The sequence below is a fragment of the Leclercia sp. LSNIH3 genome, from assembly GCF_002935105.1.
GTDB lineage: Bacteria > Pseudomonadota > Gammaproteobacteria > Enterobacterales > Enterobacteriaceae > Enterobacter > Enterobacter adecarboxylatus.
This window is the reverse complement of sequence record NZ_CP026390.1, coordinates 112,975-170,645: the sequence shown is the minus strand read 5'-3', so window position 1 is coordinate 170,645 and position 57,671 is coordinate 112,975. Positions and strand designations below refer to the sequence as shown.

General features: G+C 48.1%; 49 protein-coding genes and 6 pseudogenes (2 of these 55 only partly in view). 27 read left to right on the top strand and 28 right to left on the bottom strand.

Features of this window, described 5'->3' with window-relative positions:
* Together C3F35_RS24530 and C3F35_RS24525 are read right to left on the bottom strand one after the other, a co-directional pair.
* Positions 1 to 292: pseudogene (locus C3F35_RS24530) on the bottom strand (transposase) (its annotated part extends 367 nt beyond the left edge of the window); the annotation flags it as partial.
* Positions 293 to 519: 227 nt separating this feature from the next.
* Positions 520 to 840: a hypothetical protein gene (locus tag C3F35_RS24525; RefSeq protein WP_022652205.1), complete on the bottom strand. Its 321-nt coding sequence runs from the start codon at positions 838 to 840 to the stop codon at positions 520 to 522.
* Positions 841 to 1,658: 818 nt separating this feature from the next.
* Here C3F35_RS24525 and C3F35_RS24515 point away from each other — a divergent pair.
* The gene (locus C3F35_RS24515) at positions 1,659 to 2,567 is read left to right on the top strand and encodes an HNH endonuclease (RefSeq protein WP_007374408.1); all 909 of its coding nucleotides are present in this window, start codon (positions 1,659 to 1,661) and stop codon (positions 2,565 to 2,567) included.
* A gap of 407 nt (positions 2,568 to 2,974) precedes the next feature.
* On the opposite strand, the gene copM is transcribed toward C3F35_RS24515, so the two are convergent.
* The 4 genes from copM to silR all read right to left on the bottom strand — a co-directional run bounded on the left by copM (position 2,975) and on the right by silR (position 6,296).
* Positions 2,975 to 3,325, bottom strand: a complete 351-nt coding sequence (copM, locus tag C3F35_RS24510) for a CopM family metallochaperone (protein WP_103793517.1) — start codon at positions 3,323 to 3,325, stop codon at positions 2,975 to 2,977.
* A 145-nt stretch (positions 3,326 to 3,470) separates the two neighbouring features.
* Positions 3,471 to 3,902: a silver-binding protein SilE gene (gene silE, locus C3F35_RS24505; protein ID WP_007374411.1), complete on the bottom strand. Its 432-nt coding sequence runs from the start codon at positions 3,900 to 3,902 to the stop codon at positions 3,471 to 3,473.
* 245 nt (positions 3,903 to 4,147) lie between these two features.
* Positions 4,148 to 5,623 carry a copper/silver sensor histidine kinase SilS gene (gene silS, locus C3F35_RS24500; protein ID WP_007374412.1) on the bottom strand — a complete coding sequence of 492 codons (1,476 nt, stop codon included), beginning with the start codon at positions 5,621 to 5,623 and terminating at the stop codon, positions 4,148 to 4,150.
* Positions 5,616 to 6,296, bottom strand: a complete 681-nt coding sequence (gene silR, locus C3F35_RS24495; protein ID WP_000697968.1) for a copper/silver response regulator transcription factor SilR — start codon at positions 6,294 to 6,296, stop codon at positions 5,616 to 5,618. The genes silS and silR overlap by 8 nt, the downstream gene beginning before the upstream one ends.
* A gap of 189 nt (positions 6,297 to 6,485) precedes the next feature.
* Between silR and silC the strand changes: the two genes are divergently transcribed.
* The 7 genes from silC to C3F35_RS24460 all read left to right on the top strand — a co-directional run bounded on the left by silC (position 6,486) and on the right by C3F35_RS24460 (position 16,150).
* Positions 6,486 to 7,871: a Cu(+)/Ag(+) efflux RND transporter outer membrane channel SilC gene (gene silC / locus C3F35_RS24490; RefSeq protein WP_000475503.1), complete on the top strand. Its 1,386-nt coding sequence runs from the start codon at positions 6,486 to 6,488 to the stop codon at positions 7,869 to 7,871.
* 28 nt (positions 7,872 to 7,899) lie between these two features.
* A complete protein-coding gene (gene cusF / locus C3F35_RS24485; RefSeq protein ID WP_001246153.1) occupies positions 7,900 to 8,253 on the top strand; it encodes a cation efflux system protein CusF in 354 nt (117 codons plus the stop codon).
* 113 nt (positions 8,254 to 8,366) lie between these two features.
* Complete coding sequence (silB, locus tag C3F35_RS24480; protein WP_042946269.1) at positions 8,367 to 9,659, top strand: Cu(+)/Ag(+) efflux RND transporter periplasmic adaptor subunit SilB; 1,293 nt, start codon at positions 8,367 to 8,369, stop codon at positions 9,657 to 9,659.
* 10 nt (positions 9,660 to 9,669) lie between these two features.
* On the top strand, positions 9,670 to 12,816 hold the full coding sequence (gene silA / locus C3F35_RS24475; protein WP_103793516.1) for a Cu(+)/Ag(+) efflux RND transporter permease subunit SilA: 3,147 nt from the start codon (positions 9,670 to 9,672) through the stop codon (positions 12,814 to 12,816).
* Positions 12,817 to 12,902: 86 nt separating this feature from the next.
* Positions 12,903 to 13,343, top strand: a complete 441-nt coding sequence (locus C3F35_RS24470) for a DUF411 domain-containing protein (protein ID WP_002436620.1) — start codon at positions 12,903 to 12,905, stop codon at positions 13,341 to 13,343.
* A 97-nt stretch (positions 13,344 to 13,440) separates the two neighbouring features.
* Entirely contained in the window at positions 13,441 to 15,912 is a 2,472-nt protein-coding gene (silP, locus tag C3F35_RS24465; RefSeq protein ID WP_141092988.1) for an Ag(+)-translocating P-type ATPase SilP, read from the top strand.
* A 40-nt stretch (positions 15,913 to 15,952) separates the two neighbouring features.
* Positions 15,953 to 16,150, top strand: a complete 198-nt coding sequence (locus C3F35_RS24460; RefSeq protein ID WP_000843494.1) for a DUF2933 domain-containing protein — start codon at positions 15,953 to 15,955, stop codon at positions 16,148 to 16,150.
* 33 nt (positions 16,151 to 16,183) lie between these two features.
* Here C3F35_RS24460 and C3F35_RS24455 read toward each other — a convergent pair whose 3' ends face one another.
* Entirely contained in the window at positions 16,184 to 16,915 is a 732-nt protein-coding gene (locus tag C3F35_RS24455) for a peptidoglycan DD-metalloendopeptidase family protein (RefSeq protein WP_103793514.1), read from the bottom strand.
* A 49-nt stretch (positions 16,916 to 16,964) separates the two neighbouring features.
* Here C3F35_RS24455 and C3F35_RS24450 point away from each other — a divergent pair.
* Positions 16,965 to 17,673, top strand: a pseudogene (locus C3F35_RS24450) (IS1 family transposase).
* 36 nt (positions 17,674 to 17,709) lie between these two features.
* Here C3F35_RS24450 and C3F35_RS24445 read toward each other — a convergent pair.
* From C3F35_RS24445 to C3F35_RS24430, 4 genes are all read right to left on the bottom strand, one after another.
* The gene (locus C3F35_RS24445) at positions 17,710 to 18,516 is read right to left on the bottom strand and encodes an endonuclease/exonuclease/phosphatase family protein (protein WP_073971254.1); all 807 of its coding nucleotides are present in this window, start codon (positions 18,514 to 18,516) and stop codon (positions 17,710 to 17,712) included.
* A gap of 86 nt (positions 18,517 to 18,602) precedes the next feature.
* Positions 18,603 to 20,231, bottom strand: a complete 1,629-nt coding sequence (locus C3F35_RS24440) for a PTS transporter subunit IIBC (RefSeq protein ID WP_062779820.1) — start codon at positions 20,229 to 20,231, stop codon at positions 18,603 to 18,605.
* Positions 20,232 to 20,290: 59 nt separating this feature from the next.
* A complete protein-coding gene (locus C3F35_RS24435) occupies positions 20,291 to 22,024 on the bottom strand; it encodes a glycoside hydrolase family 13 protein (protein WP_062779822.1) in 1,734 nt (577 codons plus the stop codon).
* 68 nt (positions 22,025 to 22,092) lie between these two features.
* Positions 22,093 to 23,058: a LacI family DNA-binding transcriptional regulator gene (locus C3F35_RS24430; protein WP_045332106.1), complete on the bottom strand. Its 966-nt coding sequence runs from the start codon at positions 23,056 to 23,058 to the stop codon at positions 22,093 to 22,095.
* A 248-nt stretch (positions 23,059 to 23,306) separates the two neighbouring features.
* Between C3F35_RS24430 and C3F35_RS24425 the strand changes: the two genes are divergently transcribed.
* Positions 23,307 to 24,004 (top strand): IS1 family transposase gene (locus tag C3F35_RS24425; RefSeq protein ID WP_223289738.1). Its coding sequence is split into 2 segments (ribosomal slippage): positions 23,307 to 23,556 and positions 23,556 to 24,004, totalling 699 coding nucleotides; the frame shifts between segments, so codons are not numbered across the junction.
* A gap of 324 nt (positions 24,005 to 24,328) precedes the next feature.
* Here C3F35_RS24425 and C3F35_RS24420 read toward each other — a convergent pair.
* Positions 24,329 to 24,778 carry a copper resistance protein gene (locus C3F35_RS24420; protein ID WP_001023257.1) on the bottom strand — a complete coding sequence of 150 codons (450 nt, stop codon included), beginning with the start codon at positions 24,776 to 24,778 and terminating at the stop codon, positions 24,329 to 24,331.
* A 234-nt stretch (positions 24,779 to 25,012) separates the two neighbouring features.
* Between C3F35_RS24420 and pcoA the strand changes: the two genes are divergently transcribed.
* The 7 genes from pcoA (at position 25,013) to pcoE (ending at position 31,862) form a co-directional block, all read left to right on the top strand.
* Positions 25,013 to 26,830: a multicopper oxidase PcoA gene (gene pcoA, locus C3F35_RS24415; protein ID WP_000925242.1), complete on the top strand. Its 1,818-nt coding sequence runs from the start codon at positions 25,013 to 25,015 to the stop codon at positions 26,828 to 26,830.
* A 5-nt stretch (positions 26,831 to 26,835) separates the two neighbouring features.
* Positions 26,836 to 27,726 (top strand): copper resistance outer membrane transporter PcoB, encoded by an 891-nt coding sequence (pcoB, locus tag C3F35_RS24410; protein ID WP_001378118.1) that lies wholly within the window; start codon positions 26,836 to 26,838, stop codon positions 27,724 to 27,726.
* 39 nt (positions 27,727 to 27,765) lie between these two features.
* On the top strand, positions 27,766 to 28,146 hold the full coding sequence (gene pcoC / locus C3F35_RS24405; protein WP_000025662.1) for a copper resistance system metallochaperone PcoC: 381 nt from the start codon (positions 27,766 to 27,768) through the stop codon (positions 28,144 to 28,146).
* 55 nt (positions 28,147 to 28,201) lie between these two features.
* On the top strand, positions 28,202 to 29,080 hold the full coding sequence (pcoD, locus tag C3F35_RS24400) for a copper resistance inner membrane protein PcoD (RefSeq protein ID WP_229692861.1): 879 nt from the start codon (positions 28,202 to 28,204) through the stop codon (positions 29,078 to 29,080).
* 54 nt (positions 29,081 to 29,134) lie between these two features.
* Positions 29,135 to 29,815, top strand: coding sequence for a copper response regulator transcription factor PcoR (gene pcoR, locus C3F35_RS24395; RefSeq protein WP_001188930.1), 681 nt, complete (start codon positions 29,135 to 29,137; stop codon positions 29,813 to 29,815).
* Positions 29,812 to 31,212, top strand: a complete 1,401-nt coding sequence (gene pcoS / locus C3F35_RS24390) for a copper resistance membrane spanning protein PcoS (RefSeq protein ID WP_103793561.1) — start codon at positions 29,812 to 29,814, stop codon at positions 31,210 to 31,212. The genes pcoR and pcoS overlap by 4 nt, the downstream gene beginning before the upstream one ends.
* Before the next feature lie 215 nt (positions 31,213 to 31,427).
* On the top strand, positions 31,428 to 31,862 hold the full coding sequence (pcoE, locus tag C3F35_RS24385; RefSeq protein WP_004388336.1) for a copper resistance system metallochaperone PcoE: 435 nt from the start codon (positions 31,428 to 31,430) through the stop codon (positions 31,860 to 31,862).
* Positions 31,863 to 32,492: 630 nt separating this feature from the next.
* Here the strand turns inward: pcoE and arsC are convergent.
* The 3 genes from arsC to C3F35_RS24370 are packed head-to-tail and all read right to left on the bottom strand — an operon-like array spanning position 32,493 to position 34,585.
* Positions 32,493 to 32,918 carry a glutaredoxin-dependent arsenate reductase gene (arsC, locus tag C3F35_RS24380; protein WP_103793560.1) on the bottom strand — a complete coding sequence of 142 codons (426 nt, stop codon included), beginning with the start codon at positions 32,916 to 32,918 and terminating at the stop codon, positions 32,493 to 32,495.
* Between the two features lie 12 nt (positions 32,919 to 32,930).
* Positions 32,931 to 34,220: an arsenic transporter gene (locus C3F35_RS24375; protein WP_047368891.1), complete on the bottom strand. Its 1,290-nt coding sequence runs from the start codon at positions 34,218 to 34,220 to the stop codon at positions 32,931 to 32,933.
* Between the two features lie 44 nt (positions 34,221 to 34,264).
* A complete protein-coding gene (locus C3F35_RS24370) occupies positions 34,265 to 34,585 on the bottom strand; it encodes a transcriptional regulator (RefSeq protein WP_004206577.1) in 321 nt (106 codons plus the stop codon).
* 85 nt (positions 34,586 to 34,670) lie between these two features.
* Here C3F35_RS24370 and arsH point away from each other — a divergent pair, with 85 nt between their 5' ends.
* Positions 34,671 to 35,369, top strand: coding sequence for an arsenical resistance protein ArsH (gene arsH / locus C3F35_RS24365; RefSeq protein ID WP_016151343.1), 699 nt, complete (start codon positions 34,671 to 34,673; stop codon positions 35,367 to 35,369).
* Positions 35,370 to 35,497: 128 nt separating this feature from the next.
* Here the strand turns inward: arsH and C3F35_RS24360 are convergent, their stop codons facing one another.
* The 3 genes from C3F35_RS24360 to C3F35_RS24350 all read right to left on the bottom strand — a co-directional run bounded on the left by C3F35_RS24360 (position 35,498) and on the right by C3F35_RS24350 (position 37,773).
* Positions 35,498 to 35,803 carry a PadR family transcriptional regulator gene (locus tag C3F35_RS24360; RefSeq protein ID WP_094484737.1) on the bottom strand — a complete coding sequence of 102 codons (306 nt, stop codon included), beginning with the start codon at positions 35,801 to 35,803 and terminating at the stop codon, positions 35,498 to 35,500.
* Between the two features lie 10 nt (positions 35,804 to 35,813).
* Positions 35,814 to 37,019 (bottom strand): chromate efflux transporter, encoded by a 1,206-nt coding sequence (gene chrA / locus C3F35_RS24355; RefSeq protein WP_004206572.1) that lies wholly within the window; start codon positions 37,017 to 37,019, stop codon positions 35,814 to 35,816.
* A 175-nt stretch (positions 37,020 to 37,194) separates the two neighbouring features.
* Complete coding sequence (locus tag C3F35_RS24350; protein ID WP_103181196.1) at positions 37,195 to 37,773, bottom strand: recombinase family protein; 579 nt, start codon at positions 37,771 to 37,773, stop codon at positions 37,195 to 37,197.
* A 159-nt stretch (positions 37,774 to 37,932) separates the two neighbouring features.
* Between C3F35_RS24350 and C3F35_RS24345 the strand changes: the two are divergent.
* Positions 37,933 to 38,385: pseudogene (locus C3F35_RS24345) on the top strand (DUF4158 domain-containing protein); the annotation flags it as partial.
* 90 nt (positions 38,386 to 38,475) lie between these two features.
* Here C3F35_RS24345 and cadR read toward each other — a convergent pair.
* Entirely contained in the window at positions 38,476 to 38,883 is a 408-nt protein-coding gene (gene cadR / locus C3F35_RS24340; protein ID WP_004364961.1) for a Cd(II)/Pb(II)-responsive transcriptional regulator, read from the bottom strand.
* A gap of 95 nt (positions 38,884 to 38,978) precedes the next feature.
* On the opposite strand from cadR, the gene C3F35_RS24335 reads away from it, so the two are divergent.
* From C3F35_RS24335 to C3F35_RS24310, 5 genes and pseudogenes are all read left to right on the top strand, one after another.
* Positions 38,979 to 39,875 carry a cation transporter gene (locus C3F35_RS24335; protein WP_004574643.1) on the top strand — a complete coding sequence of 299 codons (897 nt, stop codon included), beginning with the start codon at positions 38,979 to 38,981 and terminating at the stop codon, positions 39,873 to 39,875.
* Positions 39,876 to 39,878: 3 nt separating this feature from the next.
* Entirely contained in the window at positions 39,879 to 40,391 is a 513-nt protein-coding gene (gene lspA, locus C3F35_RS24330) for a signal peptidase II (protein ID WP_004863699.1), read from the top strand.
* 21 nt (positions 40,392 to 40,412) lie between these two features.
* The gene (locus tag C3F35_RS24325) at positions 40,413 to 41,702 is read left to right on the top strand and encodes an ISL3-like element ISPpu12 family transposase (RefSeq protein WP_004574636.1); all 1,290 of its coding nucleotides are present in this window, start codon (positions 40,413 to 40,415) and stop codon (positions 41,700 to 41,702) included.
* A gap of 51 nt (positions 41,703 to 41,753) precedes the next feature.
* A pseudogene (locus C3F35_RS24315) lies at positions 41,754 to 44,297 on the top strand (Tn3 family transposase); the annotation flags it as partial.
* 1,063 nt (positions 44,298 to 45,360) lie between these two features.
* Entirely contained in the window at positions 45,361 to 46,002 is a 642-nt protein-coding gene (locus C3F35_RS24310; RefSeq protein ID WP_103793559.1) for a DNA-binding protein, read from the top strand.
* Positions 46,003 to 46,867: 865 nt separating this feature from the next.
* Here the strand turns inward: C3F35_RS24310 and C3F35_RS24305 are convergent.
* The 3 genes and pseudogenes from C3F35_RS24305 to mobI all read right to left on the bottom strand — a co-directional run.
* Positions 46,868 to 47,081, bottom strand: a pseudogene (locus C3F35_RS24305) (type II toxin-antitoxin system RelE family toxin); the annotation flags it as partial.
* A pseudogene (locus C3F35_RS24300) lies at positions 47,071 to 47,222 on the bottom strand (type II toxin-antitoxin system RelB/DinJ family antitoxin); the annotation flags it as partial. The pseudogenes C3F35_RS24300 and C3F35_RS24305, both read right to left, overlap by 11 nt.
* A 270-nt stretch (positions 47,223 to 47,492) precedes the next feature.
* Positions 47,493 to 47,978 carry a conjugative transfer protein MobI(A/C) gene (gene mobI, locus C3F35_RS24295; protein ID WP_103793558.1) on the bottom strand — a complete coding sequence of 162 codons (486 nt, stop codon included), beginning with the start codon at positions 47,976 to 47,978 and terminating at the stop codon, positions 47,493 to 47,495.
* Positions 47,979 to 49,700: 1,722 nt separating this feature from the next.
* Here mobI and C3F35_RS24290 point away from each other — a divergent pair.
* Positions 49,701 to 50,908, top strand: a protein-coding gene (locus tag C3F35_RS24290) for an IS3 family transposase (RefSeq protein WP_103793618.1) whose coding sequence is annotated in 2 segments (ribosomal slippage) — positions 49,701 to 50,022 and positions 50,022 to 50,908 — 1,209 coding nt in all. Because the reading frame shifts where the segments join, the coding sequence is not laid out codon by codon here.
* 1,538 nt (positions 50,909 to 52,446) lie between these two features.
* Here the strand turns inward: C3F35_RS24290 and C3F35_RS24285 are convergent.
* Positions 52,447 to 52,632: a general stress protein gene (locus tag C3F35_RS24285; RefSeq protein ID WP_103793602.1), complete on the bottom strand. Its 186-nt coding sequence runs from the start codon at positions 52,630 to 52,632 to the stop codon at positions 52,447 to 52,449.
* Positions 52,633 to 53,495: 863 nt separating this feature from the next.
* Here C3F35_RS24285 and C3F35_RS26935 point away from each other — a divergent pair.
* Positions 53,496 to 53,561 (top strand): hypothetical protein, encoded by a 66-nt coding sequence (locus tag C3F35_RS26935; RefSeq protein WP_406807662.1) that lies wholly within the window; start codon positions 53,496 to 53,498, stop codon positions 53,559 to 53,561.
* A 365-nt stretch (positions 53,562 to 53,926) separates the two neighbouring features.
* Here C3F35_RS26935 and C3F35_RS24280 read toward each other — a convergent pair whose 3' ends face one another.
* The 5 genes from C3F35_RS24280 to C3F35_RS24260 all read right to left on the bottom strand — a co-directional run bounded on the left by C3F35_RS24280 (position 53,927) and on the right by C3F35_RS24260 (position 57,084).
* Positions 53,927 to 54,253, bottom strand: a complete 327-nt coding sequence (locus C3F35_RS24280) for a four-helix bundle copper-binding protein (protein WP_103793601.1) — start codon at positions 54,251 to 54,253, stop codon at positions 53,927 to 53,929.
* A 188-nt stretch (positions 54,254 to 54,441) separates the two neighbouring features.
* Complete coding sequence (locus C3F35_RS24275) at positions 54,442 to 54,858, bottom strand: type II toxin-antitoxin system VapC family toxin (RefSeq protein ID WP_103793600.1); 417 nt, start codon at positions 54,856 to 54,858, stop codon at positions 54,442 to 54,444.
* Positions 54,855 to 55,085 carry a type II toxin-antitoxin system VapB family antitoxin gene (gene vapB, locus C3F35_RS24270; RefSeq protein ID WP_039032651.1) on the bottom strand — a complete coding sequence of 77 codons (231 nt, stop codon included), beginning with the start codon at positions 55,083 to 55,085 and terminating at the stop codon, positions 54,855 to 54,857. Before vapB ends, C3F35_RS24275 begins: the two co-directional genes overlap by 4 nt.
* 499 nt (positions 55,086 to 55,584) lie before the next feature.
* Entirely contained in the window at positions 55,585 to 55,974 is a 390-nt protein-coding gene (locus tag C3F35_RS24265; RefSeq protein ID WP_158251945.1) for a TonB family protein, read from the bottom strand.
* Positions 55,975 to 56,343: 369 nt separating this feature from the next.
* Positions 56,344 to 57,084: an LEM-3-like GIY-YIG domain-containing protein gene (locus tag C3F35_RS24260; protein ID WP_022652289.1), complete on the bottom strand. Its 741-nt coding sequence runs from the start codon at positions 57,082 to 57,084 to the stop codon at positions 56,344 to 56,346.
* 578 nt (positions 57,085 to 57,662) lie between these two features.
* On the opposite strand from C3F35_RS24260, the gene C3F35_RS24255 reads away from it, so the two are divergent.
* Positions 57,663 to 57,671: the start of a GNAT family N-acetyltransferase gene (locus C3F35_RS24255; protein ID WP_095463659.1), read on the top strand. Its footprint extends 414 nt past the window's final position; the window shows 9 of its 423 coding nt (coding positions 1–9); the start codon lies at positions 57,663 to 57,665; its stop codon lies off the right edge, out of view.

Sequence of the window (57,671 nt, the reverse complement as noted above, 5' to 3'; positions counted from 1 at the left end):
TGTTCAGGGAGTCTGACATCAAGAGCGCGGTAGCCTTTTTTAATATTTCATTTTCCATTTCAATACGTTGTAGCTTTTTCCTGAGCTCACGGATTTCAATTTGTTCCGGGGTAATGGGGGAGGCTTTTGGTGTTTTTCCCTGCCGCTCATCACGTAATTGTTTCACCCATCGCGTCATTGTGGAAAGGCCGACATCCATAGCGCTGGCTGCATCTGCCACGGTGTAATTCTGGTCAACGACCAGTTGAGCGGATTCGCGTTTAAACTCTGCGCTGAAATTTCTTTTTTTCATTATGGCACCTGTGTTGTTCTGAGGTGAGCATATCACCTCTGTTCAGGTGGCCAAATTCAGTAAACCACTTCAACCACAACAATGATTCTCCTCAAGCCATTTATCAAATCGTTCAGCTTCAATATCCAGCAACTGGTCTTTCACGCTTCCCATAACACCTGCACCTCTCTGTGTGGTCCTCTAAATGAGAAATCCCGCCTGTTCACAGCTTTCCTTACGGCCTGCTGCTATAAAAGATCCATATACCATGCCGCTTCATCAGGGCAGCTCAAATCGAGCTCAAACGCTCCTTCAGGAAGCGTACGGGATTTATAACCGCCGTCAGAATACTGAAAGGCCCACTCTTTCATATCCGGAGCATCGAGGCGGCTGGCCATTTCCTCGTATATCCCATTCTCCTCATCGAGAAGCACAAGAAGAGTTTCCCCCTGCGTATTTATCGTACGGTATAGCCATACTTTCTGGCAGCCATAACCTGAAAGCATTTCCAGAATTGAAGAAGGTGAAACGCTGTTGCCCTGATTGATGTATGTCGTTGTGTTACTCATAATTGATTTCCTTATCGTAAGCTTTCTACTAATTACTGTATTTATCATCATCTGCGTAACATTCCATTGTCCGCCTAAAATGATTAGCAAGATAACAGTACCATCCCGCAATTACCGGATGCACCAATCCCGAAATTCCGAAAAATCGATAATAGCAGGGTTTCCGGAAGCGAGAAGGAAAGCTGTATCAGTACAGCCCCGACAGGCGGGTCAGGAATTGGGAGGGAGGAGTGTTACTAACTTATTATAATATAGCACATATTTAATCTTTTTTTCAAAAATATGCGCAGAAAATCGCCGTGATCCGGGACTGCCTTTTTTCGGATCCCGGATGACAAAACGCATGATATTTCCTGTAAATGCAATTATTCATAACATTTATATTCATATATGTTAAAAGTGCGAAATTAGCATCAGTTGTTGGTTATTATTAAGATTTCAGCAACAAACCGTATCCCACCCGCTTCGTTAAAAAAACCGAAGGTCATCAGAAGCGCTCACTGATCGTTCCGGGCTGAGACGGTGGCAGCGTCACGGGTAATGTCTCTATTTTATTGGTCGTGAGGAAGGCCGGATAATGGCCAAACTAAGAAGCCATAGCATTGGGGGCAGCCTGCTGATCTGGTATGATCGAGCAGAGGCTCATCTCAATGAGCAATCCCCGCAACAAATTTTTTCGGGGTGCAACAGACCCTTTAGTGTCCAGGCCTGAAAAAAAAGAAAGCACGGTCTCTGAGAGACTACGGTCCTTACGCAACCATACCGGTTAGCGAGCTTTATATTTTCATTATGACTATCTGTATAACAGGGGAATGAATGTGATTAAAAAAATATGCGAAGTGATTGATGGAGAGTATGTCTGTGACATTGATATCAGTGTGGAAGAATGGAAAACTTTATTAACAAATGATAAAGTTTTTGACACAAAAAGTATTGCAGCGTTAAAAAAATGGTTTATTGAGCCAAATCATTCCTGCACATGCTTCGATATTGGTAAGAAGTACGACCTGCACAGCATGAGTGCTAATGGAGTCATAAACGGACTGGGTGGCAGAGTTCAAAAAGAACTTGGTAGATTCGAGGTTAAAGGTGTCGGAAATATCGCATCCGGTACAAAATTCATTACCGTAATGAAGAGTAAAGAAATCGGCGGAAAACCCAAAAGAAACTTATGGACAATTCGTGAGGAACTTGTTCAGGCAATTAACGAACTGGATTTTTTTGGTACAACAGAAATGGCCAGCAGTGAGTATTACTCTGACGATGAGTTGATCAATGCCATAGAGAAAAGTAATATCTTTGACAACGTTCAGACGTTTGAATATACAGGGGAAGCCAAACCAAAGAAAAATGCAATAGAAGTAAAAAATGGCCTCTCGTATCCCAGGAGTAAAGGCGTATCCCAAAATGCGCTGAATAAAGCAGGTTACAGATGTGAAGTCGATAGTGACCACCCAACATTCAGAAGGCGAAATTCATCCTTAAATTACACAGAACCTCATCACATTGTACCTATGTCCAGGCAAGATGCTTTTGACACATCTCTTGATGTTGAAGAAAATATCATATCTCTGTGTTGCAATTGCCATAAACAAATTCACCTTGGTCAGGGTTATGAAGATATGCTGAAAGAAATATACACTGCGCGAAAAAGGTTATTAAAAAAAGTTGGTATTGATATATCACTGGAAAACTTGATTCTTTATTACAAAATGGAAAGTAAGTGAGATTCAAACGAGAGTGATACCTTCGTTTTATTGGTCGGGATGAACAGCAGATGATGTTTCCGGCAAGTATCGGGTCCAGAAACTTTCTGTTAAAAAAGAGGTAAAAGTAGTCTTGAGCCCTGACTGCGAATTGCCATTGCGCATGACCAGAGAACAGGACGAACCCCTGCCAAACCCAGGCATGAGAAACACCTTTAAAACATAGACTTAATTAAAATCAGCAATTCCCATCGAAATAATAAGCAAGCAGAATTGGCTCAGGTGAATTTCACTCGGTGCAGTGCATGCGTTGGGGGGGGTAAAAGGAAAAACCCGAAATGAATCGGGTTTTGATTAATTAACGATTAACAGGTTCCCGTGCCCGGGAACACTCTGACTGTACGCGCAATATATTATTTCCGCAATCATTATTTTTGATTACCAAGCCATTTATTCATCTGCTCAATTTCACCTTTTTGAGCTTTAATGATGTCCTGCGCGAGCTTTCTCATTTCCGGATCTTTTCCGTATTTTAGCTCGGTCTCAGCCATTGCTATTGCCCCTTCATGGTGTGCTACCATGCCTTTCGCAAAAGCCTTGTCGGGATCGGACTCTTTTACAGCGGCCATCATTTTGTCATGCATACCTTTCATGCCGGACATATATTCCTGTGACGATGCCGATGAGGATATATCTGACATTTTCATTTCTGAATGTTCTGCGGAAATCGCTGGCAGGGAAAACATCAGTATAACAAAAAGCGAATTTGTGATTTTCATATAATAAACCCTTTCAGATGGTTACCGGATAAGTTTAGCTGAGTCAGACAAAAAAGCCCCCTGAAGGGGGCAAAAAATAACAACATATCCGTATAAGGGACAATCTATCAAGGAAAGGGTAACCGCACGGAAACTTCAGTTGTCATCAGCCCGCATTGATCATGCGGCGGTGTGCATCAGCCATAGCCTGATGGGGGCCGGACTGACCGTTATTCGTAAATTCATGGGCAACAGCTGCTCTTTCATGTTCATTCATCGCCGCAAACGAAGTCGCCGGACGGGAAGCGTTAACGGTGCCAGTTCCCATCATCTTCTGATGACTTTCCGCCATTTTTTTATGTGCATCTGCTGAACCATTGTTCATGGTTTCATGAACAATAATAGCCTGTTCATGCTGATCCATACCGGCCATCCGTGGAGCTGCCCCCTGGATGGCGGCTGGAGTTGAAGAAGACTGCATCTGATGGGCCGGAGCCTGAGCATTATTGACACGCTCATGGATATTTACAGTTTCAGTGGCCCAGGCCGTAGAAATTAAGCTCAAACCTAACACTGATGCTAAGACGATATTTTTCATGGTAACTCTCCATTTCTGAATTAGTGATGTCCGTGAATTTCGATCTGTGTCCTCAGTAGTACAACTGACAACTCTACAGACCTTATTCCGCCGGGATGAGGCTTTAATACAACTCCTGGCTTGTGCTGATGCCGTGTATGGATGAAGTAATAATGCCTTCCTGATAAGTTGCACTAATTATATCGAATGGCTTCTGTTTGCTGCATGACAGGCTAATGACATCTTTGTCATTTAAATCTTTATTCTCAGTACTGGGTTTCCGGAATCATTTTCTCCAGTCTGGGCACGGATAGGATAAAACGAGTTGAACGTACGTCCGATTCCACCTGCACTCTTCCGTGATGTGCTTCCACGATGGACTTCACAATCGCAAGGCCGATGCCGCTGCCTTCTCCTTTTCGTTGTCTGGACGGATCTACCCGATAAAAACGGTCAAACAGCCTTGATAAATGCTCTTCAGGGATTGGTTTCCCCGGATTTTCAATCACAAGGTCAAAAAAGCTCTCCTGCTCTCTTATTGAGACGGTGATTGCCTGTCCCTCCGGGGTATAACGCAGGGCATTGGATAACAGATTATTGATCGCCCTTCTGAACATTTGTGGATCTCCCTCAACCAGGCAGGGCATCCCGTTAAATTTGAGCGTGATATTGCGTTCTTCGGCCCAGGCTTCGAAAAACTCGAAGACTTTCATGACTTCCGCTCTGAGGTCAAACATGACCCTGTCAGGTATCAGCTGATTATTATCTGCCTGTGCCAGGAACAGCATATCGCTGACCATTTTGGTCATCCGGTTATACTCTTCAAGACTGGAATAGAGGACATCCTCAAGTTCCCTCTGGGTTCGATCCTGACTCAGTGCGATTTCAGTCTGCGTCACCAGATTGGTGATGGGCGTTCTGATCTCATGCGCGATATCGGCAGAGAAATTGGCCTGGCGGGTAAAGACATCCTCAATCTTTCCAATCATATGATTGAACGAGATAACCAGTTGCTCCAGCTCAATGGGAACGCGTGTCGGTTCCAGTCGCGCATCAAGATTCTCGGAGGTGATGTTTTTAATGGCATTGCTGACATTACGAAGGGGCAGGTGCCCCTGACGGACAGCGATTCGAATGATCAGAACAATCAACAGGCTTATCACGACGGCAATCGCAATCAGGTTCTTTTTCAGCGCATCGAGGTAATGGAGATGGAAATTAATGGATAGGCCAGTCAGCATGACATAGTTCTGCTGTTTGCCCTGAAATATCGCCTGACCAGAGGAGGCGATAATCCTGTATGTTTCCATCTTCATTTCGGACCCGGTATCCATCGGTCCCGCAGGATCCTCCACCGTCCAGAGAAAGACATCCCGTGCGCGGCTGTGCTCGCTAAAATCTGCTGAATTCACTGCCGGGCGTAGTGCCGCCCCCTGAGCTGAGCTAAAGAGCACTTCACCCCTGGGATTGAGGAGCAAAAGGGCAACGTTGCGGTAGCTGGCAATTGATTCCTTTATTTTGCTTATTTTTTTATCATCCGGATCCACCGGGGACTGCAGTATACGGTTCAGTGTGGTGCTGATTTGTTGAAGATCGCTGACATCCTGCTCGGCAAAATGATTTTCAACAGAATGCAGCATAAACCAGGTGAAGGCGATAAAAGCCAGTATCGTGGACAGGCTGATAAAAAAGGTCAGCCGCAGAGCGAGTGAGAAAGGGCGTCTGGAAGGTTTGCTATGCATCCGGGACCTCCAGCATGTAGCCCACGCCCCGGACTGTCTGGATCAGCTTTGTCTCGTAATCGTTGTCTATTTTAGCGCGGAGTCGCTTTACTGCGACATCGATCGCATTAGTGTCGCTGTCAAAATTCATGTCCCAGACCTGAGAGGCAATCAGGGAGCGGGGAAGAACCTCTCCCTGATGGCGAATGAAAAATTCCAGCAGGCTGAACTCTTTACTGGTGAGCACAATGCGGTTTCCGGCGCGACTGACTTTTCTGGATACGAGATCAATCGAGAGGTCAGCCACCTTAAACTGGCTTTCCGTGATCATCGTGTTTCCCCGCCTCAGAAGGGTTCTCACCCGGGCGAGCAGTTCGGCAAACGCAAAGGGTTTAACCAGATAATCGTCCGCACCCAGTTCCAGTCCTTTGACCCTATGTTCGATCGTGCCGAGGGCTGTCAGCAGTAAGACCGGCATACCCTTTCCGGCAGTGCGCAGCATGCGGATGATATCCCAGCCGTTCACATCAGGTAGCATGATATCCAGAATGACTAAATCATACTCGGCTGTCATGGCGAGATGATATCCGGTAAGACCATTATCAGCGTGATCCACTACGAACCCTGCCTCTGTAAGCCCTTTGCTGAGATATTCACCTGTTTTAATTTCGTCTTCGACGATCAATATTTTCATCTTGCTCCCCGGCTGGCTGCTAATGTCATTCTATTGCGCCCACGATCGTTATCAACGGATTACAGCAAAAATGACAACATTGTCATTATCCTGTCACTCGGCAAACAGAGAGCGTTAGGTAAAGTACCCCTATCAATACTCTGGACTTCATTTGAACCATTTACCAGGTCTGCCTGGACGAGAAGCGTTATGTTCAAATTAAAATTACTCAGCATTAGCACGATATTCATCCTGGCAGGCTGCGTGTCGCTTGCGCCTGAATATCAGCGGCCCGCAGCACCGGTACCCCAGCAGTTTTCACTGTCCCATAACAGCCTGACGCCAGCGGTAAATGGCTATCAGGATACGGGCTGGCGTAACTTTTTTGTCGATCCCCAGGTTACCCGGTTGATCGGTGAAGCTCTGACTAATAACCGTGATTTGAGAATGGCTGCCCTGAAGGTTGAAGAGGCCCGAGCCCAGTTCAACGTCACGGATGCAGATCGTTATCCCCAGCTGAATGCCTCATCCGGGATAACATACAGCGGTGGTCTGAAAGGTGACAAGCCGACCACACAGGAGTACGACGCGAGACTGGAGCTCAGCTATGAGCTCGATTTTTTCGGCAAACTTAAGAACATGAGTGATGCTGACCGCCAGAACTACTTTGCCAGCGAAGAAGCCCGTCGGGCCGTACACATCCTGCTGGTCTCCAACGTTTCACAGAGCTATTTCAGCCAGCAACTGGCGTACGAACAACTCCGTATTGCGCGGGAAACGCTGAAAAATTATGAACAGTCCTATGCTTTCGTTGAGCAACAGCTCGTGACCGGGAGTACGAACGTTCTGGCACTTGAACAGGCGAGAGGACAAATCGAAAGTACCCGCGCCGAAATAGCCAAACGAGAAGGCGATCTGGCTCAGGCAAACAATGCCCTGCAACTGGTGCTGGGAACGTACCGCGCACTTCCGTCAGAAAAAGGGATGAAAGGCGGGGAGATCGCACCAGTAAAATTGCCACCAAATCTATCTTCACAAATTTTGCTGCAGCGACCGGATATTATGGAAGCGGAATATCAGCTGAAAGCGGCTGATGCCAATATTGGCGCAGCGCGAGCGGCCTTTTTCCCCTCCATTACCCTGACCAGTGGTCTTTCCGCAAGCAGTACGGAGCTGTCCAGCCTGTTTACGTCAGGAAGTGGAATGTGGAATTTTATCCCTAAAATTGAAATTCCTATTTTTAATGCTGGCAGGAATAAAGCCAATCTGAAGCTGGCTGAAATTCGCCAGCAACAATCGGTGGTTAATTACGAACAAAAAATTCAGTCAGCCTTTAAGGATGTTTCCGACACGCTTGCGCTGCGCGACAGCCTTAGCCAGCAACTTGAGTCACAGCAGCGTTATCTTGATTCACTTCAGATAACTCTCCAGCGTGCCAGAGGATTATATGCAAGTGGTGCTGTCAGTTACATCGAAGTGCTGGATGCAGAACGTTCCCTCTTCGCTACGCAGCAAACCATTCTCGATCTTACCTATTCCCGACAGGTTAACGAAATTAATCTGTTTACCGCGCTGGGTGGCGGTTGGGTAGAGTAAATTTATTTAATTAATCAGGAAATTAAAAATGCGTAATTCACTTAAAGCCGTTTTATTTGGTGCCTTCTCTGTCATGTTTTCTGCCGGTCTTCATGCTGAAACACATCAGCATGGCGATATGAATGCTGCCAGTGATGCTTCGGTACAGCAGGTTATCAAGGGCACCGGTGTCGTTAAAGACATTGATATGAATAGTAAAAAGATTACCATTTCGCACGAAGCAATCCCTGCTGTGGGCTGGCCTGCAATGACCATGCGCTTCACTTTTGTTAATGCAGACGACGCTATCAATGCCCTGAAAACCGGCAACCATGTCGATTTCTCGTTTATTCAGCAGGGCAATATCTCCTTACTCAAAAGCATTAACGTTACGCAATCCTGATTATCAGTCCGGAGCGAATACATCCAGTGCGCCTGAACATTCATTAAGGGATTACTGTGAATGAATGATCGGGCGCATATGCCAGGTGTTTTGATTTTTCAGCGAGAAATTGTATGGCTTCTTTAAAGATAAAATATGCTGCAATAATTATCAGCAGCCTCATAGCAGGAGGGCTGATATCGGTTACTGCCTGGCAGTATGTAAACTCATCACAAAAAACAGTACAAACCGAACAAAAGGCACCGGAGCGAAAGGTACTTTTCTGGTATGACCCGATGAAACCGGATACCAAATTTGATAAACCCGGAAAATCTCCCTTTATGGATATGGACCTGGTGCCAAAATATGCTGATGAAAGCGGCGATAAAAGCAGTGGCGGGATCCGTATCGATCCAACGCAGGTTCAGAATCTGGGATTAAAAACGCAAAAAGTCACGCGAGGAATGCTGAATTATTCTCAGACAATCCCGGCTAATGTCAGTTACAACGAGTATCAGTTTGTCATTGTGCAGGCGCGCTCTGACGGTTTCGTCGAAAAAGTGTATCCCCTGACGATTGGCGATCATGTGAAGAAAGGCACTCCGCTTATCGATATCACCATTCCTGAATGGGTTGAGGCACAAAGTGAGTTCCTGCTGTTATCCGGTACAGGCGGTACGTCAACCCAGATAAAAGGGGTTCTGGAGCGACTTCGTCTGGCTGGTATGCCGGAAGAGGATATTCAAAGGCTGCGTTCAACCCGCACAATCCAGACCCGTTTTACCATTAAAGCACCTATTGATGGTGTCATTACTGCGTTTGACCTGCGCACCGGAATGAATATTTCGAAAGATAAAGTAGTGGCTCAGATTCAGGGGATGGACCCGGTCTGGATCAGCGCTGCAGTGCCAGAATCTATCGCATATCTGCTGAAAGATACGTCGCAGTTTGAAATTTCGGTACCGGCTTATCCGGATAAAACATTCCATGTCGAAAAATGGAACATTCTTCCCAGCGTGGATCAGACAACCCGTACGCTTCAGGTCCGTCTCCAGGTTTCTAATAAGGATGAGTTTCTCAAGCCGGGCATGAATGCCTATCTGAAACTGAATACCAGGAGCCAGGAGATGCTGCTGATACCAAGCCAGGCCGTTATCGATACCGGCAAAGAACAGCGCGTGATTACTGTTGATGATGAAGGCAAGTTTGTGCCGAAACAGATCCACGTTCTGCATGAATCACAGCAACAGTCCGGCATTGGCTCCGGCCTGAATGAAGGCGATACCGTGGTGGTCAGTGGCCTGTTCCTCATTGACTCCGAAGCCAATATTACGGGCGCGCTGGAACGTATGCGCCACCCTGAAAAAACAGAAAACAGTATGCCAGCAATGTCTGAGCAGCCTGTAAATATGCATTCAGGGCACTGAGGAGACGACGATGATTGAATGGATTATCCGGCGCTCTGTCGCCAACCGTTTCCTGGTCATGATGGGCGCACTGTTTCTCAGCATCTGGGGCACATGGACGATAATTAACACGCCGGTCGATGCGCTGCCTGACCTGTCAGATGTGCAGGTCATTATTAAAACCAGCTATCCCGGACAGGCCCCGCAGATTGTAGAAAACCAGGTCACCTATCCGCTTACCACCACCATGCTGTCCGTACCTGGCGCAAAAACCGTGCGTGGCTTTTCACAGTTCGGTGATTCGTATGTGTATGTCATTTTTGAAGACGGCACCGATCTGTACTGGGCCCGTTCGCGCGTGCTGGAATACCTGAATCAGGTTCAGGGCAAACTGCCTGCGGGTGTGAGCTCTGAAATCGGCCCGGACGCCACGGGAGTGGGCTGGATATTTGAATATGCCCTTGTCGATCGCAACGGAAAACACGACCTTTCAGAACTGCGCTCTCTGCAGGACTGGTTCCTGAAATTTGAGCTGAAAACCATCCCGAACGTGGCTGAGGTCGCTTCGGTTGGCGGCGTGGTGAAACAGTACCAGATTCAGGTCAATCCGGTAAAACTGTCCCAGTACGGTATCAGCCTGCCCGAAGTGAAACAGGCACTTGAATCGTCTAACCAGGAGGCCGGTGGCTCATCCGTTGAAATGGCCGAAGCGGAGTATATGGTCCGTGCCAGCGGTTATCTTCAGAGCATTGATGATTTTAATAACATCGTCCTGAAAACAGGTGAGAACGGCGTGCCGGTTTATCTGCGGGATGTTGCCCGCGTGCAGACCGGGCCCGAAATGAGGCGTGGTATTGCCGAGCTGAACGGCCAGGGAGAAGTCGCTGGCGGCGTGGTGATCCTGCGGTCGGGTAAAAATGCGCGCGACGTTATCACGGCAGTGAGGGATAAACTGGAGACGCTGAAGGCCAGCCTGCCGGAAGGCGTTGAAATCGTGACCACCTACGATCGCAGCCAGTTAATCGACCGGGCGATTGATAACCTCAGTTCCAAACTTCTGGAAGAGTTTATCGTGGTGGCCATCGTCTGTGCTCTGTTCCTGTGGCACGTACGTTCTGCCCTGGTGGCGATTATCTCTCTGCCGCTTGGCCTGTGTATCGCCTTTATCGTCATGCACTTCCAGGGACTGAACGCCAATATCATGTCGCTGGGAGGGATAGCGATTGCCGTCGGTGCGATGGTGGATGCCGCCATTGTGATGATTGAAAATGCGCACAAACGGCTTGAGGAGTGGGATCATCAGCATCCGGGTGAGCAGATTGACAACGCCACCCGCTGGAAGGTGATTACCGACGCCTCCGTGGAAGTGGGACCCGCGTTGTTCATTAGCCTGCTGATCATCACCCTGTCCTTTATTCCTATCTTTACCCTGGAAGGGCAGGAAGGTCGTCTGTTTGGCCCGCTGGCATTCACGAAAACGTACTCCATGGCGGGAGCGGCCGCACTGGCCATCATCGTCATTCCTATTCTGATGGGATTCTGGATCCGGGGGAAAATTCCTGCCGAGACAAGTAACCCCCTGAACCGGGTGCTGATCAAAGCGTATCATCCTTTGCTGCTGCGGGTCCTCCACTGGCCAAAAACAACCCTGCTGGTTGCGGCCTTGTCCATTTTCACGGTTATCTGGCCACTGAGTCAGGTGGGCGGTGAATTTCTGCCGAAGATTAACGAGGGCGATCTGCTGTATATGCCGTCGACCTTGCCTGGCGTCTCTCCGGCAGAAGCTGCAGCGCTCCTGCAGACAACAGACAAGTTAATCAAAAGCGTTCCTGAAGTGGCTTCTGTATTTGGCAAGACCGGTAAAGCAGAGACCGCAACGGATTCCGCGCCGCTCGAAATGGTGGAAACCACGATCCAGCTCAAACCTGAGGATCAGTGGCGTCCCGGCATGACAATTGACAAGATTATTGATGAACTCGACAGGACAGTCCGTTTACCGGGTCTGGCAAACCTCTGGGTGCCGCCTATCCGTAACCGTATTGATATGCTCTCAACCGGGATCAAAAGCCCGATAGGTATCAAAGTGTCCGGGACTGTTCTGTCCGATATCGACGCGACGGCGCAGAGTATCGAGGCGGTAACCAAAACGGTACCGGGTGTGGTGTCTGTCCTGGCTGAGCGACTGGAAGGTGGACGTTACATTGATGTGGACATTAACCGGGAAAAAGCTTCCCGGTACGGGATGACAGTAGGTGATGTCCAGCTGTTCGTCTCATCAGCCATCGGCGGTGCGACGGTAGGGGAAACGGTGGAAGGCGTGGCCCGGTACCCTATTAACATTCGTTACCCACAGGATTACCGCAACAGTCCGCAGGCGCTGAAACAGATGCCGATCCTGACCCCGATGAAGCAGCAGATCACACTGGGCGATGTCGCGGATATTAAAGTCGTTTCTGGACCAACCATGCTGAAAACCGAAAATGCCCGGCCAGCCAGCTGGATTTATGTTGATGCCCGCGGCAGGGACATGGTGTCGGTGGTTAACGACATTAAGACGGCCATCAGCGAGAAAGTGAAACTGAGACCGGGAACCAGTGTGGCATTCTCCGGACAGTTTGAACTGCTTGAGCATGCCAACAAGAAACTGAAGCTGATGGTGCCGATGACGGTGATGATCATTTTCATCCTGTTGTATCTGGCATTCCGCCGGGTTGACGAAGCCCTGCTGATCCTGATGAGCCTGCCGTTCGCCCTGGTTGGCGGAATATGGTTCCTGTACTGGCAGGGCTTCCATATGTCAGTGGCGACCGGAACCGGGTTTATCGCCCTGGCCGGGGTGGCAGCAGAGTTTGGCGTGGTCATGCTGATGTATCTGCGTCATGCCATTGAAGCGCACCCGGAATTGTCCCGTAAAGAGACGTTCACACCGGAAGGTCTTGATGAAGCCCTCTATCATGGTGCCGTACTGCGTGTCCGGCCGAAAGCCATGACCGTGGCGGTGATCATTGCGGGTCTGCTGCCAATACTCTGGGGAACCGGCGCAGGTTCAGAAGTCATGAGCCGTATTGCTGCGCCAATGATTGGTGGGATGATCACGGCTCCGCTGCTGTCCCTGTTCATTATTCCTGCCGCCTACAAATTAATCTGGCTGCGCAGACATAAAAAAAGCGTGTCATAACCCTGAAAGGGCGCCCCCAGTGGGCGTCCTTCTGCACTGATTCACCCTGACGTCAGGGTTTATATCGATAATATACAGAGGTGAGTATGAAAAAAGTGGTTCTAATGGCCCTGGCTCTCGGCCTGTCACTGCCTGCAATGGCGAGTGAAAAAGTCATTGATATGTACAAATCTGAAAACTGTGGCTGTTGTTCCCTGTGGGGCAAAGCGATGGAAAAAGACGGGTTCGAAGTGCGAACTCACGTCATGAATGATCAGGCGCTGTCAGCCCTGAAAGAAAAGCATGCTGTTCCTGCTGGACTACGAAGTTGTCATACCGCGGTTGTAGGTAATTTGATCATTGAAGGCCATGTGCCTGCGGCAACGATACATAAGGCCATGCAGTCTGGTTCGGGTATATACGGTCTCGCCACCCCCGGTATGCCAGCAGGAAGTCCGGGAATGGAGATGGGGGCCCGAAAAGAGGCTTACGATGTTATCGCATTCTCACCGGAGGGCAGTAAAAAAGTCTTCCAGCGAATCGAATAGTCAGCGGAACGGCTGATAACGGGACGCCGGCAGCAGGCACTCTTATGCCGGCGGCATTCGTGGTAATCGCATCCATGACATATCCTGAAGACAGAAAATGCTTCAGATATGCATAAGGAGAGTTACTGTGAAAAATGACAATGCAGTGGAACATAACAACCAGACTGCTTCTGAGCAGACATCATCCCCGGACGAGAGTCACGCATTGCATAAGGTGAGAGATCCCGTGTGCGGGATGGTCATCCTGCCTGACAAGGCGCACAGCAGCATTCGATACCAGGACCATCAGCTTTATTTCTGCTCCGCCAGCTGTGAGAGCAAATTTAAAGCCCATCCCGATCATTATTTTACCGAAGATGCCAGTGAACATCACCATCACCACGACCACCATGAAGTCAGCCCTGATAAGATAAAACAGTCTCACCGCCAGGCGGAGAAAGAGATTTCTGAAGGTGTGTGGACATGTCCGATGCATCCGGAGATACGCCGTAGTGGTCCCGGAAGCTGTCCTGTCTGTGGAATGGCACTGGAGCCGCTCGTAGCTACGGCATCCACGGGGACGAGTGATGAACTTCGCGACATGACAAGACGCTTCTGGCTGGGGTTGTTGCTGGCGTTTCCGGTTCTGGTACTCGAAATGGGATCTCATCTGTTTCCCGACTTGAGGAATACAGTACCGCCACAGTACAACACATGGCTGCAGCTGCTTCTGGCCTCCCCTGTCGTGTTGTGGTGTGGCTGGCCATTCTTCGCCCGGGCCGTAATGTCGTTACGTAACCGCTCCCTGAATATGTTTACCCTTGTTGCAATGGGGACCGGCGTAGCCTGGGTTTACAGCGTCATTGCAACCGTCTTCCCCTCCTGGTTTCCTGCATCGTTCAGAAACATGGATGGCCTGGTGGCCGTTTATTTTGAAGCCGCAGCAGTTATTACGGTGCTTGTTCTGCTGGGACAGGTTCTTGAGCTGCGGGCACGGGAACAAACCTCAGGCGCCATTACTGCGCTTCTGAACCTTGCCCCCAAAACCGCCAGACGGCTGGATCATGACGGTCATGAAACGGATATTAATGCGGAAGATGTCCTGCCTGGCGATAAGCTCCGCATCAGACCTGGAGAGAGTATTCCGGTCGACGGTATCGTGATCGAAGGCAAAACAACCGTTGATGAATCGATGGTGACCGGGGAGTCTATGCCGGTTACCAAAACGAAGGGTGACCCTGTCATTGGGGGGACGATTAATCAGACAGGTAGTCTTATCATCCGTGCAGAGAAAGTCGGTGATGAAACGATGCTCTCACGAATTGTTCAAATGGTCGCTGATGCACAGCGTTCGCGTGCCCCCATCCAGAGAATGGCTGACAGCGTTTCAGGCTGGTTTGTTCCTCTGGTGATACTTATCGCGGTTGTTGCTTTCGTGATCTGGTCTGTCTGGGGGCCCGAGCCCAGGATGGCGCACGGTCTGATTGCGGCTGTGTCGGTCCTGATTATTGCCTGCCCCTGCGCACTGGGGCTGGCCACACCGATGTCGATAATGGTGGGGGTAGGCAAAGGAGCCCAGGCCGGGGTGTTAATCAGGAATGCCGAAGCCCTTGAACGTCTTGAAAAAGTGGACACGCTGGTTGTCGACAAAACAGGCACGCTCACGGAAGGTTCGCCTACGGTGACAGGGATTATCAGTCTCAATCCGGGTGGGGAAACATCTCTTTTACGTGTAGCGGCCGCAGTGGAAAAAGGCTCGCAGCATCCGCTGGGTATGGCTGTAGTCCGGGCAGCCCAGCACAGGGGGATCATGATACCCGCAGTCAGTGATTTCAATGCTCCGTCGGGGAAAGGTGTTTCAGGCGATGTTGAAGGTCAACGGGTTGTTATTGGTAATGAACTGGCTATGCAGGAAAACAGTATCGTTATTGATAATCAAAAGGCCGTTGCGGATACGTTGCGGATGGAAGGCGCTACCGTTATCTATGTGGCCACAGATGGGTACCTTGCAGGCCTGATAGCTATCTCGGATCCCGTGAAAGCAACCACGCCGGATGCGCTTAAAGCTTTGCGTCAGGCGGGGATCCGCATTGTTATGCTCACCGGGGATAACCAGCTTACTGCTGAAGCAGTCGCACGGAAACTGGGAATAGATGAGGTTGAAGCCGGGGTTCTGCCTGACGGCAAAAAAGCAGTGATAACCCGACTGAAAGCGTCTGGTCATGTGGTTGCGATGGCGGGGGACGGTGTAAATGATGCCCCGGCGCTGGCAGCGGCTGACGTGGGCATAGCTATGGGAACGGGTACAGATGTGGCAATTGAAAGTGCCGGAGTCACCCTTCTCAAAGGCGACTTGATGATACTGAACAGGGCCCGTCATCTGTCAGAGATCACCATGAAAAATATCCGACAGAATCTGTTTTTTGCATTTATCTACAACGCACTTGGCGTGCCTGTGGCTGCAGGTCTGCTTTATCCTGTGTATGGAATACTGCTGTCGCCAGTTATTGCGGCGGCGGCCATGGCTCTTTCCTCCGTCAGCGTCATTGTGAATGCGTTGCGTCTGAAAAGTGTCAGGCTCGGGAAATAACACTGAGTGAAGGGTCAGTTACGAACAGAAGGAGTCCAGTATGAAAAGTACCACCTATGCGCTTATTGCTGTCGCCGCGATCGCGGCATTTGCCCTCCTGCGCGAACACTGGTCACATGTGGCAGGTTACTGGCCATATCTGTTATTGCTGGTCTGCCCGCTAATGCATCTTTTCCACGGCCACGGAGGGCATGGAGATCATCAACATCACGGAAGTGAAAACGATAAAAAAAATTAATCCGGCAGACGGGGCCGCGTCGCGGTCCCGTTATCAGTCCAGGTATCGTTCGTAGTCTCTGACATGCGCAAAGGCATGCTGTTCGAGTTTGTTATCAGCGGGTGCCGCTGCCCGGAACGCCAGAGAGTTAACAGGGTTGTTATTGATGACCAGCTCGTAATGCAGATGAGGACCGGATGAACGTCCGCTGTTACCGGATAACGCAATAGCGTCTCCCCGGGTAACCCTGGCCCCTTTAGTAACGAGTATTTTATTGAGGTGGAGATAGCGAGTTTTAACACCGGCTTTTCCCGTTACTTCAACAAAATATCCCATGGTACTGTTGTATTCGGCCCGGGTGATTTTTCCGTCGATGACGCTGACTATTTTCGTGTTCATGGGCATGGAATAATCAATGCCATTATGGGGACTCACTTTTCCCGATACCGGGTTAAGTCTTGCAGGATTGAAAGGCGAACTGAGTCTTGCTGTGGCCGGTAACGGATAATCGAGACTGCCTTTCCCGGAAGTATCGGAAAGGTTATAGAACTTTTTATCTGATATACGATACGCCGTGTAATTAAATGAACCGGACGTAAATTTATAGGCCACGACACGTGATTTTCCCGCTTTCTTTTGCAGTACGAGTTTTAATGATTCATTTTTTTTCAAATGCCGCAGATTAAACCGGGAAGGCAAGGAGCGCTGAAGAGTAGCGATCTCGTTCGATTCCAGCCCCGAGCGGGTGGCTGAAAGGTAGGCATTTTCTTTTACGACATCGGTAATGCTGCCAACTTACTGATTTAGTGTATGATGGTGATTTTAAGGTGCTTGCGTGGCTTCCATTTCCATCAGATGTCCTTCCTGCTCCGCTACTGAAGGCGTGGTGCGTAACGGCAAAAGCACTGCCGGACATCAGCGCTATCTCTGCTCTCATTGCCGTAAAACATGGCAACTACAGTTCACTTACACCGCCTCTCAGCCCGGTACGCACCAGAAAATCATTGATATGGCCATGAATGGCGTCGGATGTCGCGCCAGTGCACGCATTATGGGCGTTGGCCTCAACACGGTTTTACGTCACTTAAAAAACTCAGGCCGCAGTCGGTAACCTGGCGCATACAACCGGGCAGTGATGTGATTGTCTGCGCTGAAATGGACGAACAGTGGGGCTACGTCGGTGCTAAATCACGTCAGCGCTGGTTATTTTACGCATATGACAGGATACGGAGGACGGTTGTGGCGCACGTCTTCGGTGAACGCACTCTGGCCACACTGGAGCGTCTTCTGAGCCTGCTGTCGGCCTTTGAGGTCGTGGTATGGATGACGGATGGCTGGCCGCTGTATGAATCACGCCTGAAGGGAAAGCTGCGTCTCCGTAGCACGTTATCAGCAAGCGTTACACTCAGCGCATTGAGCGACATAACCTGAATCTGAGACAACATCTGGCAAGGCTGGGACGGAAGTCACTGTCGTTCTCAAAATCGGTGGAGCTGCATGACAAGGTCATCGGGCATTATCTGAACATAAAACACTATCAGTAAGTTGGAGTCATTACCGGTTTAGTCTATGAATAAACATTAAATAATGTCTACTTCCACCAGAACCCCAAAGTGATCCGATACAACCGGATAAAAATCGTTATTAAAAATCACCTGATGCTGCTTTACCACCATCGGTTGATTACTAAGAACCAAATCAATGCGTAGCGCTTGGCTATTTTGTTCCCAACCGTCAATATTTTTAATTACAGTAGTTCCGGAGTCTTTTATTTCTGCTATTTCATAACAATCTATCAAACCGCACTGTAATACATAATCATAACCTTCATTGCGTATATGGCTTGGGTTGTTGAAATCGCCTAATAGAAAGCTCAACTCTGTTGATAATGTTGCCTTTATTCTGTTGAACTGGTCCTCAAATGAGCTCTCTGAGTCACTCCACCAGCCGCAATGACAATTATAAAGATTGAAATCACCTCGTTGAGAAGTGACCTTAATACGCACTGCTCGCCTATGTTTCCAAAAGTTCACATCATAGTTATCACTTAGGTCAATGACCTCATGCTCGACAATCGGCAGTCGCGTCAAGAATGCCAGTCCCTCTTGATATACGTCATAACTTTGATGAACGAAATCCCATGTAAGTTGGTAGTGATAGCCGTATTCCATGAGTTTTTTCTGTAATAAATATCCATAGTTATCAGCGAGCACGGTGTGATTAGTTAATATATTGGCATCAACAGCCGAGCTATTTTGATGTTGATTCACTTCCTGTAATGCAACGACATCGCACCCTTGCTCGATAATGGCTTGCGCTACCACATCCAACTTTTCTAGTTGTTTCTCTTCTTGCCAACTATGGGTATTTAGCGTCATTAACTTCATTTATTATTCACTTATTCATTGTAGCGAGTTAAACGCAGCTCAAGGCTGCGTTTCTCGAGGTTATTTTATCTAGGGTAGAGAATGAATTACGCAGGTTGTGCTGAAAACTTCTCAACTAATCTAGATTTAATGACATCCACTCCTGGACCATAAATAACTTGTACTCCCTGTTCTTTAATTACAGCACCAAGTGCTCCTGTCGGCTTCCATAATGCATATTCAGCAACCAACTGCGGGTCATTAACTGTAATGCGCAAGCGAGTCATACAAGCATCAATCTCAACAATATTGGCACGGCCACCTAAATTCTGAATAATAATGTCCATCTTCTCATCTTCTGACATGGATTCTGAACTTTCATCGAGGTAGTTACCCATACGGCCCGGTGTTGGCAATTTAAATTTGACAATGAGCACACGGAATAATCCATAGTTAACACCAAAGAAAACAATAGAAACCAATGCGAAGCGAACCAAATCACCACCGATTCCCGCTGAAACCATCATAGGTATACGAGTGAGTAACTCAATCAAACCAAAGGCATGTATACGTAGGTCCATCACATCGACCAACGCAAATGCAATCCCTGTTAATACCGCATGCGCAACATACAAAACAGGAGCAATAAACATAAACATGAATTCAATAGGCTCTGTCACACCGGTTAATAACACAGCAAGACACGCAGATAAAAACATTGGCTTGTATTGTGCGCGCTTATCACTATCAACACAGTGATACATCGCAAGTCCAATACCAATCAATGAAGACGCTGCGATAATAACTTGGCCCGCTTTAAAACGTGCTGGATGCACCGTATCTAATAGATGTTGGTAAGTTGTCGGATCGCTTAATTTAAGATTATTTAAATCGCTAACCCAAGCAAGCCATAGTGGATCTTGACCATAAACACTTGCCCCCGCATTCACCCCTGTTAAAAGCTCATAAGTACCACCCAACTCGGTGTAATTCATTGGAATAGTTAAAGTGTGGTGTAAACCAAATGGCAGTAATAAGCGCTCTAACGTACCATACAAGAAAGGAGCAGTGATCGGCGCAGTGTCTTTAGAGGTTGCAATCCATTGACCAAAATCATTAAGCGCACCTTGAATTAAAGGCCATACGATTGATAAAGCAAACGCAATAATCATCGAATAGAAAATAACAACAAAAGGTACAAAACGCTTACCGTTGAAAAATGCTAATGCCTGAGGTAAGCGAGCGAAGTCATGATAACGGTTAAATAAGTTGGCACCTAAATAGCCAGACATAATACCGATAAACACACCCATATTTAGAGCAGGAGCACCCAAAATATTAGTGAAGAATTGAGAGACAGGTAGCTCAGAACCAAATAGGCTCATCACAACCGCCTCGGGATCACTGAGCATAGCGTTATCCACGCCTAATATAACCCCAGTGATACGGTTAATTAAGATGAAGGCGATCAGCGCGGCAAATGCTCCTCCTGCACGTTCTTTAGCCCATGATCCACCAATAGCGACAGCAAATAATAGGTGAAGATTAACTATGATCCCCCAGCCTATGTTTTCCATAATAGCGCCTAGTGTTTCAATGGCACCAATACCACCAGCATACATTGCGACAACTTTACCGAGTGATATCATGATACCAGCGGCTGGCATCACCGCGATAACAACGATAAGGGATTTCCCAAATCGTTGCCAAAAATCAAAAGATAGTAACTGACTCATAAATGATTCCTTGGTTTAAATGCAGGGTAGCCTTATCAAGGCCCTGCGATAAATATAATTTAGTGCTTTCTTGCAAATATATACGCAGCATAAGGTGGGGCAATTTGCGTCGCTATAAAATCTGAGCGAACGTGTTCATTGTTGACATTCTGATTATCAAGCATTAACTCGCCTAATTGCATGCGGTCGATATCAACGATGCTCTCTTGTGGACTTAAATTGGTAATAATGGTCCATGTCATATCTTGTGCAACACGTTGATAAGCATAGATATTAGGGTCGTTAGGTAGCAGCAATTGATAGCGGCCAACCACTAAACTTACATTTGACTTACGCAGAGCAATCAGCTGCTTATAGAAACTCAAAATCGAATTTGGATCTTTCTGTTGTTGCTCAACATTGATATCTGCGTACTGTTGATTGACGGAGAACCAAGGTTGCACCTCAGAAAAACCGGCAAAATCCTGCGCATTCCATTGCATTGGCAAGCGACTGTGGTCGCGAGATACTTGATTTAACAAGGCTAAGATGTCTGCATCGCTTTGACCTTGTTGAGATAGCTTTTGAATTAAATTTCTAGCAGACACATCATTAAATTCATCAAGAGAAGTAAACTGATGATTTACCATACCAATCTCTTGGCCCTGATAAATAAACGGAGTTCCTTTCATCAAGAAATAACAACTCGCTAACGCGGTAGCACTGGCATACCTAGAGGTAGGGTCGGCAAAAGTATCAATGCTACGAGCTTGATCGTGGTTTTCTAAATAAAGCGCATTCCAGCCTTTACCTTCTAATGCATCTTGCCAACGCGATAAAATGCGTTTGAACTCCACTAGATCTAAAGGCACGTTGCTTTGTTCTTCCGACCATAGCTTCATGTGTTCAAACTGAAAAATCATGTTGAAAACACCGCCTTGATCGTGCTCGGTCGCTTCGGCAACCCAAAGTAATGCATTGTCGGCAGTCACCCCATTAGCCTCACCAACTGTCACTATGTTAAAGGGATCAAACGCCTGCTCTTTTAACTCATGCAGATGTTTTTCAATCCCTGCCACATTCATATGATAATCAAACGAAGAGACATACTTTTCACCCTTTGGATTGGGTAAAGAAGGTAAACCTGGTTGTTTCTGAATATGGCTAATTGCATCCACACGGAAGCCATCAATACCACGCTCCAACCACCAATAAATCATTTTAAATAGTGCTTGTTTAACTTCAGGATTTTCCCAATTCAGATCAGGTTGTTTTTTTGAAAATAGGTGCAAGTAGTACTGTGCAGTTTTTTTATCATATTCCCATGCGCTGCCATGAAAAATACTTTCCCAGTTGTTTGGGTCGCAAGTCGGTTTTTCAGCGGTAGGCTCACAACCATCACGCCAAATATACCAATCGCGCTTAGGGCTATTTTTGTTATCTCGAGATTCAATGAACCATGGGTGCTCGTCGCTAGTGTGGTTGATCACTAAATCCATAATAATGCGAATGCCACGTTTATGAGCAGCACTGATTAGTTCATCCACATCCTCAAGGGTTCCAAAGTCAGGATGAATCGCTTGATAGTCACTAATATCGTACCCGTTATCATCATTAGGTGATGCATAGAATGGGCAAATCCATATTAAATCAATGCCCAAATCAGCAAGATAATCGAGCTTAGCAATGATGCCATTGATGTCACCAATACCGTCCTGGTTTGTATCATAAAAACTACGGGGATAAATTTGGTAGGCGGTTGCTTTCTTCCACCACGCGAGTGGTTTTGAGTGCATATTAGGAGCGAGTGTCATCGGTTATACTATATGTGTTATCGTTAACATATATAGTTAAGTAGAACCGATTTGGACTCAACACAATTTCAGAGGAATTGTGAGCTTTCTCTCATCTTTATGTCGAATGTGCCTTCAACAGAACTGAAATCGCGCTTGAGCAATTTTTTGACAGCTTGGTAGCCCACTTGATAGTAGTTAAAAGCGACAGTCGTCAGGCTCGGGACTAACAAATCGCTGTAGTCATAGTCACCCATGCCTACAATCCATACGTTATGACCGATCTTGAGTTGCTGTTCTTTGGCGCGACGATATAAACGAATGGCAATATTATCGGTGGCACAAAAGTAGACATGATTAGGCTGTAATTGAACGGCCTGATAGCCAGCTTTGTCCTCCGAGTTGGCTAGGGCTTGTAGTGATAAATTCAACTCAGGGACGGTGTCGGTAATAGTGGCTTGCATCAACTTAGTGCGGCTAGAAAGCATACGCTCATCATAAATATAATGTACGGCAGCCAGCGGTGCCTGCTGCTGTTTTAACTGAGTGATGGTGTGGGAGACGAGGGCTTTAATCGCTGCATGATCGGGGTAATATAAACAGCAATGGTGGGGGGTATTTTTGCCAATAAATACCACATTGTCTAAGGTTCGATAAAAAGTCTCTTCGACACTGTGCTTTGACGCAATAATAATCGTGCCCAATGCATTTAAGCCGTTAAACTCTCTCACAGCTTGGCATTCTGACTCATGGTTAAACCCTGTGGCATGAAACAGCATTCGTACTTGTGATTCATTGGCAGCAGCCAGCGCCCCTTTAATCACTAAACTGGTCGTATATGACTCAATACGAGGCGCGATGAAACCAATAATATTGGATTGGCTACGAATGGAGCGAGCAAATATATTAGGCGTGTAATGACTCTCTTTGACGATGGCATCAATTTTAAGGCGGTTCTCTTCCGAGACATAACCGCCATTAAAGTAACGCGACACAGTCATTGTTGAAATTCCAAGCTGCCTTGAAATCTCAGCCATGGTCATTTTTTTACTCATTACCTATTTCCTTCAATAATGCACTATTGCCATATCTCCAAGTGACTTCAAGATACAGAATTCAGAGTTGAGTCACTTGGGCATAGTATCCAATATATTGGCTAACAACACAGTAAATAAAACTGGGTGGACGTATGAGTGTTTAATTTTCACTCACAAGATTTAGACCTGAACTCAAGACCAAGGAGCGAGCGGTAATGCTGCCAACTTACTGATTTAGTGTATGATGGTGATTTTGAGGTGCTCCAGTGGCTTCCATTTCCATCAGATGTCCTTCCTGCTCCGCTACTGAAGGCGTGGTGCGTAACGGCAAAAGCACTGCCGGACATCAGCGCTATCTCTGCTCTCATTGCCGTAAAACATGGCAACTACAGTTCACTTACACCGCCTCTCAGCCCGGTACGCACCAGAAAATCATTGATATGGCCATGAATGGCGTCGGATGTCGCGCCAGTGCACGCATTATGGGCGTTGGCCTCAACACGGTTTTACGTCACTTAAAAAACTCAGGCCGCAGTCGGTAACCTGGCGCATACAACCGGGCAGTGATGTGATTGTCTGCGCTGAAATGGACGAACAGTGGGGCTACGTCGGTGCTAAATCACGTCAGCGCTGGCTGTTTTACGCGTATGACAGGATACGGAGGACGGTTGTGGCGCACGTCTTCGGTGAACGCACTCTGGCCACACTGGAGCGTCTTCTGAGCCTGCTGTCGGCCTTTGAGGTCGTGGTATGGATGACGGATGGCTGGCCGCTGTATGAATCACGCCTGAAGGGAAAGCTGCACGTTATCAGCAAGCGTTACACTCAGCGCATTGAGCGACATAACCTGAATCTGAGACAACATCTGGCAAGGCTGGGACGGAAGTCACTGTCGTTCTCAAAATCGGTGGAGCTGCATGACAAGGTCATCGGGCATTATCTGAACATAAAACACTATCAGTAAGTTGGAGTCATTACCTACGACATCGGTAGAATACATTTACTGGAATTCGCCGTTAGCATGAACACTGCGGCGTATGCTAGGGGTTTTCAGGAGGCGTGTCATCTGTCAGTTAATCGGGAGCACCGTTGATGGTCGTCATTTTTGTAACATATCTTGTTTCCCGTTTGCTCCTGAAGCTCTGGGAACTGTATGACCAGCCCGACGGTGATGATTAACGGGACTGAAACAGGGTACGGCAGAGCAATATGGGGCTCATGTCCTGCTACGTAACCCGTCAGTAAAGCCCTGCTGCGCACCTGACGCTAAGCACTAACCCGCCTGCAGTTACCTGGTCGAATACAGCCCGCGAAGCTTTCTTGCCTGCGTCTGATGTGCTTCCGCACCGGCATTATTGACCTGCTCATGCACGAGAGCGGCTTTTTCTCCGGCATTCAGTTCGTTAAAAGAAGAAGACGAGGTCTTTGAATTTGCATCACTGCCGGACAGCATTTTTTTATGTTCCTCAATCATTTTCTGATGCGCATAGGACGCGCTGTTGTTCATAAATGAATGAGCAACAATGGCCCTTTCATGTTCATTCATTTCAGAGAATGAGGGCGTGTTGTTTTTATTAACCCTGTCCGGTAAGTTTTCATGCGTCGAGGAGTTCACATGACTGACGGCTGAGGCATTATTAACAAATCGATGTGCTTCATGGGCAATATCACTGGACTGAGCAAAAGCTGCCCCACAAAATAAAGCTGTAAACGCAGTGGTCGTGATTAATATATTCATGTGTAATTACCTTCTGAGGTACATAAAAGATGTCCTTATGATCATATATAAAAATAATCAACCTGTGGGGAAGATGACGTAAATGTAATACAGCTATGTACATTACACGATTGTAATGAATTTGTTTCTTAAGGTGTGCTAGATTCATTTCATTGTAAGTGGATGAACCAGTAATTTAATTTAAATCGGTTCTCGAATTCTGTCAGTAACCATACTTTAAATAAGGGAATGCGCATGCTGTTGAAAACGTCTCGACGAACTTTCCTGAAGGGGTTAACCCTCTCTGGCGTAGCCGGAAGTCTTGGCGTATGGAGTTTCAATGCGCGTTCCAGTCTGAGCCTGCCAGTTGCCGCATCCCTGCAGGGTACTCAGTTTGACCTGACCATTGGTGAAACGGCCGTCAATATCACGGGCAGTGAGCGTCAGGCCAAAACAATCAATGGAGGCCTGCCGGGGCCCGTTCTTCGCTGGAAAGAAGGTGACACCATTACCCTGAAGGTCAAAAACCGTCTTAATGAACAGACGTCCATTCACTGGCACGGCATTATTCTTCCGGCCAATATGGATGGTGTTCCGGGGCTGAGTTTTATGGGCATAGAGCCTGATGATACCTACGTTTACACCTTTAAGGTTAAGCAGAACGGGACTTACTGGTACCACAGCCATTCCGGTCTGCAGGAACAGGAGGGGGTATACGGTGCCATTATCATCGATGCCAGGGAGCCAGAACCGTTTGCTTACGATCGTGAGCATGTGGTCATGTTGTCTGACTGGACCGATGAAAATCCTCACAGCCTGCTGAAAAAATTAAAAAAACAGTCGGATTACTACAATTTCAATAAACCAACCGTTGGCTCTTTTTTCCGCGACGTGAATACCAGGGGGCTGTCAGCCACCATTGCCGATCGGAAAATGTGGGCTGAAATGAAAATGAATCCGACTGACCTCGCGGATGTCAGTGGCTACACCTACACCTATCTCATGAACGGGCAGGCCCCGCTGAAAAACTGGACCGGACTGTTCCGTCCCGGTGAAAAGATACGCTTACGGTTTATCAACGGCTCGGCAATGACCTATTTCGATATCCGTATCCCCGGGCTGAAAATGACGGTCGTGGCTGCAGATGGCCAGTATGTAAACCCGGTTACCGTTGACGAATTCAGGATTGCCGTTGCCGAAACCTATGATGTCATTGTGGAGCCTCAGGGTGAGGCCTATACCATCTTCGCACAATCCATGGACAGGACCGGTTACGCTCGAGGGACACTGGCCACGAGAGAGGGGTTAAGTGCTGCCGTTCCCCCCCTCGATCCCCGTCCTCTGTTGACCATGGAAGATATGGGTATGGGGGGAATGGGACATGATATGGCAGGAATGGACCACAGCCAGATGGGAGGCATGGATAACAGCGGAGAGATGATGTCTATGGACGGTGCTGACCTTCCGGATAGCGGGACATCCTCCGCGCCCATGGATCACAGCAGCATGGCCGGTATGGATCATTCCCGGATGGCCGGAATGCCGGGTATGCAAAGTCATCCTGCGTCAGAAACGGATAACCCACTGGTTGATATGCAGGCGATGAGCGTCTCTCCGAAATTAAATGATCCGGGTATTGGTCTTCGAAATAACGGAAGAAAGGTTCTCACGTACGCGGATTTGAAAAGCCGCTTTGAGGATCCTGACGGACGTGAACCTGGCCGTACCATAGAACTGCATTTAACCGGCCACATGGAAAAGTTTGCCTGGTCATTTAACGGAATCAAGTTTTCAGATGCCGCACCGGTGCTGCTGAAATACGGTGAGCGGCTCAGGATCACGCTGATCAACGATACCATGATGACTCACCCCATTCACCTGCATGGTATGTGGAGCGATCTGGAAGATGAAAACGGTAATTTCATGGTTCGTAAACACACAATAGATGTTCCCCCTGGTACAAAACGCAGTTACAGAGTGACAGCAGATGCGCTTGGCCGCTGGGCGTATCACTGCCATTTGCTCTATCACATGGAAATGGGAATGTTTCGTGAAGTCCGGGTGGAGGAATGATGCGAATGAAGAGAAATTTGAAGGCCATACCTGTTCTGGTCGCCGGTTTGTTTACCTCACAGCTTTCTATTGCGGCGGGCTCCGTCTCTGCAGATCCCCACGCCGGGCACGACATGTCTGCCATGCAGATGCCAGCAGATGAGAATTTCACTGAGATGACGTCAATGGAGCCCATTGTAACTGAGAGCAGAACGCCAATTCCGCCTGTTACCGATGCCGACCGGAAGGCTGCATTCGGCAATTTACAGGGGCATGCGATTCACGACAGTGCGATTAATTATCTGGTTCTGCTGGATCAACTGGAATGGCAACGGTCGGATAACACCAACAATTTCAGCTGGAGTGTTAACAGCTGGATTGGAGGCGACACAGATCGGATTTGGCTAAAGAGTGAAGGTGAACGAAGCAATGGGGAAACGGAGGCGGCTGAAGCGCAGTTACTCTGGGGACATGCGGTTGGCCCATGGTGGGATTTGGTTGCGGGTGTCAGGCAGGATTTCAGACCTGCTTCTGCCCGGACCTGGGCTGCTGTCGGTTTTCAGGGGCTGGCACTCTATAATTTTGAGTCTGAAATTACGGGTTTTGTCAGTAATGGCGGAAAAGCAGCCCTTCGTCTGGGAGGAGAATACGACGTTTTACTGACTAACCGGCTCATACTCCAGCCATCCTATGAGGTGAATTTCTACAGTCAGGATGATGAATCGCGGGGTCGCGGCAGGGGACTGACTGACACAGAGCTGGGGCTCCGGCTGCGCTATGAAATACGCCGTGAGTTTGCACCCTATATAGGCGTTTCCTGGAATCAACTTTACGGGAAAACATCCGATATGGCGAAAAGAGAAGGTGAGAAAGACCATCAGGTAGTATTCCTGGCGGGAGCCAGAATCTGGTTTTAACGCACTGATATAAAACACTCAACTAAACAGGTAAATAAAATGTCGATTTTAAATAAAGCCATTCTTACAGGTGGCCTCGTTATGGGCGTTGCTTTCTCTGCTATGGCCCATCCGGAATTAAAAAGCTCTGTGCCACAGGCTGATTCAGCCGTAGCGGCCCCGGAAAAGATTCAGCTTAATTTCTCGGAAAATCTGACCGTGAAATTCTCAGGTGCAAAATTAACGATGACGGGTATGAAAGGCATGTCATCACATTCTCCGATGCCGGTCGCGGCAAAAGTGGCGCCAGGCGCTGACCCTAAATCGATGGTCATTATTCCGCGAGAGCCTTTACCCGCTGGCACTTATCGTGTTGACTGGCGCGCGGTTTCTTCAGATACGCACCCTATTACCGGTAATTACACCTTTACAGTGAAGTAATATTATGAACGACCTGATTATGATTGTTATTCGTTTTCTTCTTTATCTGGATTTGATGGTAATATTTGGATTGCCATTTTTTCAGATATATGGAATAAGCGGTGTCAGACATGAAACCTATAACCTGACTAATTTCAGGTCGTTTATAACCTTTGCTGTTGTTACAGGCATCATTCTTACTGGCATTAATATGCTCCTGGTATCTAATGCCATGAGTGGAGTAACTGACCTCAGAGAATTATCCATCCATGTTATCGAGATGGTGATAGAAGAAACTGATGTGGGTATTAGCTGGATTGTCAGGCTCTGTGCCCTGTTTACCACACTCGGTGCTTTGTTCCTTTACACTAATAAGAGAGTATTGTCCTGCCTGCTGATGACGATGAGTGGGGGCGTGGCGCTGGCTACACTTGCCTGGGGAGGACACGCCGTTATGCATGACGGTCTGCATTACTATCTCCATTTACTGAGCGATCTGACCCATCTCGGCGCTGCAGGTGCCTGGACAGGTGCTCTGGTTGCATTTGCTATCCTGCTGATGCGCAGAAACGAGCATAATGCACAGAGCGTCATTGTGATATCTGACTCCCTGGCAAAATTTGCCACGGCAGGAACGGTGATTGTTGTAGCCCTGATCCTGAGTGCGCTGGTCAACTATCTGTATATTGCTGAGGGTAACTTAACTCCCTTATTCAACAGTTCCTGGGGGAGGATATTGCTTGCCAAGACGGCTCTGTTTGTTCTGATGCTTCTTCTGGCTGCAGCAAACCGGTTTCACCTGGGTCCCCGGCTTGAAGTTATGGTCAGGGAAGGGAATTATGATCGCAGCGTTGCCCTGATGCGAAACAGCATCCTGACAGAATTCGTTGTTGCGATTATCATTCTGGGCGCCGTAGCGTGGCTCGGAATGCTTGCTCCGTCTCAGGTCAGCTAGGGGACAGCCAAAGCTCATGCGTGAGATTTTTACTTTCATATCAGCGAGTTGACCATGCAGCGTATTTTAATCGTTGAAGACGAACAAAAAACAGGTCGTTACCTGCAGCAGGGACTGGTTGAGGAAGGCTATCAGGCCGATCTCTTTAATAATGGCCGCGATGGTCTCGGGGCCGCGTCGAAGGGACAGTATGATTTGATAATACTGGACGTGATGCTGCCTTTCCTCGACGGGTGGCAAATCATCAGCGCACTGAGGGAGTCCGGGCACGAAGAACCGGTCCTGTTTTTAACCGCAAAGGACAACGTGCGGGACAAAGTGAAAGGACTGGAGCTTGGCGCAGATGACTACCTGATTAAGCCCTTTGATTTTACGGAGCTGGTTGCACGTGTAAGAACCCTGCTGCGCCGGGCACGCTCGCAGGCCGCAACAGTCTGCACCATCGCCGATATGACCGTTGATATGGTGCGCCGGACCGTGATCCGTTCGGGGAAGAAGATCCATCTCACCGGTAAAGAATACGTTCTGCTTGAGTTGCTGCTGCAACGCACCGGAGAAGTGTTACCCAGGAGTCTTATCTCGTCCCTGGTCTGGAACATGAATTTTGACAGTGATACGAATGTGATTGATGTCGCCGTGAGACGTCTGAGAAGTAAAATTGATGATGACTTTGAGCCAAAACTGATCCATACCGTTCGCGGTGCCGGATATGTCCTGGAGATCAGAGAAGAGTGAGGTTCAAAATTTCCCTGACCACACGCCTGAGCCTGATTTTTTCTGCGGTGATGCTTACGGTATGGTGGTTATCAAGTTTTATCCTGATTAGCACCCTTAATGGCTATTTCGATAATCAGGACCGCGATTTTCTGACAGGTAAACTTCAGCTCACCGAAGAGTTTCTTAAAACAGAGACGTTCCGGAACAAAACGGATATTAAGTCATTATCAGAAAAAATAAACGATGCGATGGTAGGGCACAATGGTTTATTCATTTCTATAAAAAACATGGAAAATGAAAAAATTGTTGAACTCTATGCCAAAAATTCTGTTGTTCCAGCGGTCCTGCTTAATAAGTCGGGTGATATTCTCGACTATATGATCCAGACGGAAGAAAATAACACCGTGTACCGCAGTATCTCGCGGCGGGTTGCCATGACGCCGGAACAGGGTAAAAGCAAACATGTCATCATTACGGTTGCCACGGATACTGGGTATCACACCCTGTTTATGGACAAACTCAGTACCTGGCTGTTCTGGTTCAATATCGGTCTGGTCTTTATTTCTGTTTTTCTGGGCTGGCTGACCACACGTATTGGTCTGAAACCGTTACGGGAAATGACCAGTCTGGCTTCCTCCATGACTGTACACAGCCTGGATCAGCGTCTAAATCCCGATCTGGCTCCGCCGGAAATCTCTGAGACCATGCAGGAGTTCAATAATATGTTTGATCGCCTGGAGGGGGCATTCCGGAAACTGTCAGATTTCTCGTCTGACATCGCGCATGAGCTGCGCACACCAGTCAGTAATCTGATGATGCAGACGCAGTTTGCACTGGCTAAGGAAAGGGATGTTTCGCAATACCGCGAAATTTTATTCGCTAACCTGGAAGAACTGAAAAGGTTGTCACGAATGACCAGTGACATGCTTTTTCTGGCACGTTCAGAGCATGGTCTGCTGCGGCTGGATAAACATGATGTGGATCTGGCAGCCGAACTGAATGAATTACGTGAGTTGTTCGAGCCCCTGGCAGACGAAACAGGAAAGACAATCACGGTTGAAGGAGAGGGCGTTGTTGCCGGAGACAGCGATATGCTCCGACGTGCTTTCAGTAACCTGCTTTCCAATGCAATCAAGTATTCTCCCGATAACACCTGTACAGCGATACACCTTGAGCGTGACAGTGACTGTGTGAACGTGATGATTACGAATACGATGTCCGGCCAGGTTCCCGCTAATCTGGAACGTTTGTTTGACCGGTTCTATCGCGCAGACTCATCAAGGTTCTACAACACGGAAGGCGCGGGGCTGGGATTATCAATTACAAGGTCGATCATTCATGCTCACGGCGGCGAGCTGTCAGCAGAACAGCAGGGGCGGGAAATTGTGTTCAGTGTGCGTCTGTTAATGGATTAATACCGTTATTCAGGAGAAACCCGGAAGGTGACAAAAATGTCATCGTTCAGTCACGCGATAAACAGAGGCGGTTTTTTATAATCAGCCATAAATCAGGACAGCGTGATAATTCAATCGCCCGGTTCCTGGCGTGATGATCAACCAGCCCTGAGATCAAATGCTTTCTCTGTTATAAGCATTGATTGTTCGGGTATGAAAACACCGGAGACCCAACCATGAAAAAGATCCTTGTATCCTTTATTGCCATGATGGCTGTCGCTTCATCTGCCTGGGCTGCAGAGACAATGAACATGCATGACCAGGTAAATAATGCCCAGGCGCCTGCCCATCAGATGCAATCATCCGCTGAAAAAAGTGCAGTTCAGGGGGAGAGCATGAAAATGATGGATATGAGCGGTCACGATCAGGCCGCAATGTCCCATGAAATGATGCAAAACGGCAATTCTGCTGCCCATCAGGACATGGCTGAAATGCATAAAAAAATGATGAAATCCAAGCCAGCAGCTTCTAACGAAACAGCAAAATCATTTTCCGAAATGAACGAGCATGAGAAAGCCGCTGTTGTGCATGAGAAGGCGAATAATGGTCAATCTTCCGTTATTCATCAGCAGCAGGCGGAAAAGCATCGCAGCCAGATCACCCAGAATTAACCCGCAGCTCCACTTGTCAGACCCTCATTTGACGCCGAAGTCACTGGCTTACGCTCCCGTCCGGGAGCGTTTTTTTCCCATATATCAAACTTTAACTCTGAAGAGGTGGAAGTATCTGACCAACACTGTCACGTAACGCCAGATAACTACAAAAACACCTTTTTCCTCCTGTAAATTGCAGTTCCTGCCCGCCAGGATAATTATCCCGAACTCTGTCAATGAACAATCAAGGGCAATACAAGGGGGATGCAATACACCCCTGTTTTTCGGGAAATAAGCGAGGATTGACCATTTCTTGTTAATCCCTGAAATGTTCCTTGTTCTTTATGCGGTTAGATGCGGATATTGAATTTACTGAGATCCCGCGTAATGGCATACCCAAAGCACTCCTCAAAACGAAACGCAGCCTGCCACGACGAATGTTGACGCAAAACATCATCACAGTGAGTAGGTATAGTTCGTGTTCGATATTGGCTTTAGTGAACTGCTATTGATATTCATGGGGTCCGCTTGGAAAACGGAAAATATCCTACGTTAAGCCTGTTTCTTTAGCTGGCATTACAAAAAGCGAGCGTCTGCATGGTACAGACAGACACCCGAATACGATAAAAATGAGACGAAAAAAACAGGTTACTTAACCCGCTTCCCCGTTTCGTCAATGACCTTTTCGCCGTCCTCTTTGGTAAACGCTCCTTTCTGACCTTCAGGTAGAATATCCAGCACTATTTCTGAAGGGCGGCAAAGACGAGTGCCAAGCGGCGTAACGACTACCGGCCGATTAATCAGGATCGGATGTTGAAGCATAAAATCAATCAACTGCTCATCACTGAATTTCTCTTCATCAAGGCCCAGGTGTTCATAAGGCTCAACATTCTTACGCAGCAATGCACGCACCGTAATTCCCATATCTGAAATAAGTTTAATCAGATCATCACGGGTCGGTGGCGTATCGAGATAATAAATAATGGTCGGTTCGTTACCGCTGTTACGGATCATCTCCAGCGTGTTGCGTGAAGTGCCGCAGGCCGGGTTGTGATAGATGGTAATGTTGCTCATATCTTTATCTCATTACAAAGTGATGGAAAGCCGCAACGCCAGCGCGGCCAGAGTGACAAACAGCACGGGCAGAGTCATGATAATGCCGGTGCGGAAGTAATAACCCCAGGTGATCGTTATATTTTTCCGGGCAAGCACATGCAGCCAAAGCAGGGTTGCCAGACTGCCAATCGGGGTGATTTTCGGGCCTAAATCGCAGCCAATCACGTTGGCATAAATCATTGCCTCTTTGACGACGCCAGTCGCCGTACTCCCGTCAATCGACAGCGCGCCAATCAGCACCGTCGGCATATTGTTCATCACCGACGACAGGAACGCGGTCAGGAAGCCGGTGCCGAACGTTGCTGCCCATAACCCCTTTTCTGCCAGCAGGTTCAGTACACCAGACAGATACTCCGTGAGCCCGGCATTGCGCAGGCCATAGACCACCAGGTACATGCCCAGCGAAAAAATCACGATCTGCCATGGCGCACTGCGCAGGACTTTCCCTGTGTTGATGCCATGACCTCTTTTCGCCACGATAAACAGTACTGCTGCGCCAGCAGCTGCTATCGCGCTGACAGGGATCCCCAGCGGCTCCAGAACGAAGAAACCGACAAGCAGCAATAACAGGACAATCCAGCCCGCCCTGAACGTTGCCGCATCCTTTATCACACTGGCAGGCGTCTTCAGCAGCGAAACGTCATACGTTGCCGGAATATCCCTGCGGAAGAAGAGATGCAGCATGATCAGCGTGGCCGCAATCGCTGCCGCATCCACGGGGATCATAACGGAGGCGTACTGCGTAAAGCCCAGATCGAAGAAGTCCGCCGAGACGATATTCACCAGGTTAGAAACAATGAGTGGCAGGCTGGCCGTATCTGCAATAAATCCTGCAGCCATGACAAAGGCCAGTGTCGTGCCCTGGCTGAACCCCAGTGCGAGCAGCATCGCAATCACAATCGGCGTCAGGATCAGCGCGGCGCCATCATTGGCGAACAAAGCAGCAACAGCGGCACCGAGCAAGACTATCCAGGTGAACAGCAGGCGGCCACGTCCGTTACCCCAGCGGGAGACGTGCAGTGCGGCCCACTCAAAGAAGCCGGACTCATCGAGCAGCAGGCTGATGATGATGACCGCAATAAATGCCGCTGTCGCGTTCCAGACGATATTCCAGACAACGGGAATATCAGCGATATGGATGACACCGGTTCCCAGCGCCAGCACAGCCCCGATACTCGCGCTCCAGCCAATACTCAGGCCTCTGGGTTGCCAGATCACCAGTACCAGCGTCAGTAAAAATATACTCCCTGCCAAAAGCATCTCAGACCCCATCATATATGATTTTGTAAATATGTTTTCCTGCCTCAGCAGGAGGTGCAGGCTGATTTGTCCAGCCATTCACGTACATCCTCGCGCAGACACTGCCAGGTCGTCGTGATTGTCTCTGCTGCCCACGCCGGAATATGGGGTGACAGACGATAGTGGATCCATTTGCCTTCCCGACGGTCAAGAACCAGATCAGCCTCGCGAAGGATAGCCATATGTCGCGAAATTTTGGGCTGCGATTCGGAGGTGGCAACGCAGATATCGCAGACGCACAATTCTCCGGACTCCCGGAGAAGCATGACGATGGCTAGCCGTGTTTCATCCGACAGGATTTTGAAAAGCTGAACAGGTTGTAGCATTTTTCACTCCGTTCCCTTTAGAATACACATATGTTAGATCATATATATTAACTTTAAAATCACCTGTTCTCTCCGGAGGAGAAAAATGGAACAATTTCCAGCCCTGAATACTGACTGTTTTGATCAACATATTGCCGAACGTCTGCACCTGCAGGAGCCCCCACGGATTCTGATCCTGTATGGCTCAGTAAGGGAGCGCTCCTACAGTCGCTTTGCCGCGGAGGAAGCAGGTCGCCTGCTGACGGCGATGGGCGCGGAGGTGAAATTCTTTAACCCCTCCGGTTTACCCCTGCCGGATGATGCCCCGGATACGCACCCTAAAGTCTCCGAGCTGCGCGGGCTGGTCAGATGGTGTGACGGGATGGTGTGGAGCTCGCCGGAACGGCACGGGGCTATGAGCGCGGTGATGAAGGCGCAGATCGACTGGATACCGTTGAGTGAAGGCGCGGTTCGTCCTTCGCAGGGCAAGACACTTGCAGTGATGCAGGTTTGCGGCGGTTCGCAGTCCTTCAATGCCGTGAACCAGATGCGCATTCTGGGCCGCTGGATGCGGATGTTCACAATTCCCAACCAGTCCTCGGTGGCGAAAGCCTGGCAGGAATTTGATGAGAACGGAAGGATGAAGCCGTCCTCATGGTACGACCGTATCGTAGATGTCGCAGAGGAGTTGTTTAAAATTACGTTGCTGCTCAGGGGACAAACCAGCTACCTTGCAGATCGCTACAGCGAACGAAAAGAGAGTCATCAGGAACTTTCGTACCGCGTCAATCAGGAAAAAATATAACGCCTTCTGATCGTATAAATACACACCATGAGCGTTTTCACAAAGTCTCCTTCTGCCAGGCAGCGGATAATCTTACATGTGTCTGTCGTTTTCAGAAGACGGCAGACCGGACTAAAACCATAGGCATATCATTTGCCTTCAACAAGTTCACCGAACAGCTCTTTCACCCTGTTTCTGGCGTCCGTTAGCGCTATGTGCCCTTGTCCGGTGATTTCATATACTCGCCGGATTCGTCGACCGGCCTGAACATGTCGTGAAGTGAGATACCCCTTCTTTTCCATACCGTGCAGCATCGGATACAGGGTACCCGGGCTGAGTTGATAACCGTGGTGTCGCAATTCCTCAATGATGCCCAGACCAAAGACGGGTTCTTTGGCTGCATGATGCAGGATGTGCAAACGGATCATCCCGCCGTAAAGATCTTTGTCGGTCACGCCCGGAACCTCACAGTGCTAAACTCAACAACCAACCCGCAACACCGCAACTCACTACGACCAGCCACGGCGGCAGTTTCCAGAACATCAGAGCGACCAGTGCCACAAGGGCAAGGCCGAAATCTTGCGGAGCGAGAACTGCGCTCGTCCATACTGGTTGATAGAGAGCTGCCAGCAGAAGGCCAACTACGGCTGCATTAATACCCTGCAACGCTGCTTGTGTACGGATATTGCGGCGCAGACTTTCCCAGAACGGCAATGCTCCCACAATCAGAAGGAAGGACGGTGCGAAAATTGCCAGCAGACAAACCAGACCACCCAGCCAGCCAGAAGGCACCTGGTTCATCGAAGCCCCGAGAAAGGCTGCAAAAGTGAACAACGGTCCAGGAACGGCCTGGGCAGCGCCGTAGCCAGCCAGGAATGTATCAGTGCTGACCCAGCCAGAAGGAACGACTTCAGTCTGCAGTAATGGCAGCACGACATGCCCGCCACCAAAAACCAGTGATCCGGTCCGGTAGAAAGTTTCTACCATTAACAGCGTCGGATTTGGGAATATCGCCGTCAGCAATGGTAACCCTGTCAGTAGCACAAAGAACAGCGTGAGCCAGAACAATCCGACGCGACGCCGTATTGAAACGGGCAGCGGATCATGTACCGTCGTCTGCTGAGGTTTGAACAGTAACATGCCAGTGACAGCCGCAGTGACGATTACTCCCACCTGTCCCCAGGCCGATGGCACAAGAAGCACAAAGCAGGTTGCCACTGCCATGACAGTAATACGCGGTATATCCGGGCAAAGATTTCGGGCCATGCCCCATACAGCTTGCGCGACCACCGCAACGGCTACCACTTTCAGCCCATGCAATACACCAGAGGGCATCACATCCCCGTAACTGGTCATCCCCAGCGCAAACAGGATCAGTGCAACTGCTGACGGTAGCGTGAAGCCGGCCCATGCTGCCAGCGCCCCGGTATAACCGGCCCGGGACAGCCCGAGCGCTATACCAACCTGACTGCTTGCTGGTCCCGGAAGGAACTGGCACAGAGCGACCAAATCTGCATAGCTGCGCTCGGTCAACCACTGCCGTCGCGTCACAAACTCATCGCGGAAGTAACCCAGATGGGCAATTGGGCCGCCGAAGGATGTCAGGCCAAGTCGGAAGAAAATCAGAAAGACAGCCCAGGGGCTGTGATCATTCCTGGCAGTATCGTTCATGGTCAGATCCTGATTGCTGGTTTTATTGGCTATTATAATCGAATTTCGTTATCGAAATTCGATTATAATAGCCACTGCTCCCTGTGGATAGAATGATGTTTCATGCTTTCCAGATGTTTACTTCAAGAACAGTTTCAACTGCCTGGCCAGTTATGGGCTTTATTCACATTCAGTATTATTGCTGTCCTGCTTTTACCCGGAGTATGGTTTGCCGGGTGGTATTAAATTCTCTGGCAACCGCACTGATACTGGCCCCGGAATTAAGGCGCTCTGACACTATTTTTTTTTGCTCCTCGCTCAAGATGGGCGGACGACCGAAGCGTTTCCCGGCTGATCTTGCCCGAGAAATCCCTGAATGTGTGCGTTCAATCAGCAGATCCCTCTCAAACTCAGCCACAGCTGAAATCACCTGCATCGTCATTCTCCCGGCAGCGCTGGTCAAATCAACACCTCCGAGCGCCAGGCAGTGAACACGAATATCTGACGAAGCCAGTTGCTCAACAGTTTTTCTGATATCCATGGCATTACGCCCAAGACGATCCAGCTTGGTGACTATCAGCACATCACCATTTTCCATGCGATCAAACAGCCGGATAAATCCGGGACGTTCGCTGGCAGCAACCGAACCACTTATATGTTCCTCAATCAGTCGCTGGGGTCTGATGGCAAAACCCGCCGCTTCAATTTCCCTTCGCTGATTCTCGGTGGTTTGCTCAAGAGTCGAAACCCGGCAGTAAGCAAAAACTCGTGACATAGGAAACTTTCCGTACGAAATGGATGTCCGAATTATAACGTATGTACGAAACAAATTTCGCTGACTTTCGGACATATTGTTTGCGAGGCGTACGAAACCGACCGGTTTCGGTCAGTGTAAAGCGATAACCAAAACGAACTATATGCAGAGGAAGCATTTATGCCACGGAGACAAATACTCAGCAGTGAAGAAAAAGAGCGCTTGCTGGTTGTGCCGGATGATGACGTTCTTCTGGCGCGCATGTGTTTTTTGAGTGAACATGACCTCGCTCTTATTAATAAACGCCGCAGACCTGCAAATCGCCTGGGCTTTGCTGTTTTACTCTGTTATTTGCGAGGGTCGGGGTTTCCTCCCGACAAAAATATTTCCCCTCACGACGGGGTTGTTTCCCGGCTTGCGGCTCATTTGAAACTTCAGCCTGATTTGTGGGCCGAGTATGCATCAAGAGAGGTCACCCGCTGGGAGCATCTGGCTGAACTATACCGCTATCTGGAATTATCCCCTTTCAACCGGGCGCTGCAAAAAACCTGCATTCGCCACCTTTATCCCCACGCTATGCGGACAGACAAAGGTTTTTTGCTTGCGGAAGAAATGCTCTCCTGGCTTCACAATAAGGGGTAAGCGGATTAAATGGTTGATCTTACCTTTGCATGAGAGTGAGACAGACCGGCATCTCATCGGATTATCTGGTTGATGCTTCACCTACTGCTGGTGCATGTTTCCTTCGCTAATTCCAGCAAGAACCCCACACGCCTCAACTTCCCGGTCATCGTTGCAACTCGCTCTCAGTGAAACGAGTTGTTTCTCAAGCGCTTGCAGAGCGGTTATCTGCGACCGCACATGAGAGATGTGATCATCGAGCAAGGCGTTGACGGCGGTACAAGGCTGATGAGGGTCGTCCTGATAGCTCTGTAGTTCGTGAATCTCAGCCAGTGACAGGCCCAGGATTCTGCAGCGACGGATGAAGGCCAGCCCCTCACCATGCTTCTCGGTATAGACACGGTAACCGTTGTCCTGCCGATCAGGCGGCGGCAACAAGCCCTGCTGTTCATAGAAGCGGATCGTCTGTGTTTCGACCCCTACCAACTGCGCCAACTGACCAATGCGCATCAGCCTCCTCCCCAACGGATTCTTTACTCTATTGACCTTATAGTAGCTTTATAGTTTTAAATGGTACCACAACATTGTTCAAGTGGAGTCGTATCATGAGCAAATCCTGTGGTGGCGCCTGTGGCGGTGATGCAACGTCCGCAGCGGATACCGATATACAGGCCTCCTCCGAGGCGCCAGGGAGATGGGTCAGTGTTTATGCCGTGCCGAAGATGGACTGTCCATCAGAAGAACGAATGATTCGCCTAGCCCTGAACGGCTTTGAGGAGATTCGGGCGCTGTCCTTCGACTTGTCGAACCGCCGGCTGAAGGTCGTGCATGACGGCGAGGTCGAGCCCGTCACCTCGAAACTGAAGACCTTGGGGCTAGGCGCCTCGCTTCAGGAAACCGTCGCTGCAAATCCGGAGACCATCAAGGCCGCCGAGTTTTCGGCAGCTTCTGCTAAGCAAGAATCCGGGACCCTGCGCTGGTTGCTCGGCATCAATGCACTTCTGTTCGTGGTGGAAATGACTGCCGGTCTGATCGCCCAGTCCACCGGCCTGATTGGAGAATCCCTGGACAATTTTGCCGATGCGGCGGTGTACGGGCTTGCCCTTTATGCGGTTGGACATAGCGTGAAAATGCAGGTACGTGCCGCGCATCTTGCTGGTGTACTGCAACTGATCTTGGCTGTGGGCGTGCTCGTAGAGGTGGTGAGACGCTTTGTATTCGGTAGTGAGCCTGAATCGCTGGTGATGATGGCTATCGCATTCGTCGCATTGATTGCCAATACCAGTTGTCTGCTGCTCATATCCAAACATCGGGAAGGCGGGGCGCACATGAAGGCAAGCTGGATATTCTCGGCCAACGACGTGGTGATCAACCTGGGGGTCATCACCGCCGGCGCCCTGGTCGCGTGGACCGGTTCCAATTATCCGGATCTGATTATCGGCACCATCGCGGGGGGCATTGTACTTAACGGTGCCAGACGCATTTTGGCGTTGAAGGGTTAAATAATGCTCATTATTGGCAAAAAGCTCTCGCCGTATGCCCTATTGTCCATATCGGGCCTGCTGGCAGCGTCTGATCAGGCTGTAAAGTGGCTGGTGCAGCAATCAATGGCCTATGGCGAGTATGTTTCGGTGACCCCGTTCTTTAACTGGGTGCACCTATGGAACACCGGTGCCGCATTCAGTCTTTTTGCGAATGGTGGAGGCTGGCAGCGCTACTTTTTTATCGGAATCGCGGTAGTGGTCTCGATTTTTCTGATCAAGCTGATCCTTGAAAATCGTCATAAAGGAGAAGCCATCGCTTACAGTCTTATCCTCGGTGGCGCCATGGGCAACCTGATTGACCGGGTCTTTCGCGGCTATGTTGTGGATTCCTTTGATTTCTATTGGCGAGACTGGCATTGGCCGGCCTTCAACCTGGCTGATATTGCAATTGTCCTCGGTGCCTTACTTTTCGTTTCCAGCAGCTTGTTGGGTAAAAAAGCAAACACCAATGCCGAGCCGGATGGATCTGACTGACACCTACGCCTATACAACACCATGACCGAACTTCCCGACAACATCCTTCACCTGCCGCAATACCAAGTACTGGGCTGCAAATCAACCGACGACGAAATGCACTTCCAGGTGGACGTGCCCGATCCCATCGCCTGCGAGGAATGCGGCGTGCAGGGTGAGTTCGTACGGTTCGGCAAGCGTGACGTTCCCTATCGTGATCTGCCCATCCACGGCAAGCGGGTCACTCTCTGGGTGGTCCGCCGCCGATACACCTGCCGGGCCTGCAAGACAACATTCAGGCCCCAGCTACCGGAGATGGTGGACGGATTCCGTATGACACTGCGGCTGCATGAGTACGTGGAGAAGGAATCCTTCAACCACCCCTACACCTTTGTGGCGGCACAGACCGGCCTGGACGAGAAGACGGTGCGCGACATCTTCAACGCCCGCGCCGAGTTCCTGGGGCGCTGGCACCGCTTCGAGACGCCCCGCATCCTGGGCATTGACGAGCTATACCTGAACAAGCGCTACCGCTGCATTCTGACCAACATTGAGGAGCGAACCCTGCTCGACCTGCTGGCCACCCGCCGCCAGGACGTGGTGACCAACTACCTGATGAAGCTGAAAGACCGGCAGAAGGTCGAGATCGTCAGCATGGACATGTGGAACCCCTACCGGGCAGCGGTCAAGGCTGTGCTGCCCCAGGCCCGTATCGTGGTCGATAAGTTCCATGTGGTGCGCATGGCCAACGATGCCCTAGAGAGAGTGCGCAAGGGCCTCAGAAAGGAGCTGAAACCGTCCCAGAGCCGGACTCTCAAGGGAGACCGGAAAATCCTGCTGAAACGCGCTCACGAAGTCTCAGACCGGGAGCGCCTCATCATGGAGACCTGGACAGGCGCGTTCCCGCAACTGCTGGCCGCCTACGAGCACAAGGAGCGCTTCTACGGCATCTGGGACGCCACCACACGGCTCCAGGCAGAAGCCGCCCTGGACGAGTGGATAGCCACCATCCCGAAGGGCCAAAAGGAAGTCTGGAGCGATCTGGTCAGGGCAGTGGGAAACTGGCGCGAAGAGACCATGACCTACTTCGAGACGGACATGCCCGTCACCAACGCTTACACGGAGTCCATCAACCGACTGGCCAAGGACAAGAACCGTGAAGGGCGCGGTTACTCCTTCGAGGTGATGCGGGCACGAATGCTCTACACCACGAAGCACAAGAAGAAGGCACCGACTGCGAAGGTCTCTCCTTTCTACAAGAAAACCATCGGTTACGGACTGCCGGACTTCGCAGAGGAACTCAACTACGGAGTCGATCTATCAACCATCTGAGGGTGGTATCAGATTGATGGGGTGAAGGTGCCCCATCAACCATTAAATCCGTATACCCACAATAAGAATGTCATTTTCCCCTCAGTTGATGTCATTGAGCGGACCCTGGCTGAAGCAGCAACGCTTGCAGACAGGGCGGTTTTTTCTGCGCTTACCGCGCAGCTTGAACCAGGGCACAAAGCGGCACTGGACCGTCTGCTGAGATCTGAGGGTGAGCAACCCTCACGGCTGGCCTGGCTGCTCCAGCCTCCGGGAAAAATTAATGGCAAAAATGTCCTGCAACATATCGACCGGTTAAATGCGATTGAGGCGCTGGCACTGCCTGACGGTATTGCGCTTTCCGTTCACCAGAACCGGCTCCTGAAACTGGCACGCGAAGGCAGGAAAATGAGTAGCCGGGACCTGGCAAAATTCACGGATGTTCGCCGTTATGCCTCGCTGGTTTGTGTTATATCGGAAGCCAGGGCCACCCTGACTGACGAAGTTATTGATCTGCACGAGCGTATTCTGGGCAGTCTGTTCAGCAGGGCAAAACGCACGCAAGCCGAACGGCTTCAGCAAACGGGAAAGCTGATTCAGAGTAAGCTGAAGCAATACGTTACCATCGGGCAGGCATTGCTTAACGCCAGAGAGTCTGGTGAAGATCCCTGGGCCGCAATAGAAGACGTCCTTCCCTGGCAGGAATTTATCAACAGCGTGGAAGAGACGCGCTTCCTGTCACGTAAGGACAACTTTGACCCGTTGCATCTGATCACAGAAAAATACAGTACGCTGCGTAAATACGCCCCCCGGATGCTGTCTGCGTTGCAGTTCAGGGCTGCACCCGCCGCATTGCAGCTCAGTGACGCGCTGGACACCGTCAGAGAGATGTATCGAAAACAACTCCGAAAAGTACCGCCTTCCGCGCCAACCGGGTTCATCCCGCAAAGCTGGAGAAAGGCTGTGATCACTCCCACCGGCATTGATCGAAAATATTACGAATTTTGCGTGCTGAATGAGCTGAAGGGAGCCTTACGTTCTGGTGACATCTGGGTAAAGGGATCACGCCGCTACCGGAATTTCGATGATTATCTGATCCCGTCTGACGATTTTGAAAAATCACTCCGTGATAATCAGCTATCCCTTGCCATTCCGACCGATTGCCATGAGTACATCAAGAACCGTATGACACTTCTGGCATCGCGCCTGGAGGAAGTGAATGCGATGGCGCTGGTCGGTGATTTACCTGATGTTGATATATCGGATAAAGGCGTGAAAATAACCCCGCTGGATAATAGTGTCCCTTCAGCAGCATCCCCTTTTGCCGATTTGGTTTATGGCATGCTGCCTCACCCTAAAATTACTGAAATTCTGGATGAAGTGGACGGCTGGACCGGTTTTACCCGCCATTTCACGCATCTTAAAAATAAACACGTCAGACCAAAAGACAGAAAGTTGTTACTGACCACCATCCTGGCCGATGGCATCAATCTGGGGCTGACGAAAATGGCCGAATCCTGTCCGGGAGTGACAAAATCGTCACTGGAGGGCATTCAGGCCTGGTACATCAGGGATGAAACATATTCAGCCGCGCTGGCTGAGCTGGTTAATACTCAGAAACAGCGGCATCTGGCTGCATTTTGGGGCGATGGTACAACGTCTTCGTCTGACGGGCAGAACTTTCGGGTGGGGAGTCACGGGCGTTATGCGGGTCAGGTCAATCTGAAATACGGGCAGGAACCAGGCGTGCAGATTTACACGCATATCTCGGATCAATACAGCCCATTTTACACCAAAGTGATCAGTCGCGTGCGCGACTCCACCCACGTACTTGACGGTCTGCTATACCACGAAAGTGATCTGGAAATTACAGAGCATTACACTGATACCGCTGGTTTTACGGAGCATGTTTTCGCGCTGATGCATCTGCTCGGATTCGCTTTTGCCCCAAGGATCCGGGATCTTCACGACAAGCGGCTTTTTATTAAGGGAAAGGCTGAGCGTTATCCGGGACTTCAATCTGTGATAGCCACAACACCACTGAATCTTAAAGACATTGAGACGCACTGGAATGAGGTACTTCGCCTCGCAAGCTCGATAAAACAGGGGACTGTTACCGCATCGCTCATGATGAAAAAACTGGCCAGTTATCCTAAACAAAATGGCCTTGCAAAGGCATTGAGGGAAATCGGACGCATCGAACGGGCACTGTTTATGCTGGACTGGTTTCGCGATCCATCACTGCGCCGACGCGTACAGGCTGGGCTGAATAAAGGTGAGGCCCGCAATGCGCTTGCACGAGCGGTCTTTATGCACCGGTTGGGTGAGATCAGAGATCGGGGGCTGGAGAATCAGAGCTACCGGGCCAGTGGTCTGACATTGCTGACTGCGGCGATCTCCCTGTGGAATACGGTATATATAGAAAGAGCCATAGATTCCCTGAGACGAAAAGGGATCCCAATTAATGAGCAACTGATTTCTCATTTGTCCCCTCTGGGATGGGAGCACATCAATCTGAGTGGGGATTACGTCTGGCGGACAAACCTTAAGCTGGGGCAGGGTAAATACAGTTCATTACGCTCAGTGGATAGTGGTCTGTACAAAAAACAGGCTTAGCGTAGGATATTTTCCGTTTTCCAAGCGGACCCCTATCTCTACGTTGCCGGTTTCATGTCTGGCGTGAGAAGCTTGCATAGCAAGCTTCTCTGATCCGCGTCCTCATTTATAGACTGCTGCCTATAAAACTGCGCTAGTGTTTTTCGTCATAGTAACAAACGAATTAATACAACCAGATTCGCACTTCCTTTACGTTTTTTAGCTCAATGAAGCCCACCGCGAGCACTTCCAATGGTCAATAAAAATTGGTCACTCCTTGAGGCTTTTTCGTAAAATAGCTCTGATTGCTTCGGCGGCAACCTGTTCGACGTCTGATTCGGACGCACAGAATGAAATGCCGAGCCGGATTTTCTTACCCAGCACGAAAAAATTGTCAGCAAAGAAGTACTATGTGGCCTGGGAACATAAGACATGTGCTGTACATCAACAACTTATCATTCATCATGTCAGAGCAGTCGGCAGTCGTGATCAGATGCTTGGTGCAAGTGGTGATTTATAACAGCCAAATTGTCGTCTCGGATATTACCTACGCTGAGATGCGCTTTAGGACAGGCCTCAGTATGTCAGGATCAGCTCGCGTGCTTCGATGCCGTCATTTACAAAAATCACCCTTATACTAGCGAAATGAAGGCAGTGCTGGCCGCAGCCAGGATGTCGATTGGATCGAACGACTCTGCCCTATCGGACGTACCGCATGCAAATTCTGTAGTTTTTGTTGACTAAGGATTATGAGTTTAACTTGCAAGTTAGACGGACACTTTTCTTTTTGGTTAAAGCCATCCTCAGGGTGAGCAATGTCCTTTTAGTCCTAATGCATTGATATTTATTATTAATTTACCCTTACATCCAAGTCGGATAGACATATTTTTTGTCTGATCTGCAGGCATCTGTAAAAAAACTCTTAACTTGGACGGACAAATTACTTATAGAGCAATTCAAAACCGCCGCAGAAAGTGCCCCCTAGCATTTATTACGTAATTGATTCTAAATCTAAATGAGTCTGCGGGTTTATCACCAGAAGTTTGACCATTACAATAGAATAAATGTCAAACTGAGGTAACTTATGAACAAACATACCACAACAGAACTAGAGCTGAGCGCAAAAGTGACGCTGGCAGATTTTCAACTAAGTCTTCTGAAAAGGATTAATAACATCGCGGTCTCACTGATGCCTGAGTTTGAAGATAAAAACCAGGCATTGGACGCAATCACGCTGGATGATGGTTCACTGATGCAACTGCTCTGCTCCATTCAGATGGAACAAAAGACGCGTGCTTCAGAACAAGAGATGCGTAAAGTACGCCGTCGCCGCGAAAATCTGGAGGCTTTTTACAAGAGCCTCCAGGAGCTTGGCGGCACCCTTAAGGTTAACGACGTGGCCGATAAGCTGGGCATCACCCGCCAGGCAGTAAATGTCCGGGTGAAAAAGAATCAGCTCATTGCGTTTAAACAAAACGCCGATTATATCTTCCCGGCCTTCCAGTTCACCGATAAAGGCCTGGTGCCCGGGTTTAAAGAAGTCATGAGCGCGTTTGATGAAGACACGCATCCAATGCTGCGTCTCGGTGTGCTGAAAGCGCCGATTCAACTCAGTGAAGACGTGACAAAAACGCCGATTCAGATCATGCAGGATGGCGCAAAGCCCGACGAACTGGAGCTCGCAATACGTTCTGCGAGATTGTGCGGCAAGCATACTGCCCACTAACCTGTAATGTGGGGGAATGCTCAAAATATTAGAGCATTCTCAGTGAATGATAGCCAAAATACCTTTGAAGTATACCTTTAACACTGCATGTAACCTTGCCGAATATTAGTAACAGCCTGCCCGGAAACAACAGGAATACGATGCGATTTTACAAGCAGCCTTCTATGAGGGAAACAGTAGTAGATGAACTGTAATTTATAATTATTGGACTGATACTTAGCATGTGTCTCAAGTTAACAAGGGCGTTCATAATGATTAGCAATGAGGCAGATAATGATATGCAGAAGGAAGTTCAGATTATGCTCTAGTACCCATTCACTAATGGCTTTCCATCCATCAATTACGGTCCACAGTCCATCTTTGATGGCTTTCTATTCATCAATTACGGCCCACAGTCCATCTTTGATGATTTTCTACTCATCAATTACGGCCCACAGTCCATCTTTGATGGCTTTCTACACTTCAATCACAGTCCACAGTCCATCTTTGGTGGCTTTCTACTCATCAATTACGGTCCACAGTCCATCTTTGGTGGCTTTCCTAATCATTAACCACGGTTCACAATCCATATTTGATAATGTTATAAACCGTAAAGGAACTTCACGAATTTACGACAGAAATATTTATGGAGATCCACTTTACATCATTTAACCGATGGAGTTTTTAGACGCTATGTTAAACATCCAAGTAATTGTGGAAAACCGGCTCGCTAATAAAGTCTTTCTTATATCAAATCAAAGCAGAAGTGACACCTTTACTGCGGAAAAGAGTTCTACTGCTTTGTCTTAGAGTATCCGTTTCCCTCCTAGCTATAAACTTCTTGGCATTCTCTTTTACCAACGAAAATCGCGAAGACAATCATCTACTCGTCTATGCCTGATAGGCAAAATGATAACCTGAAAACCTGAACTTTATCTTGTAACAGTCAGGTACGCCACGAAGTTACTTCGCTTAAATACGGGATGACTCAAGCACTTTAGCCAGTATCTTTTTTAACTGTTCACGTACTGTTGAGCCTAGCTTCGCCATTCCTTTAGTGCCCTCTCATCGTAATCAAAAAATACGCCATCAGAGTTCATCCAAAATTACACGCACAGGCTTAGGATTGCGAACACGCTCTTTCACTATCTCACGAACTCAGCATCTTCATCACTCGAAAGTGTTTTTTTGAACGGCAAGCGTTTATTGTCAACGATATGTTCAAGCATGAGAAGAAGCGCTCAATACCATTAGGTCTTAAATTTCACCTCTACCGTTTTCTCACCTATAAGCTCGTCTACCAAACGTACCATCTCTCCATTTTTCCTTTCCTTCAGCATTATAACCTGACAGCAAAAGTTATTCAGTGAATGTTATATACATGATTTTTTCTGTCATTTTCTCCGCTGTTCTGCCATCATCATATATCGCCGAGGCGGCTTCATCACAACCGCGATAAGACTCCACAACGTCTAACATAGCATCTTTTTGTTGGAGCCTTATTAGTCATATCAGACATCCTCACTCTTAATATTTTTCAACTTCCTGATCTTTCTTGACAGTTCAATATTGTATTTATGGAAATACTCAAGCGATTCTCTATAAAGGCAGAACTTACTTTCATACTCAAAAATTAAGCGCCATTCCCACTCAGTACATTTTGGAAAACAATTTATCGAATACATTCCCGCTTTCAATGGTTTCACACGAATTGCGCGATGCATAGCCGGGACACCTTTTAGACGCGATGCGTAATCATCCCAGTTAATAGTTAATTTCTTTGCACTACCAATATGTCCAAGTCTTGGCGCATAGCGACCAAGTTTTTCTGAATCTTGTTTTTGTACATTACTAGTTGAAATAATCTCTTTGTTACGTGTTTTCCAGATAGTCCAGTAATTATCGATCTCATTTTTAGCTTCAGCAGCAACGCTATCAATGCTTCTGATGTTCTGCGCCCGATGTGCTTCGTACAACTTGATTAGCAAATCTTTCATGCACTCCTCCTGTATCTCAATACTATACATGAAATATGCCGACTTCCACATCGGATAGAAGAGGATTTTGGACTACACCCAGACGAGTTTGTATGAATGTTCAAAATAGTTATGACGAGTTTTGGCTCAGCGCCGATACCACTTAGGTCGTGATAGGGATTAAGATTGTTAGGTGTACGAATGGTACCATTAATAAAGTTACTTTTTTAAGTACCCAGCATAACTTCAAAAGTTTGATTAATACTTGTAACACTTTTCCTAGAAAAGTTAAACATAGTCATTTCATCCATGTTTAACTTTTCTAGGAAAAGTTAAACATGAGCAATTCATGTATGTTTAACTTTTTGGGTAAAAGTTAAACATATCGCAACCTTTTATGTGGGCCTTTTACAGAAAAAGTCAAACATGGTGCGTGTAAATTATGTTTTTCTTTTATCCAAAAAGTTGCACATAAGCAGCAAGCTAAATCCAATCTGTTGTTAAATTAAGACAGCCTTATGTAAAAAAGTGTTATATGCATTAAAGTTAGTATTGACCTACGGATCTAACTAATTCATTAACAGTGTTAGAGGACAGGGACTACAGAAAAGTCGATTGAAATATTAATTTTTGCAGTTTTCTATTATAGTTTTCATTTAATAAAATTCAAAATTCCTTATATAGGTAAGGTTAGAAAGAGGACGCGTATAAGATGCATTTTCATTCACAACAGATTTTATTTAAGATGTTCAGTTGTTTTATGATGAAATGTCAATGAATCAGTATTTTCAACCTTCCAGAAACCATGCCTTTGCGAGATTAAGTTAATTAGAATTCCAATGATAAAACTTTCTTTTTAGCCTGATAATATTATAGCCATACAAAAACCCTCTCTCGCTCAAACACACACCAAGCATTTTTCTTGCACATTGCATAACAAAAAAATATATTGGTTCAAAGAAATTTTTCAAGTGCTGATTTGTGATCATAAGATATTTTCTCTGATGAAAATATCTTTACCAGATTCACGTAATATGGAGGTGATGAAATGTAACTGTTCAATTGTCGGCTTGATGATTGTCAGACACAAAATGGTGTTGTCTCGTTAGTAAACGCTTGGCATCCAAATTTATTATTTTTGAGAATAGGTTATTACTTCCCTCCCCCCCCCCGAATTTATCTGCTTATTTCAAGAAAGTACAACACAATATTATTATGTGCACCCACGAGTTTGAAATATCTTCTTTGGAGACAATTGAAACTTACGCGTTATTACCTCGCATAGTATATCTATAGTGGATAAAACCCTACGAAACAGGTATGCCTTCCATAAAATTTCCGCTTGAGGATATGAAATATTAGCTGATCTAACCTTAGATAGCGTGTGGGTAAAAAAATGAACCGCTTTGTTATGTCCTTAAGTTTGCAAGCCATCGGCAGGATTTTATTACTAGGTTGAGCGTCTTCATTTACGCGACTGAGGAATGAGGATAGAAAATGAAACTTAGTGAGGGTGCGAGTGTATTGTTACGAGCGCAACTGTCAACCTAGATACAAGTAGCAAGCAGAAAGATGAAAAGGACTCCTAATAGTAAATATATAATTTGTGTAAGTATCCTACTTAATCTAACCAGTTACAGTTAGATATTTCCTGATGTAGCCCCCTGAAACACCAGACAGTAGCTGTATCTCCAGATAAGAGATAGGCTTGAATATATGTCTAACGCTAACGCCAATTTTGAGATGACCGGGATCCTGTTAGGGCAAGAAGTCCGTAAACGTAAAACTCCTCAGGAGAAGATCGCCATTATCCAGCAGACGATGGAGCCGGGCATGAATGTCTCCCATGTCGCCCGCCTGCATGGCATCCAGCCCAGCCTGCTGTTTAAGTGGAAGAAGCAATATCAGGAAGGCAGCCTCACCGCCGTTGCGGCCGGGGAAGAAGTTGTTCCAGCTTCTGAGCTTACTGCTGCTCTGAAGCAGGTCCGGGAGCTTCAGCGCCTGCTGGGCAAGAAGACGATGGAAGTTGAGATCCTGAAAGAAGCCGTGGAGTACGCTCAGTCGCGAAAATGGATAGCGCACGCGCCCTTGTTGCCAAAGGACGGGGAATAGCCCTGGTCAGCCGCACCATGGGCGTGTCGCGTGCGCAGCTGTCACTGCGAATTAACCGTTCTGCCGACTGGCAGGACAGGCGCTGTAACCGGCGTGATGACGAAGCAGACGCTGAAATACTGTCAGAGATCCTCGATATCATCAGCGATATGCCCAGTTACGGCTATCGCTGTGTGTGGGGCATCCTGCGTACGCAACGTCGTACAGAGGGACTGCCCCCCGTGAACGCCAAACGGCTTTACCGGCTTATGAGCGAGCATAATCTGCTGTTACTGCATGACAAACCAGAGCGGTCGAAGCGTGAACATAAGGGCAAAATCGCGGTGGCAGAAAGCGATATGCGCTGGTGTTCAGATGGCTTCGAGTTCGGCTGCGACAACGGTGAGAAGCTGCGGGTCACGTTCGCGCTGGACTGCTGCGACAGAGAAGCCATAGACTGGGCAGCGAGCACAGGAGGCTACGACAGTTCGACGGTGCAGGATGTGATGCTGAGGTCGGTGGAAAAGCGCTTCGGCGACGGGCTGCCGACCACACCGGTTCAATGGCTGACGGATAACGGTTCAGCATATACCGCGCATGAAACGCGGAGGTTCGCCAGAGAGCTGAATCTGGAGCCGTGTACAACAGCGGTGAGCAGCCCGCAGAGCAATGGCATGGCCGAACGGTTCGTGAAGACGATGAAGGAAGACTATATCGCGTTCATGGCAAAACCAGATGTGAGAACAGCCCTGCGAAACCTTGCAGCAGCGTTCACACATTACAATGAAAACCACCCGCACAGCGCGCTGGGATATCACTCCCCGAGGGAATATCGGCGGCAGCGGACATCGTTAACTTAAGATACAAAAGCTGTCCGGAGATGGCGGGTCAAGATCATCACTTACTGACTGCATACATTCCTCCTCTGTTGGACAATCCAAAAAAGAAAAATGTGACTGTTATAAGTATGACTCAAAAAATTTTCTGCGCGATCATTCCATTCACGGAAGCAGGTCTGAAATCGTCACGAGATAACTGACCGGCTGGCAGGCACATAACAATCGTGGCATGCGAAATGCTGACAGATTTAAGAATCTGTGAAAGTGGTGAAAAAGACAATATTCAGAGGATAAATCTACGGAGATGGGCCTGTTCCTGCTCATTCAGTTGAGCATACTCCTTAATTTGTCTGAACAACGATTCCTTGCTGTTAGACGCAACAGAAGAAAGATATTCCCCGCTCCGCCATTTATAAATATAAACCAGATAAAAAGGAGATGATGGTGAGTACTGATAGCTAATGGAGAGGTGATTGCAGATTCTTTGCTTTTCCATATAATTAACATTGTTACCAAAAAAATATATATACATATTTTTGTTGATTTTGAAGCATGAGTACCGGCACGTTTCATAACACATAAACAGCGCCAGACACAGCAGGATGATGTCTACAGCAGTAAAGTTGCGGTTCCGAATTAACTGCCAGTTTCGGCATTGATAATCAATACTTAAAAAAAGCCCCGGTTGCGGGGCAACTTTGAGTCAAAACTGTTCTTATGTTTGTGTGCTTCGAGCGTTGATAACGTAAACACCATAACAGTCAGGGGTTAAATGGCAAATAAAATACATCTTATCTTTAGGCTTTTTGTGCGGTATCAGACCCTGGATATCCAGATTAAGGAAAAAGCGCTGCAATAATATACAGGATATATTTTACTCACTGCCAATATATGGTGTTTCTGCACCCTGTACAATACTCCGGCAGTGAAACATAATCGATACCGGGGTCAGATGTCTGCCCTATAAATTATGCACCGGCTTTTCCCCAATGGTTATCACGCTCTTTTTGTCTGCGGGTGATGAACTAAATGCAGAAGTGATATGTCATGGTTCAGATACAGAGGTTCGCTAATAATGAACCCGTCAGGGTAATGAGCGTTCGACCTAATAAAGGGCAAATATGCGTTTATATGCTTACAAGGCGATAAGAGGTTTGACTGCCGGAAAATATTTTTCCTTTGCGTTAATGACCGGACTGGCTTGGCGCTCACAGCTGCAGGCAGGCCTGTGAACAGGGCACAATTCCCCGAAGCCCAATGTATAACAAGCGCAAATTCCCGGGTCCAGGAATAATCCCGGGCCAGAACCTGAGCGGTTTTTTCCGGGTAACATCCATCAGCGTAAACGACGACAACATCCGGAATCATCGTCAGCCGGAGACGACGGCTGCGTTGGTTGAAAACGGTTAAGTAGCTTTTAGATTCTCCAGGGGCGTGTCAGGAGAGGTAAGAATAATTCACAGGTGCTTTACATTGATATCTTCATTCCGGTAAAAAGCAACTGCGAGCCAGCAGGCCCGCAGTATGATTTCTAGCAGTTTAATAAACTGGCTATAAAATCAGGAGTTGTCAGATTTACGGCCTCCGCCGTGACTGTTTTGTCCCCCTTTCTTGCCAGCTTCCGATGCGCGCTGCGGGTCGTTTTTAAAATTCCCTCCGCTATGCTGCCCGCCTTTACGTCCAGCTTCAGAAGCTTTTTCAGGGTTTTCAGCGAAATTACCGGAACCACCACGATGCTCTGCCATATTAAACCTCATCTCTCATATATTGGTTATGTCAGTAAGATACGTAAGTATTTCGTATCTCTCGTCGTTCGATAAATAAATTTAGTCGATGTGCAGGTCCTGTCAAACCTGTTTTTTATCATGCGTGAGGGTTTCCTGATATTACGGGGGGTGATTTTACGTTTCGCTTGATTTATATAATCGACCACACTTACGCCAGTAACCTGCTGTTTTATGGGAGGGCCTGTAACAAAAATCAAAGACTAAAAGTAGTTAACGAAGCGCAAAGCACAATGTTTTCATGTGTAAGCAATCAGTTTCCAAAGATATAAAACGGATTTTTCTTATTTTGGCCAAAAAAAAGCCGCTGGGGAGCGGCTGTAAACAAGGGAAATCCAGATGCTTTCATACTATTTCAGGCTAGCTGTTGTTTTCATTTTTCACAAGTTGAATTACATAAGAGGTGACCATGCCTGTATCACATACTAACGTTCAGAATATAACGATCATAAATATTCTCGACACTTTTAGCGTCAGGTTTGATATTTTTCAATAGATCCATATTGTCGGACAAAATTGTACATATCTGTCCGCGTGGAAATGCCCGCAGAAAACATCCGGAACCAGCGCCAGCCGGAAGCCATGGCCTATTCAGCAGTAATTACCCGTTGGCGCATTTACGATCGAACTGGAGAGAAAAAAGCCCGCACGGGAGCGGGCATAATTCCCTTAGTTTTGTTATCAATCCCGCGCTCAGGACGCAGGTATATAACCTATCGACAGCATAAACAATTACTTTAAGAAGGCAATTTTTCAGGTCGTTGCCTGGCTCAACGGCGCAGGCGCAAATGGGGCCAGGACAGGGGCTACAGCAGCAGTGACAGATGAAGCGGGATATGTTGTCGCCTCGTTATACGATGAGATTTTCTGCTCTGCTGATCGTACGCTGATATCCAGTGATGCTGCGGAGATCGAGGGGTAAGTCTGAGGAAGAAGCCGAAGTGGTGGGACGGGTGGCATTTTTCTTCAACTTAACTGACAGTGATGAGTGTCCGGTATAAGAAGCGGCATAAATTTGAACGCCATGGCGGGGGGAGATTTAATGTCTCCCCTTGTGGCCTCTAATGTCCACTATGAGCGGGAAGCGGACATTGAGCCATTCAAATAATCTGTGCCAAAATTTGTCATTAAGGCCAGCACTTTCGGGTAGATCCATTTCCCGCCCGCCCCTTAAACTCACCTTTCTCACTCACCTACGGCTTATCACCGGGAGTAAAAAACCCGCCGAAGCGGGTTTAGTAATTTGAATTTATTCTCAGGCGGCCATCTTTCTGCATTGCTCTGCGCAGTGATGACAAGCTCTGGAGCACTCCTGGCAATGGTCATGTTCATGCTTTCCACACTCATCGCCGCACTTCTGACAAACGTCAGCGCAAAGACGGCAGAGCGCTTGGGCTGAATCGCTATTTAGTGTCATGAATTGAGCTGCAAGACGGCAGATATTTGCACATTGCATATCCAGTTTTATGCACTCGCGCATCATCTCAAGATTCTCTTCTTCGAGACACGAAGCCGCACAGTTATCACATGCAGTTGCGCATAGATAACAGGATTCGATGCATTTTTTATATTCGTCTAACATAATATCTCCTCAGCTAAGGTTACGTATTAAGCATAGAAGAGATAACTGATTATACAATAATGGAATTAGTTAATAACCTTTTCAAGGTTTCACTCATATGATTTTAAATGCAAATTTAGGGTTACTTAAGCACCAATGCCCGCTTCTGGCACAAAGCGGACATCCCCCTTTCTCCGTTCTGTCTGCCGTCAGTTAACCCAGTCTTCCAGCACCAGGCCCGGCACGCGTTCAAACTCTCTCACATTATTCGTCACGAGGACGGCACCAGCAGCAATCGCATGCCCGGCAATTGCCGTGTCGTTAGGGCCGATTGGCGTCCCGGCGAGGCGCAGCGCGACCTTAATGTCCGTGGTGGCGTCCACCGCAGCGCTGTCCCAGGGCAGGATGGCATCGAGGCGGGCGCAGAATGCGTCAACCAGCTGGATGTGGCGCGGGGAGGCTTTCGGGCCGGTGGCGCCGAAGCGCATCTCGGAATAGGTGATGGCCGAGATCACGATACGCTGGTTGCGCAGCACCGCCTGCTCCAGACGCTTCAGGACGGCTTCCGGCTGCTCGCGCATGATGAATGAGCAGATACAGGTGTCCAGCATATAGGTTTTATTCACAGATCAAATCGTCCTTCGTCGGTGACAACGTCCTCGCGCTCCGCCATAAAGTCCGGGTCTGCCTTCTCGAGCTGCGCGAACGAGCCCCAGGTCGGCCGGACGGGACGCAAAATAATGCTGTCCCCTTCCCGGACGATCTCCAGCTCGCTCACCCCCTCAAAATCGAGATCGCGGGGGAGGCGGATGGCGCGGTTGTTGCCATTTTTAAAAATGGATACGGTTCTCATTTACGTTACACCCCATAATGCATGCGCCCGATACTCTGGGCATGGCCTGTGAAAAGCACAGGCGAATAAAAAAACACCACCTACCATTGCATAGGTATAGTATATGCAGATGTGAGGCATATGTATAGAGTCTAGATATGCAGATGTATGGCATATGGATATGGTCAGCCTATACGGAGTATTCTCTTTTTTGCGCAGATCCGAAAAAAGGTAAAGTCGGATCTGGACTGAGTAACCGTATGGAGGGGGATGGAAATACGGTAAGAGGGAGTCAAAGCAAAAGGCAGGTAGGAACGAAAGGTCCGCCTTGAGCGAGGAGCGGAACTTCACTCATACTCCCTCAGTTGATTGGATTAAAATTATCGTGCTGTCACCCACTCAGCTTCGCTGTAAGGGTGACCAGCGAAAATTAAGCACAAATTTCTGAGATACAGGTTTTGCCGTCGTAAGACGAAATATTGGGCAGACAGTATTCGATCTCAGAGTCAAGCTCACTTACTTATTTATCGACCATCAGCGGTACATCTTCCATTCTTGCGCCGCCGTTCAGCCGGAATGTGATAGTGATAATTTTCGGCAACGAAGTGGGTTCCAGGCCACACCACTTATTCATTGCACGGAGCGTTTCTTTCTCAAACACATCGGCGGGCTGCGCTGATAAGATTATGATGTTTTCCGCACACCCTTTTGTATTCACAGTGTATGAAGCCCTTACAACCCCCTCAATCCGGCCAGCCTGTGCTTTTGCAGGATAATAGGGCTGGTTCACCGTGGCGGATTTACCTGCCTTTGTGTCTCCAGGCGCATGTTGCTGGCCCGACAGTGTTTGCTTGTGAACACACCCTGTTGCCAGCATAGCCAGCGTTATAGCCATCATTAAACGTTTCATTCTTTTCCTTGATAAAGCAGCCACCTGTAGCATCCCCAGCAAAATGAATACCGGACGTATTATTAGCAACTCGATAATAATACGTATTCATAGAAAGGTGCATGTGTGAGTATTCCTGCAAAACTAACCATCAACCTTTAGAGAGTCTCTGGCAACCCCAACTTCCGCTTCTGGCACAAAGCGGACCAGTGCGCAGAGCTAGGTCCGATAAGAGCGAGGAGCAGACGTTGACCATTCTGTTCAACGTCTTCAGACTCAGCCCTTAACTCTCAGTTCTTCGCGAATTGGACCTTGAAAGTAGATGCTACCTTTATGGTAAAGATCAACTGACTCATGGTGATGAGTCAGTTAAAATCTGTAAAAAAAATCTTAGACAATCCCAACTTTTACAAATGGACTTCCGTGACTGCGTGTTTTTTTGATTAATTTACCCACATACAAGTCTCTAACTTCTTTAGCTGCAATTCGGCCAACAAACTCGGAGCGATTGGTATTCATAGTAATGTTTAAATCACGCGTAAAGTATTGTTGAGAGCCAGCCTTCACCCAGCACTGTATTTCATAGACCTCCATGACAAGCCCGCCATAAGTTGCGTAAGCAAATTTAAGTCTCTCGTCTTTAGGGATATTTGCCCAAATGCCGCGAGTGGACTCATATAGCTCCAATGCGCTCATACCAGACTTGTATGTACTGTTTAAAAGAAAGGCGAGCCCGGCATGTTCACATGCGATTTCGGTTTCTTCTTTGAGTAGCAAGTGCTGGAGTTCATCAAGCGTGATGCGTCCCATAAGAGAGCTACTTCCTCGAACTTTATTAGTAAGTTCTCCCACACCTAAGAGATCGATACATGTTGCCTCAACAAGTTTGGCCGTTGATTCATCCATTCCATGGCGAAGAATATCGATACCCAAGTTTTTTCTTTCTAAAAGCTCTTTGATCCGCTCAGATTTCGGAGATTCATCAGGACGTTTGATATGGTCAAGACAGCGATCGGACTTCCCCTTTCCAATGTAAAAAGGCTTCTTGAACTCATCTTCCTTGTCATAAAAGGCATATACATAGTACTTAGCCAAATCCAAAGATTTTGTATATTTTGATAAATCCCTCAATGTTTGTTTCCTTAGCTACCGATGTTGAAATTAATTTCATTATCGGCATGACGTAATAGAACTTAAGTCCTGGTTGAGAAAGTGAACTCCTTACAATTTATTCTTGTGCCACGATGTTAGTCACGTCCGCTCCTGGCACAAAGCGACCTTTGTCATGAATCCTGACTCACTGTCTGAGGCAGGAGCAGGCCCGCTGAATGCGGCTTTAGCGGCAGGAAGCGTTAGATAACGTTGAGCTGAACGGCGCCGTAAGCCCGGCTCCGCCGGTTATATTCTGATATATGGCGCTCCCCATTCCTGTCAGTGTATCGAATCTCACAGGTGAACCAGCCGCAGACTGCTTCCATAGGCTGCAGGTTAAAACGTTTGCTTACTTTCTGAATCATGAGGGCTTTTCTGGTGGCCCAATATCCGGTTAACGATAACTTTCAGAAAATGAACCCTGCCTCTCTGGGATGATTAGGATTAACTAATCATCTTATGGAATTGTAAAATCCCGTATGAAATTAAAAAATCTGTGCGGGATTGCCGTTTTATTAAGGCTGCACTGCAGTCAATTAAAGAGAGGGAGACTGAATATGCGTGTT

Bases quoted from the DNA above. Each gene is read 5' to 3' on its own strand.
- lspA (WP_004863699.1), top strand. From the start codon at position 39,879: ATGCTCATTATTGGCAAAAAGCTCTCGCCGTATGCCCTATTGTCCATA.
- pcoC (WP_000025662.1), top strand. From the start codon at position 27,766: ATGTCGATTTTAAATAAAGCCATTCTTACAGGTGGCCTCGTTATGGGC.
- C3F35_RS24440 (WP_062779820.1), bottom strand. From the start codon at position 20,231: ATGAGTCAGTTACTATCTTTTGATTTTTGGCAACGATTTGGGAAATCC.
- pcoA (WP_000925242.1), top strand. From the start codon at position 25,013: ATGCTGTTGAAAACGTCTCGACGAACTTTCCTGAAGGGGTTAACCCTC.
- copM (WP_103793517.1), bottom strand. From the start codon at position 3,325: ATGAAAATCACAAATTCGCTTTTTGTTATACTGATGTTTTCCCTGCCA.
- silR (WP_000697968.1), bottom strand. From the start codon at position 6,296: ATGAAAATATTGATCGTCGAAGACGAAATTAAAACAGGTGAATATCTC.
- C3F35_RS24375 (WP_047368891.1), bottom strand. From the start codon at position 34,220: ATGCTTTTGGCAGGGAGTATATTTTTACTGACGCTGGTACTGGTGATC.
- pcoE (WP_004388336.1), top strand. From the start codon at position 31,428: ATGAAAAAGATCCTTGTATCCTTTATTGCCATGATGGCTGTCGCTTCA.
- cusF (WP_001246153.1), top strand. From the start codon at position 7,900: ATGCGTAATTCACTTAAAGCCGTTTTATTTGGTGCCTTCTCTGTCATG.
- C3F35_RS24470 (WP_002436620.1), top strand. From the start codon at position 12,903: ATGAAAAAAGTGGTTCTAATGGCCCTGGCTCTCGGCCTGTCACTGCCT.
- pcoD (WP_229692861.1), top strand. From the start codon at position 28,202: ATGGTAATATTTGGATTGCCATTTTTTCAGATATATGGAATAAGCGGT.
- C3F35_RS24325 (WP_004574636.1), top strand. From the start codon at position 40,413: ATGACCGAACTTCCCGACAACATCCTTCACCTGCCGCAATACCAAGTA.
- silC (WP_000475503.1), top strand. From the start codon at position 6,486: ATGTTCAAATTAAAATTACTCAGCATTAGCACGATATTCATCCTGGCA.
- C3F35_RS24435 (WP_062779822.1), bottom strand. From the start codon at position 22,024: ATGACACTCGCTCCTAATATGCACTCAAAACCACTCGCGTGGTGGAAG.
- C3F35_RS24265 (WP_158251945.1), bottom strand. From the start codon at position 55,974: ATGAAACGTTTAATGATGGCTATAACGCTGGCTATGCTGGCAACAGGG.
- silA (WP_103793516.1), top strand. From the start codon at position 9,670: ATGATTGAATGGATTATCCGGCGCTCTGTCGCCAACCGTTTCCTGGTC.
- C3F35_RS24350 (WP_103181196.1), bottom strand. From the start codon at position 37,773: ATGTCACGAGTTTTTGCTTACTGCCGGGTTTCGACTCTTGAGCAAACC.
- pcoR (WP_001188930.1), top strand. From the start codon at position 29,135: ATGCAGCGTATTTTAATCGTTGAAGACGAACAAAAAACAGGTCGTTAC.
- C3F35_RS24420 (WP_001023257.1), bottom strand. From the start codon at position 24,778: ATGAATATATTAATCACGACCACTGCGTTTACAGCTTTATTTTGTGGG.
- C3F35_RS24430 (WP_045332106.1), bottom strand. From the start codon at position 23,058: ATGAGTAAAAAAATGACCATGGCTGAGATTTCAAGGCAGCTTGGAATT.
- arsC (WP_103793560.1), bottom strand. From the start codon at position 32,918: ATGAGCAACATTACCATCTATCACAACCCGGCCTGCGGCACTTCACGC.
- silP (WP_141092988.1), top strand. From the start codon at position 13,441: ATGCTTCAGATATGCATAAGGAGAGTTACTGTGAAAAATGACAATGCA.
- C3F35_RS24445 (WP_073971254.1), bottom strand. From the start codon at position 18,516: ATGAAGTTAATGACGCTAAATACCCATAGTTGGCAAGAAGAGAAACAA.
- cadR (WP_004364961.1), bottom strand. From the start codon at position 38,883: ATGCGCATTGGTCAGTTGGCGCAGTTGGTAGGGGTCGAAACACAGACG.
- silS (WP_007374412.1), bottom strand. From the start codon at position 5,623: ATGCATAGCAAACCTTCCAGACGCCCTTTCTCACTCGCTCTGCGGCTG.
- C3F35_RS24525 (WP_022652205.1), bottom strand. From the start codon at position 840: ATGAGTAACACAACGACATACATCAATCAGGGCAACAGCGTTTCACCT.
- chrA (WP_004206572.1), bottom strand. From the start codon at position 37,019: ATGAACGATACTGCCAGGAATGATCACAGCCCCTGGGCTGTCTTTCTG.
- pcoB (WP_001378118.1), top strand. From the start codon at position 26,836: ATGAAGAGAAATTTGAAGGCCATACCTGTTCTGGTCGCCGGTTTGTTT.
- silB (WP_042946269.1), top strand. From the start codon at position 8,367: ATGGCTTCTTTAAAGATAAAATATGCTGCAATAATTATCAGCAGCCTC.
- C3F35_RS24310 (WP_103793559.1), top strand. From the start codon at position 45,361: ATGAACAAACATACCACAACAGAACTAGAGCTGAGCGCAAAAGTGACG.
- arsH (WP_016151343.1), top strand. From the start codon at position 34,671: ATGGAACAATTTCCAGCCCTGAATACTGACTGTTTTGATCAACATATT.
- C3F35_RS24370 (WP_004206577.1), bottom strand. From the start codon at position 34,585: ATGCTACAACCTGTTCAGCTTTTCAAAATCCTGTCGGATGAAACACGG.
- mobI (WP_103793558.1), bottom strand. From the start codon at position 47,978: ATGAAAGATTTGCTAATCAAGTTGTACGAAGCACATCGGGCGCAGAAC.
- C3F35_RS24285 (WP_103793602.1), bottom strand. From the start codon at position 52,632: ATGGCAGAGCATCGTGGTGGTTCCGGTAATTTCGCTGAAAACCCTGAA.
- vapB (WP_039032651.1), bottom strand. From the start codon at position 55,085: ATGAGAACCGTATCCATTTTTAAAAATGGCAACAACCGCGCCATCCGC.
- C3F35_RS24460 (WP_000843494.1), top strand. From the start codon at position 15,953: ATGAAAAGTACCACCTATGCGCTTATTGCTGTCGCCGCGATCGCGGCA.
- C3F35_RS24280 (WP_103793601.1), bottom strand. From the start codon at position 54,253: ATGTTAGACGAATATAAAAAATGCATCGAATCCTGTTATCTATGCGCA.
- silE (WP_007374411.1), bottom strand. From the start codon at position 3,902: ATGAAAAATATCGTCTTAGCATCAGTGTTAGGTTTGAGCTTAATTTCT.
- C3F35_RS24335 (WP_004574643.1), top strand. From the start codon at position 38,979: ATGAGCAAATCCTGTGGTGGCGCCTGTGGCGGTGATGCAACGTCCGCA.